Genomic DNA, 55,473 nt, shown 5'->3' on the forward strand with positions numbered 1-55,473 from the left:
CCCACCACCACGGAGCTGGGCGAGATCCTGCGCAGCCTGCACCTGCTGCCGGTGCCGCCGATGGCTCTGCGGCGGTTCGTCGACCCGCTGTGCGAGGTGCGCCGCGCCGTGGACCGCTCCGAAGAGCTCACTCCCGGCCAGCGGGCCTGGCTGCGCGACCGCATCGCGGAGCTGACGGAGCGCTGGCTGGACCTCGGCGTGGAGGACGAGCCCGTGCTGCTGCACGGTGACGCCTGGATCGACAACCTGCTGCGCTGCACGGACGGCCACGTGGTGCTCTGCGACTGGGACGGCGTCGCGGTCGGCCCTCGCGAGTGGGACCTGGTCCACACCTACCACGGCCAGCGGCGCTTCGGGCTGACCGCCGCCGACGTGGACGCGTTCGCCGACGCGTACGGCAGCGATCTGCGTTCCTGGCCGGGATACTCCACCCTCATGGAGGTCAGGGACATCTACGCGGTGGGGATCCACATCCGCAACGCCGCCGCGGATCCCTTCTCCCGGCGCGAGTTGCCTCGCAGGCTCGATTCCCTCACCCGAGGTGAACAACATGCTCGCTGGTACATGGCGGAACCCGCTAGTGTCTCCCAATAAAGATCTTCAAGCGGGGACAGAGCATGCCAAAGGTCACGCTTCGCAATACTTTTTACGTCCGTAACACCCCGGAGGCGCTCCGTGCCCACCTGAGCCAGCCGCAGAGCTACGTAGGGCTCTCGCCCATGGTGGTCGCGGTCAAGGACATCGAGCAGGGGGAGACCGAGACCCGCTACACCTCGGTGGAACGCTTCAGGTTCCTCGGCGTCGTCAAGTACGACAACATGATCAAGGTGACGTTGCGGAACACGCCGCGTACCGTCGAGGGCGAGGTCGACAGTCCCGGCGGGGTGCGCCTGGACTACCGGTTCACCCTCAGCGAGAAGAACGGGGGCACCGAGGTTGAGGACATCCTCGTGGTGCACGCCTGGGTCAGGCCGATGCTGGGCTACGCCGCGAAGAAGGCCCGCGAGGTGCAGCTCGCCCGCGCCGGGATCCTGGCCACCCGCCTGGGCTCCGCTCCCTAGGCCTCGGTGGCCGGAGCGGGACGCGTGAGAGCGCCCACGGTCACCGGAAAGGTGATGGCGATCCTCGGCGCGTTCCTGCCGGGAGACGTGCGGCTGACGCTCACCGAGATCTGCCGCCGGGCCGAGCTGCCTCCCGCCACCGGCCACCGGCTGGTCGCGGAGCTGGTGGCGGGCGGATTCGTGGAGCGGCTCCCCGACGGCTCATACCGGGTCGGAATGCTGCTGTGGCAGATCGGTGCCCAGGCGGCGGAACCTCGGGAGCTGCGCGAGCTCGCCCTGCCGTACATGGAGGACCTCTACGCCGCGACCCGCGACAACGTGCAGCTCGCGGTGCTCCGTGACGACCGGGCGCTGTACCTGGAGCGACTGCGCGGGCCCACCTCCGTGCCGATCGTCTCGCGGGTGGCCGGAGGGCTGCCGCTGCACGCGACCGGGGTCGGCAAGGTCCTGCTGGCCCACGCGGACCCGGAGACGGTGGAGCGGGTGCTCGCCGGGGAGCTCACCCCGCACGCGCCCAACACGGTGGTGGACCCCACGCGGCTCCGTACCGAGCTGGCGGAGATCCGCCGGACCGGGATCGCCTGCACGCAGGAGGAGATGTCGGTGGGCACCTGCTCGGTCGCGGTGCCGGTACGGGGGGCGGCCGGCCGGGTGGTGGCGGCGCTGTCCCTGGTGGCCTGGCGGCACAACGCCGATCAGCGCCGGCTGGCATCCGCCGTGCTGACCGCGGCCGGGGCCCTCTCCCGGGATCTCGCCGCCCTGCGGAGCTGAAAGATTTCCGCTGAGCGGAAGAGTGACGCGTGCGGGGGTGGACGGTGCGGAATGCTCGACGCATGCGAACTCAGGTCGGGATCGTCGGAGCGGGCCCCGCCGGGCTGCTCCTCTCCCATCTGCTCCACCTGCGGGGCATCGACTCGGTGGTCCTGGAGGCACGGAGCAGGCACTACATCGAGCAACGGGTGCGGGCCGGGGTGCTGGAGCAGGGCACGGTGGACGTGCTCAACGAGGCGGGCGTCGGCGACCGGATGCGCGCCGAGGGGCTGCCGCACCACGGTATCGAGCTGCGGTACGGCGGGGCCGGGCACCGCATCCCCTTCGAGGAGCTCGTTCCCGGCCGGGCCATCACCGTCTACGGTCAGCAGGAGGTCGTCAAGGACCTCGTCGCCCGCAGACTGGCCGACGGAGGGAGGATTCTCTTCGACGTCCCGGACGTCGCCCTGCACTCGTTGGAGAGGGACCCCTACCTCACCTTCCAGGGTGAGCGCCTCGACTGTGACGTCATCGCCGGGTGCGACGGCTTCCACGGCGTCTCGCGGCGGTCGATCCCCGAGGGCGTCCTGACGGTCTTCCAACGGGACTATCCCTTCGCCTGGCTCGGCATCCTCGCGCGGATCCCTCCGTCGGCCAAGGAGCTGATCTACTCCCACACCGAGCGGGGCTTCGCGCTGCACAGCATGCGTTCCGAGGAGATCAGCCGCTTCTATCTCCAGGTCCCCCCGGACGCCTCGCTCGACGACTGGCCGGACGAGCGGATCTGGGCCGAGCTGCGGGCACGCCTGGAGACGGTCCCCGGTTTCACACTGGCCGAGGGGCCGATCATCTCCAGGGACATGTCGGCGATGCGCTCGTTCGTCGCCGAGCCCATGCGCCACGGCAACCTCTACCTCGCCGGGGACGCCGCCCACATCGTGCCGCCCACCGGGGCCAAGGGACTCAACCTGGCGGTCGCGGACGTCCGGCTGCTGACCGAGGCCCTGACCGAGTTCTACGCGACGGGCTCCGGTGACCTGCTGGACGCCTACTCCGGCAACTGCCTGAAACGGGTCTGGCGCGCCCAGCACTTCTCCTGGTGGATGACCACGCTGCTGCACACCTTCGACGCCGACGACCCCTACGGGCGGCGCCTGCAGAGCGCACACCTCGACTACGTCACCTCCTCAGAGGCCGCCGCGACCACGCTCGCGGAGAACTACGTCGGCCTGCCCTTCGATTTCGGAGCCCATCCGTGACCCTCACAGATCCGCACCCGCACCACCTCACCCCCGGCTATCTCAGCACCCTGCTTCGCGCTCCCTCGTACCCGCCGGTGCGACCCGCCCTCGATCCGGAGGCGGCGGAGCTGCTTGACCCGGTCTACGGCCACCGGCCGGTCGGGCCGCTGGACCACGACCTGACCAGGCAGCACGCGGGCGAGCCGATCGGCGAGCGCATCATCGTCACGGGCCGGGTCCTCGACAGCCGGGGCCGGGCGGTGCCGAACACGCTGCTGGAGGTCTGGCAGGCGAATGCCACCGGCAGGTACGCCCATCCGGTGGACCAGCACCCTGCCCCGCTCGATCCCAACTTCACCGGGTTCGGCCGCTGCCTGACCGACGCCGAGGGCCGCTACCGGTTCGTCACGATCAAGCCGGGGTCCTATCCCTGGCGTAACCACCCCAACGCCTGGCGTCCGGCGCACATCCACTTCTCGGTGTTCGGCACCGCCTTCACCCAGCGCCTGATCACCCAGATGTACTTCCCCGGCGACCCGCTGTTCGCCTACGACCCGATCTTCCAGTCGGTCCCGGAGCCGAAGGACCGCGAACGGCTCGTCTCCGCCTTCGACCTGGATGTCACCGAGCCCGAGTGGGCGCTCGGCTACCGCTGGGACGTCGTGCTGGGCGCGACCCCCTTTGAGGAGGAGTGATGTCGCAGACCCCGTCGCAGACCGTGGGCCCGTTCTTCTCGTTCGCCCTGCCGTACGACGAGGGACCCCTCGTCGTGCCGGAGGACCATCCGGACATGATCGAGCTGCGCGGCAGGCTGCTGGACGGCGCGGGCGAGCCGGTGTCCGACGCGCTGCTGGAGATCTGCCAGCCGGGGCTGTTCGGTCGCTGCGAGACCGGGGCCGACGGCTCCTACCGCTTCCGCACGGCCAGGCCCGACGGCTACATCCCTCTGCTGATCTTCGCACGCGGCCTGCTCAAGCCGGTCTGGACCCGGGTCTACCTCACCGCTGAGGCGCCGTTCCCCGCCGAGGTGGATCCGGTGCGCCGGAGCACGCTCGTCGCGGCGCCGGAGGGGGAGCGGTCCTACCGGTTCGACGTCCGCCTCCAGGGTGACGGCGAGACGGTGTTCTTCGCCTACTGATCCCGGTGCTCGCCGGGGCGGACGAGGCCACGCTCGTAGGCGTACCTGACCGCCTCGGCGCGGTCGCGCAGGGCGAGCTTGGCCAGCAGGTGGTTGATGTGGGTGCCGACCGTGGACTCGGCGACGAACAGGGTGGCGGCGATCTCCGATCTCCTTCGCGGTCTCCCGCTCAGCCTGCGGGTTTCTCCCCGGTGACCCGCATCGCCAGCGGGAACGAGGCGCTGACACCGTAACCGCCGTCCGGCAGCGGCCCGGTGGCGAGCCGCCCGTGGAAGAGCGCGACCCGCTCCCGCATGCCGATCAGGCCGCGCCCGGCACCCTGGGGACCGACGTGGCCGTTTCTGGGGCCGTCGTCGGCGACCTCCAGGCTGAGCGCACGAGGCAGGTGGGAGACGGTGACCGTGACGCGCGCCGGGCCCGCGTGCTTGAGCGTGTTGGTCAGCGCCTCCTGAATAATCCGGTAGGCCGACAGCTCCAGCCCGGCCGGGAGCGGCCGGGCCTCGCCCCGCACGGTCAGCTCCACCTCCAGCCCGGCGGCGCGCACCTGCTCCACCAGGTCCTCCAGCCGGGCCAGGCTGGGCTGCGGGGCCAGCCCGTCCTCGCTGGAGTCGGTGCGCAGCAGGCCGAGCATGCGGCGGAGCTCCTCGACCGCCTCGCGGCCGGCCTCCTCCACCACGGTCAGCGTCTCGCGCTCGACCAGCTGGTCGGGGCGGAGCATCAGCCTGGCCGCGCCGGCCTGCATGACCATGACGCTGACACTGTGGGCGACCACGTCGTGCAGCTCGCGGGCGATCCGGGTGCGCTCCTCGGCCACGGCCTTGCGGGCGAGCAGCTCGCCGTGTTCTCGGGCCTGGATCGCGACCTGCCGGTGCCGCCACACGGCGAGGCCCGTGCCGCCGGCGATCGAGGCCATCACCACGGCCACCGCCATGTCCCCCGGGCCGAAGTGCTGGTCGACGGCCAGCATCATCGACCCGATGAAGAGCCCGGTGACCACGAGCCCGCCCACGGTCCTGAGATCTCGTGGGGAAGCCTCGCTGATCAGGGTGAACAGCAGGATGAGCTGGGTGTAGAACTGCCAGGCGGCGGCGAGGTCGCCGAAGTACGCGAAGCTCGCCGCGCTCGCCAGCGAGTAGACGGTCAGGACCGTGAACGGGGCACGGCGCCGTACGAGCACCAGTGCCGCCACGGCCAGCACCGCGATCAGCCACCACGGGGACTGCTCGTGGTCGAAGGCCGACGTGCGCTCGCTGAGCTCCTCGGCGAGCCCGAACACGGCCATGACCGCCGCGATCAGCCAGTCGACGGCGGTGGGCGGAAAACGGCGGCTCATGACGCGGGGGGAGGGGGGTGCGGCATGACGTGAGGGTAAGGGGCGGGGAGGGAGGTTGACATCCATCTTTGGGGGGATCACGGGTCAAGGCGGGCCTTGATGACGGAGATGGGGTCCGGTTCGTAGTTTCCGAGCCATGTTCACTCTTACCGACCCTGACGCGTTCCGTCGCGGGGCCGCGGGCGTCGGCCTGATCCTCGCCCTCCTCTGCCTGCTGCCGGGCATGATCGTTGATCCTCTGGGGTTCGGAGTCGAGGACACCCTCGGCTATGCCGAGAACCCCAGGGGCACCGGGGTCAGCGCGACGCTCCTGCACTACGCCTGGGTGCTCTGGGTGCCCGGCGTGATCGGCATGGTTCACCTCGTCCGGTGCAGGGGGGCGTCCTCGCCCACCTGGCCGGGGTGGTCACCGTGCTCGGCTAATCGGGGCCGCTTCTCCTGCTGGTCGTCTTCGGCGCCGTGGGCGTGGCGATGATCCGGATGAGCGACGAGGAGTGGAACCCGGCCCGCGCGTGACCGCTTCCGACCGGCGGCCCGCCCGCGGGGGCAGGCCTCGTCCCGGGGGCGACCCTGATGAGGACCACCCTACCGTCGAGGGTTTTCGCGCAGGTCAGGGAGATGGCGCGGGGAGCGCCCCCGGAAGGACGGCACTACCTGGCCCCGAGATCCTTACGGGGCCGTTCAGGGACGTCAGGGGGCTCTCTCCGATATTCCGGAATCTTGATCGTCGCCATCGTTGAGGCATGGGAAGTCAGGCGTTCACGGGATCTGCGATGGTGTTCGGCGGTTACGCGGCGATCGGCGCCGGGGCCGCCACGATGCTCGGGCTGCATGTGGTCACCGGTCTCGACCCGGTGCACACGGTGATCAGCGAGTACGCGTTCGAGGCGGACGGCTGGCTGCTGCCCCTGTCGCTCACGCTCTTCGCCGCCGCCGCGACCATCATCGGGGCCGTGCTGGCCCGGCGGGACGAGGACCGCGCGGCGGCCCTGCTGGTCGGAATCTGGGGCCTGTGCATGCTGCTGATCGGCGCCTTCCCCACCGACGAGCCGGGCGTGCCGCTGTCGATGTCCGGTGGCATCCACAGGTACGCGGCGTTCGTGGCCTTTCTGACGATGCCGGTCGCCGGACTGCTCCTGGCCAGGCGGCACGCGGCCGGCCGGTACGCCCGCGCGATCCGGCTGCTCAGCCTGGCCTCCCTGGGGGTGCTTGTCCTGGTGGTCCTCCCGTACGCGGTGCGGATGGCCGGTGTGGACCTGGCGGGCGAGGACATCCCGGCCGGGGTGACGCAGCGGCTGGTGGTGGGCTTCGAGGTGGCGGTGCTGGCCATGCTGGGCCTGATGGCCGGAACCGGGTGCGGCGGCCGTACCCGCAGCCCGCTCCCGGTGGCCGCTCGCGGCTGACCCTCTCGCGATCCGGGGTGACGTACTTCCGGTCGAGGGAGGCCGGAGCGCGCGGAACACGGACGGTCCGGCCGCTGATCGACCACCATCCTCGCTACTTTCCTGACTTTTCCGTATTTGTCATACAGCTGCTCTACGCTCCGGAAGCGACGACCAACGGAGAGGGTGGAGCATGACCGCGCGGAGCACGTACCTGGAACTGTCCGAGGACGGCGGGAGCTCGCACAAGTTCTACGAGGTGGTGCTCGACGGAACCCAGGTGACGATCAGGTACGGCCGCATCGGCGAATCCGGCCAGTCCAAGGCATCGGCCTTCGCCAGCGTCGCGAAGGCCGAGGCGGCCGCCGCGAAGAAGATCAACGAGAAGATCCGCAGGGGTTACGCCCCCGCCGTGCAGGGAGTGCGCCAGCGCCGCGCGGTCACCAGGCGCAGCGTGGAGAGCGCCCGCTCCACCGCGGCCCAGGCGCCGGTGCTCTGGCGCTTCGCCAGCGGTGCGGCGGCGTTCGGCATCTTCGTCGACTCCGAGCGCTGCTGGGTCGGCAACCAGCGCGGTGACGTCTACACCGTCACCCACGGCGGCACCGTCACCGGCCGCTTCCGGCTCCCCGACGGGGTCAAGTGCATCGTCGGCGACGACTTCTGGATCTACGCGGGCGCCGACGACGGCAAGGTCTACGACCTCGGTGGAAAGGTCCCGAGGGTCGCGTACGAGATCGCCGAGGACGTCGACATCTACTGGCTGGACATCCACGACGGCGTGCTGGGCGTCTCCGACCGTGCTGGGCGGATCACCACGATCGACCACGAGGACGAGTTCCAGTGGGCGCGCAAGGGCAGGGGCGACTCGGCCTGGATGGTCCGCTGCGACGACGAGGCCGTCTACCACGGGCACTCCACCGGGGTGGCCCGCTATGACGCCGCGGACGGCGCGCCGGTCTGGGAGACGCCCATCAACGGCGCGGTGCTGTTCGGCTGGCAGGAGACCGGTTCGGTCTACGCCGGCACCTCGCGCGGCGCCGTGCACCGGCTGCGCAAGTCGGACGGTGTCAGCCAGGCGGTCTACCGCTGCGACGCCACGGTCTTCTCCTGCGCCACCGCCCCCGAAGGCCGCTACGTCTTCGCCGGTGACAACCACTCCTCGATCTACTGCTTCGACCAGGGCGGCGAGCGCCTGTGGAAGCTGGCCACCGGCTGCGGCTCCGCCTTCTCCATGCAGTATCTCGACGACCGCCTCTACATCGTGACCACCGACGGCACTTTGGCCTGCATCGACGTGAGCGAGGAGGCGATCGTGGCGGCCCAGGGGGGCAGCGTCCCCAAGTCCGTCGACGTCAAGGCGTCCGCCGGGCTGGCGGTGGTGGAGCCCACCACCGAGCTGGAGACCGTGGTGCTCGACACGGTCTCGCACACCGGCGAGGGCGTGGTGGTGGAGTGCTTCCGCGAGGGCGAGCGGCTCCGGGTGCGGGTGGTCAGCGAGGGCTACGACGTGCGGCGGAACGTGCAGTTCCCCAAGGGCGTGCGCGAGGCCGGGGCCCGCTACCTCGTCGAGGGCGTCCGCTTCTCCGAGCGGGGCGGTTTCTACCGGGCCTACGGCGACATCAGGCGCCTGCTCTGACCGAGGGGCGACATCGGCTCCACGGCCGAGCCCGTCATGGGCCGAGCGCTCCCGGCCCATGACGGGGGTGGTCAGGCCGCCGGGACGGTCCACTTCTGGTTGGGGTTGCCGCTGCACTCCCAGATCTGCAGGCGGGTGCCATTGGCGCTGGACTGGCCGGTGGCGTCCAGGCACTTGCCGGCGGCGGGGTTCACGATGTCGTGGGCCGCGGTGTAGACCCACTGCTGGGCGCCGGTGCCGTTGCAGTCGTAGAGCTGGATCTGCGTTCCGTTGGCGGTGCCGGCGGCGGCGACGTCCATGCACTTGCCGAGGGCGCGGATGGTGCCGTCGGTGCCGATGGTCCACTGCTGGGCGCCGGTGCCGTTGCAGTCGTAGAGCTGGACGGCGGTGCCGTTGGCGGTGCCGGCGGCGGCGACGTCGACGCACTTGCCGGCGATGCCGGTGATCTGCCCGGTCCGGCCGCCGCTGCCGCCCTGGGCGTAGACGCGGACGTAGTCGATGGTCAGCTGCTGGGGGAAGGTCGTGGAGGCGTCGGGCGAGCCGGGCCAGTTGCCGCCGACGGCCAGGTTGAGGATCATGAAGAACGGGTGGTCGTAGACCCAGGGGTTGCCCCGGGTGTCGGCGGGAGTCTTCCTGGAGTACTGGATGCCGTCGACGTACCAGGTCACCGAGCCGGGCTCCCAGTCAACGGCGAAGGTGTGGAAGGCGTCGGCGAAGGCCTGACCGCCCGGCAGGGTGTAGCCGCCGCTCAGCGGACTGCCCCCCGAGTAACCGGGGCCGTGCAGGCTGCCGAGCACCTGTCCCGGCACGCTGCCGACGTTCTCCATGATGTCGATCTCGCCGCTCGCGGGCCAGCCGACCGACCCGATGTTGTCACCCAGCATCCAGAACGCCGGCCACATGCCCTTGCCCCGGGGCAGCTTCATCCGCGCCTCGAAGCGGCCGTAGGCGCGGGTGAAGGTCGCGGCGGTGGTCAGTTTCCCCGAGGTGTACTCACAGGAGCCGTACCAGCAGGAGTAACCGGCGGGGTTGCCCTTGCGTGCGGTGATGACCAGGTTGCCGGCGCCGTCGTGGGCGATGTTCTCGTTGCCGGCGGTGTAGTACTGCCGCTCGTTGTTCCCGAAGCCGCCGCCACCGACGTCGCGGCGCCACTTGGTGGTGTCGGGGCCGGTGCCCGCGGCGGCGTCGAACTCGTCGGACCAGACGAGGGGGCCGGGGGCGGCGGCGACCCGGGCGGTGTTCTGGACGGTGCTGCCCTGGACGGTGCTGCCCTGGACGGTGCTGCCCTGGACGGTGCTGCCCTGGACGGTGCTGCCCTGGACGGCGGTGCTCTGGGCGTCCGCGGCGGAGGGGACGAGGGCCGCGGAGGTGAGGAGCATCGCCGCGAGGAGGCCGCCGACTCGTGCGAGCGGGGTTCGCGGGCGTCGCGCGCCGCCGGGCGGTTCCGGCAGGGGGCGCGGGCTGGTGGAGATCATCGCTGATTCCTTCCGTCCTGGGGGGCGTGCGAGGGCCGGACGTGACGAGCGTGCTTTCGCGAGTGGCCGTACGCGACCCGGTGGGCCTGACGTGTGACGGCACGTCGCTCGGCGTGTCCTGGGGGCCTGCCGCGACGGATACGGCAGGGGGAGGCGAGGTCCTGCCCGGACGGGGAGCGGCCGGCGCGTCTCGCGTCCGCCAACGCCCCGCGTTGGAGAGAGCGAGTCATGGGGGTCCCTTCAAGGCAAGATCTCGCTTGCCCGGGACCCTAGGTCAGACTTCGTTCTCCAGTCAATGCAAGAGGTAAAAAAAGTCATGCGGCCTGGTTCGCCTCCCTGTGCGGAGCGCCCTGATCTGTGTGGGGGCGGGAAGCGGGAGGTCGGAGAGGGGACCGTTCCAGGAGTCGTCCCTGTCAGGGGAACGCGTCAGAACGCCCGCGATGCGCTGACGGCGCGCGCGGGGGATCGCGCGGCACCGGTGGCCTCGTTCGCGGAGGCCGCCGGGCCCGTCCTCGTCATGGCCGCGTGCGGTGCGGCGGCCTCCTCCCGGAAGCCGCCGCACGAGGGTCTCCTACCCGGTGTCCGGACCGTCCCGGTCCGGGATCAGGGGCGACCGCCGGAGCCGTCGAGCCCGGCGCGGCGCAGGGCGTCCGCCATCGCGCCGCTCGGCGCGTTACGCTGCCGGCCCCCGCGGTCCTGCCGGTCGCCGCGTCCCTGCCCGCCGCCCTGTCCGCCACCCCGCCGGCCGCCGCCGTCGCCCTGGCGCTGACCGCCACCGCCCTGCTGGTCGCGCTGGTCGCGCGCTCCTCGCGGGCCGGACGGCTTGACGTCGTCGTCCAGGCGCAGGGTGAGCGAGATGCGCTTGCGGGGGATGTCGACGTCGAGCACCTTCACCCGGACGATGTCACCGGGCTTGACCACCTCGCGCGGGTCCTTGACGAAGTTGTGCGACAGCGCCGACACGTGCACCAGGCCGTCCTGGTGCACGCCGACGTCGACGAAGGCGCCGAAGGCCGCCACGTTGGTGACCACGCCCTCCAGCAGCATGCCGGGAGTGAGGTCGGAGAGCTTCTCCACGCCCTCCTTGAAGGTCGCCGTCTTGAAGGCCGGGCGCGGGTCACGGCCCGGCTTCTCCAGCTCGGAGAGGATGTCGGTGACGGTCGGCAGCCCGAAGGTGTCGTCCACGAACTCCGCCGGGCGCAGGGCCCGCAGCACCGTACCGTTGCCGATCAGTGTGGTGATGTCGCCGCCGGTGCTCTGCAGGATGCGCCGCACCACCGGGTAGGACTCCGGGTGCACGCTGGAGGTGTCGAGCGGGTCGTCGCCGCCGCGGATGCGCAGGAAGCCCGCGCACTGTTCGAAGGCCTTCGGGCCGAGCCTGGCCACGTCCTTCAGCGCCTTGCGGGACCGGAACGGACCGTTGGCGTCGCGGTGCTGGACGATGTTCTCGGCGAGCCCGGAGCCGATGCCAGACACCCGGGTGAGCAGCGGTGCCGAGGCGGTGTTGACATCGACGCCGACGGCGTTCACACAGTCCTCCACCACGGCGTCGAGGGAGCGGGAGAGCTTGGTCTCGGCGAGGTCGTGCTGGTACTGGCCGACGCCGATCGACTTGGGGTCGATCTTTACCAGCTCGGCCAGCGGGTCCTGGAGCCGCCGGGCGATCGACACGGCGCCGCGCAGCGACACGTCCATGCCGGGCAGTTCCTGCGCGGCGAACGCCGAGGCGGAGTAGACCGAGGCCCCGGCCTCCGACACCACGACCTTGGTCAGCCCGGGGACCAGCTTCACCAGCTCGCCCGCGAGCTTGTCGGTCTCGCGAGAGGCGGTGCCGTTGCCGATGGAGACGAGCTCCACGTCGTACTTCTTCGCCAGCGCGGCGAGGGTGGCCAGCGACTGGTCCCACTGGCGGCGCGGTTCGTGGGGGTAGATCGTGTCGGTGGCCAGCACCTTGCCGGTCGCGTCGACCACCGCTACCTTCACGCCGGTGCGCAACCCGGGGTCCAGCCCCATGGTCGCGCGGCTCCCCGCGGGCGCGGCGAGCAGCAGGTCGCGCAGGTTCGCGGCGAACACGCGGACCGCCTCCTCCTCGGCGGCCTGCCACATGCGCGTCCGCAGGTCGATGCCGAGGTGGACGAGGATGCGGGTGCGCCAGGCCCAGCGGACCGTGTCGGCCAGCCACGCGTCGGCGGGTCTTCCCTGGTCGGCGATGCCGAAGCGGTGCGCGACGCGGCCCTCGTAGGTGCCGGTGGGCTCCGGCTCCGGCTCCAGGGTGAGGGTGAGGACCTCCTCCTTCTCCCCCCGGAACATCGCCAGGATCCGGTGCGAGGGCAGCTTGGTGAACGGCTCGGCGAAGTCGAAGTAGTCGGAGAACTTGGCGCCCTCCGCCTCCTTGCCCTCGCGGACCGCCGCGACCAGGCGTCCCTTCGTCCACATCCGCTCGCGCAGCTCGCCGACCAGGTCGGCGTCCTCGCCGAACCGCTCGACCAGGATCGCGCGGGCACCGTCAAGCGCGGCGGCGGCGTCGGCCACCCCCTCGCCGACGAACGCCTCCGCCGCGGCCCGCGGGTCGACCGACGGGTCTGCCAGCAGGCCGTCGGCGAGCGGTTCGAGCCCCGCCTCCCTGGCGATCTGCGCCTTGGTCCGCCGCTTGGGCTTGTAGGGAAGGTAGATGTCCTCCAGGCGGGCCTTGGAGTCGGCCGCCATGATCTGTGCCCGCAGGGCGTCGTCGAGCCTGCCCTGGCCGTCGATCGACTCCAGGATCGCGGTGCGCCGCTCCTCCAGCTCCCGCAGGTAGCGCAGCCTCTCCTCCAGCGTGCGCAGCTGCGTGTCGTCGAGCATCTCGGTGGCTTCCTTGCGGTAGCGGGCGATGAACGGCACGGTGGCGCCGCCGTCGAGCAGGTCCACCGCCGCCCGCACCTGTCGCTCGCGCACACCCAGCTCTTCGGCGATCCGCTGATGAATAGACGTGGTCACGATCTCTCTTCCTTCTTGATGGCGGTCCCCAAGCTACCGCCTCACCTCCCCGGCGGGTCGGAGAGCCGGAGGCGGGAATCACGCGAGAGCCGGAAAAGAGCAGAGGGGGAAGGACGTCCGGGACGCCGCGGTCTCGGTGCTTCTGAGGTGGATTCCGCCGCCGGTGCTCCGCGCGCCGCCGCCCGGTGCGAGGGGAGCTGATCGCCGGCGGTTCGAGGCCCGTGCGGAGACGTCAGCGGACGCGTTCGGCCTCGGCCGGCCGGCCGCGGGCGCCCACCCCGAGGTGCCGCTAACCGCAGGTGATCTCGGTGAAGGTCGGGGGTGTCGCGGCGGCTCCCACGAAGCCGATGTCGGTGGCGGTCGCTCCCGGCCGCAGCGGCGGCTTGTCGCCCAGGGCGTGGATCATCGCGACGGGACCGCTCTGCATGTGGGTGCCGTTCCACGCCTGGGTGAGGGTCGCGCCCTGCGGCAGCATCCACTGGATGTACCAGCCGCCCAGCGGCTGCTCACCGTCGTTGGTGATCGTCGCGGCGCCCCGGTAGCCGCCGGGCCACGACTCCACCAGGGTGACCGTCGCCCGGCACTTCGCCGCGGCCGGGAGCGCGGTCGGGGTGTCCGGCTGGACGGCCGGGGAAGGCGGGGGCGCCGAGGTGGCCTGACGGAGGATCGGGGAGGGGAGGTGCGCCGCGGTGTGCTTGCCCTCCGGCGTCCGGCCTGCGCAGGCCACCGCGATCAGGGCCACCGCCGCGCCGAGCGAGACGAGACCCAGCAGTTGCGCGATCTTCGTGGTGGGCGGCACAGGAATCCCTTCCGCGAGGACACGGGCCCGGTACGGACGCGGTCCCGCCGGCACCCGACGGGCACCGGCGGGACCATGTCTTGTTATGGGCTGGTACAGGTGACGGTCGGGGAGCCGCTGGTGCCCGAGGCGGTGAACCCGAAGGTGGTCGAGCCTCCGGCCGCTATCGTGCGGTTCCAGTCGGCGTTCTTGGCCGTGACCGTGGACCCCGATGTGGTGTGCGTGCCGTTCCACAGGCTGTTGATGGTGCTGCCGCTGCCGAGCGTCCACGTCGCGGTCCAGCCGTTGATGGCGGCGGAACCCGGGTTGCTCACGGTCACCTCGGCCTGGAAGCCGCCCGACCAGGAGCTGACGGTCTTGTAGGAGGCGGTGCACGCCGCGTTCCCCGGCGGCGGCGTCACGGTCGGCGTCACGGTCGGCTGGGGGCTGGGGCCCGCTCGGCCGACACCGGTCACCTCGCCGTTGCCGCCGTCGAAGACCACGTCGGAGCAGTTGTAGAAGGTCTCGGCCGAGTCGGAGCGTTTCCACACCGAGTAGATGATGTGGCGGCCCGTCTTGTTCGAGGGCAGCGTGGCGTTCCAGTAGTAGTGGGCGTCGTTGGTGCCCGGCGAGCCGACGCTCTGCGGGTGGTCGGCGGTGTGGAAGGGCGTGCTCTCCAGATCGCCCCAGGTCAGTGCCCGGTTGGGGTTCCAGCCGTCCTTGGTGATGTAAAGGTAGAACCAGCCGGGGTGGGCGGCCCACTTGTTGTACTTGAACTGGATCTGCGCGCCCGAGGTCAGGTGCGTCACCGGCCAGTCGGCGTTCGGCAGGTCATACCCGCTGTAGCCGGGGTTGCCGCCGCTGCACGCCTGTCCGTCCGGGATGAACCCCTGGGTCCGCCCGGCGCCGTCGGAGCGCAGCACACTGAACCAGTTGTAGAGCGAGTTGGCCCCGCTCTGGGCCACCGCCGCCGAGCAGGCCGGGTTGATGGGCACGATGTTCCCCTGCGGGGACAGGCCGTCCTGCCAGCAGAAAAAGGTCCGGCTGCCAGGCGTCATCATGGCGCCGTGCGCCGAGGCCGACTGGGGAACGAGGACGACGGCGAGCAGTGCGGTCATTAATGTGGCCACACTGGCGACAGCCATACTTCGCCATTTACTCACAGAATTACCCTCCCTTTCGAGGGGTGACGAGTAGTTGATCAATGGCGGTGAGGCGCCCACGCGAGACGGACTCTAGGTCGTCGATCCAGAGGTGTAAATGGAAAGCCTTTACCGGGATCCGATGGCAGGCTGTCGTGGCAGGTCGGGTGGGTGCTAGGTGGTTTCGCGAGATGAAAGGTTCACAGCCTGGGCGTGTTCCGGTGAGGTTTTCACGCGAGGACTTCCGATGGTGCGGGGAATGCCACGCGAAAAACGCCGAGACCGGCCGGAACGGTGTTCCGGCCGGTCTCGACGGCGAGGACGAACCCGGTGTGACTACTGCTTTCTCTCCGTTGTGGCGAGCTTTTCGAGCGCGGGGCCCGCGAGCCGGTACCTGTCCCACTCGTCTTGTGGTTCCGCGCCGAGCGACCGGTAGAAGTCGATGGCCGGGGCGTTCCAGTCGAGCACCGACCACTCGAACCGGTCGTAGCCGCGCTCCACGCAGATACGGGCCAGTTCGGTGAGCAGTTCCCTGCCGTACCCGCCACGCCGGTGCTCGGGGCGGACGAAGAGATCTTCGAGGTAGACCCCGTGCGTGCCGGTCCAGGTGGAGTAGGAGACGAACCAGATCGCGAACCCCGTGGCGCTGTCCCCGTCGGTGGCCATGTGGCAGAACACGCTGGGGGAGGGGCGGAAGAGCGCCTCACGGAGCAGGTCCGGGGTGTTCTTGACCTGATCCGGGGCCTTCTCGTACTCCGCGAGGCCGTGGATCATGTCGATGATCGTCGGAATGTCATCCGGTGTTGCGGGGCGAATCATGCTCGCAGTCTAGGCGCGGGGTACGGAGGGACTGCGCCAGCAAAGCGGATTTTTGATAATAAAACATGACATATGTGGCGGTGTAGCTGTGTGAGTGGCTCCTCCCGTAAGTTGGCTGCTGATCGAAGTGCGGGTTGTTGAGAGAGGCGGGTCACCATGTCGACAGAGCCCACGGGGGAGCGGTTGGCGGAACTCAGGCGGGCGTTCGCGGCCATCGACGCCGACGGTGACGGATTCATCACGGAGGCGGAGTTCCGCGGGCACTTCCCCGACCTGCCCGCGGAGGCCATCGGGTCACTGAACCGGGTCGGTGACTCCGACGGCGACGGTCGCTTCTCGTTCGAGGAGTTCGTCCGCCTGGTCTACCGCGGCTGATCCGCCCGCCCGCTCTCCTCGGAGAGCGGGCGGGCCCAGGGCCGGTCACCGGAGGGCGTCCGGGAATCAGCGGGAGGCGATGACGCTCCCACCGGAGAGCTCGCGCACCGACTCCTCGACCGTGGAGGCGATGGGAAACGCGTCTCGCAGTTTGGTCAGATCGAGCAGGCGGCCGAGGAATCCGTGCACGCCGACGAGACGCAGCCAGCCCTTCCGCTCGTAGGCGCGCCGCAGGCTCGTCAACAGCACCCAGATGCCCGTGGAGTCGCAGAATCCCAGCTCCGTCGTGTCGACGACCAGGCAGACATGGCCCCGCCTCATGAACTCCGCGATCCTCTCCTCCAGCAGTGGAGCCGATGATTTGTCCAGATCGCCGATCAGGGTCACTACGGAGAACTGCGGACGCGCGTCCACGGTGACGGAAAGCCGAGTCATATCGCCCCGCTGTCTACGGCAGTTGGAGACAGCGCCCTGTCGGGAGCCGTGCAAGGACCGGTGCCATTGACACCACCGTACGCCCGTGGCTTGTGACAGTTCAACGGGTGACCGCGAACCGCGGGATGTCAGGACGGCGCCCGACGCGAAGCGGGCCGGCTCGGGGAGGTGCCGTTTGTCCGTCCCGCTCCAGGGCAGGCCGGGAAAATGGGAACCAAAGGACTGGCAGTGCTCACCGTCAACGCGGGATCGTCGAGCCTCCAGCTTCACCTCGTCCGCGACGGCGAGGTCCTGCGCACCGAGCACAGCGAGCGGAGTCCCGACTCCGGGTCGGCGGAGCGGACGATCGGGGACTTCCTCGCCGACACCCCGGACGGCGACCTCGCCGCGGTCGGCCACCGGCTGGTACACGGCGGCGAGGCCGTACGGAGGCCGACGGTCGTCGATGACGATGTGCTGGACGCGGTGCGAAAGTACGCGGACCTGGCCCCGCTGCACGTGCCGCCCGCGCTCGCGCTCGTCGAGGCCGCCCGGCGCCGGCTGCCCGGCCTCCCGCACGTGCTCTGCCCCGACACCGCCTTCCACGCCGCGCTTCCGGACCGCGCCGCCACCTACGCGCTGCCCGAGCGGTGGAGGAGCCGGTACGGCCTGCGCCGCTACGGCTTCCACGGCCTGTCCTACGCCTGGGCGCTGGGGCGGGCCGCGGAACTGCTCGACCGGCCCGTTCGCGCACTCCAGGTCGTCCTGACCCACCTCGGCGGAGGCTCCTCGGTGTGCGCGGTACGCGAAGGCCGCAGCGTGGACACCTCGATGGGGTTCACCCCGCTGGAGGGAGTGCCGATGAGCACGCGTTCGGGGAGCGTCGACCCCGGCATGCTGCTCTGGCTGCTGTCCGGTTCCCGGCTCACACTCGACGAGCTGCGCGACGGCCTGGAACACCGGTCGGGGCTGCTCGGACTCTCGGGCGGGAAGTCGGGCGACACCCGGGAACTGGTCGCCTCCGGCGATCCCGCCGCGGCCCTGGCCCTGGAGGTGTTCGCGTACCGGGTGAGCCGGGAGATCGCCGCGGCCGCGACGAGCCTGGACCGGCTGGACGCGCTCGTCTTCACCGGGGAGATCGGCTGGGATCAGCCGGAGGTCCGCGAAGCCGTCTGCCGCGGGCTCGCGCTGCTCGGGGTCGAACCGCCCGTCCGCACCGACCTCGACGTCGACGGGATGGTCAGCGCACCCGGCGTACCCGTGCCCGTGCTGGGGATCCGTCCGAGAGAGGAGCTTCAACTCGCCCGCGACACCCTCGGTGTGCTCGGCGGCCGTCCGTGAGAACCCGGTCACCGTCCGCGGGCGGGGCGGCCTGCCTTCTCACGTCCTCGTGGGGACGGGAAGGGGCAGGTCACCCCGATGATCGCGGAGACGGCGCAACGGTCTGTCCCGTGAGCGGGACCCCGTTCCATGCGTGGTTGTTGCCAGGCCTTACGAGGCGGATACCGAGTTCGTGACCGGCTGCCCCGCCGTGAGCGTCTGCCGCATCGGCTTGCCGACGCCGGGCGCCGAGGTGATTCCTTCCGGCGCCTCCTGGACGTCCACCGGGTTGATCCGGCCGCCGTGCTCGTCGTGGTGATCGGCGTCGGCGTCGTCGAACCACACGCCGCCGTCCGCGAGATAGCGGAAACGGATGGGCTGCCGTGCGGGGACGGTCAGGCTCACCTGGTAGGTGCCGTTCTCCTTGCGTTGCATGGGGTGGGCGTAGGGGTCCCAGCCGTTGAAGTCGCCGACCAGTGAAACCCCTCCCCTGGCCGGGCCGTCCGTTATGGTGAAAGTCAGCTTGACCTGGCCGTTCTTGGTCGGCTTACCGCGCTTGATCACTGAAATCCTCCTGACATCACTGTCTCCGTGCGTAACGTGCCGTGATCTCGGTTGCGGAAAGACGTGAAGATCACGCCAACCACCGGGCCGCGCCGACAGGGACGTGACGCGACCGGGAGGCCGACGCCCGGTCACGGCCGAGCCGTCGATCCCATATGGATCGTTACCGCCGGTAGCGGCGGGACAACCCGGGCAGGCCGACTTTTGATCGGCATCACGTCCGACCTTGACCCGGGCATGGCCGTCGGCCGATCAACGGTCGGGGACAGGTCGGGTGTCGGCCAGGATGGTGGAGTGGACATAACGCCGATCTCGCCGTCGTCACTGGTGGAGGAAGTCGCGGACCGGGTGGACGCGGAGCCCCGCGACTCCTGGGTGCGCGTCGCGCTCGACGGAGCGCCGGCGGCGCGGCCCGGGGATCTCGCCGACGCGCTGGTCGACCCGCTCCGGCTCCGCGGCCGGGAGGTGCTCCGTGTCCTCTCCGCCGACTTCCTGCGCCCGGCCTCGCTCCGTTTCGAGTACGGCAGGACCGATCCTGACTCCTTCTACACCGACTGGTTCGACTACAAAGGGCTGGTCCGCGAGGTTCTGGGGCCGCTCGCTCCCGGCCGGTCGGGGAAGGTGCTGCCCACGCTGTGGGACAGCACGATCGATCGGGCCACCCGCGCGCCCTACGTCACCGTCGCCCCGGGTGGGGTGCTGCTGCTGGCCGGTCCCCTGCTGCTGGGCAGGGGGCTGCCGTTCGACCTGACCGTGCACCTGAGGCTCTCACCGGGCGCGCTCGCCCGGCGCACCCCGGACCAGGAGCGCTGGACGCTGCCCGCCTACGCGCGCTACGAGGCGGAGGTCGCACCGGCGCGGGTCGCCGACCTGGTCGTCCGTGTCGACGACCCGAGACATCCGGCCCTGGTCACAGCGCCGTGACCGGTCCTTCGGCAGGACGGGGCCAAGTGGGCCGGGTACGAAGGCGGGGCGCGTCCCGGAAGGACGCGCCCCGCCTTCGATCATCCGGCAGCGCCGCTAGACACCCGCGCGCGAGGGCATCCTGCCCTCGGCATACGTGCCGTGCAGCATCTCCTGCTCCGTCGGCCGCATCTCGTCGCGGGTCTCCTCCATGCGCAGCGCGATCCCCATCCCGAAGAAGGTGGGTGCCCACTCACCGATGAAGATCCCCCACCGGTCCGCCCGGTCGATGCCTGCCTTCTCCGCCGAATTCGATGCCAGCCACGCCGCGAAGGACAGGCCGACCGAGGCGATCCCAGCGATGTACATCGCGTTGGACTTCACGCCCATTTTGTGAAGCGTACTGATCATTTCATCCCCCTGATGGTGGTTCGCTGTTATGGTTACCCTAGGAAGTCAGAGATAACCAAATGTGACGAACCGCAGGTAGGGGCCTCTTCGTGTCGAGGGTTCCGCCGTGCCGTTCACTCCTTGCCGATGCGCTTGAGGAGGTCTTCGCGCCTGGCGTCGAGCTCGTTGACGAGGATCTCCTGCTCGTCGGCCTGGTTGATCATCATTGATCGTTCGACGGGGTCGGTGGGGCCGAGCTCTCCGACCTGCCTGCGCATCTCGGCGACCTCGTTACGCAGTCTCTCCAGATCCTCTTCGACCTGCCGCAGTTCTTCCTGAAGGCTCATCTGCTGTCCATACCCCTGCTTTCGGCCTCGACTCCCGGCCGTGGCCGCCTCGCCGGGCCCGCCGCTCCCACCTCGCGCCCGCCCGGTGACGGGAACCTGAACGGACCGGCCGGTGTACCTCCCGCATGAGACGAATCCTTGTCCTCCTGGCGTTCATCGTCCCCCTGCTGACCCTGGCCGCACCGGCGAGGGCCGGAGGCTGGGCGATCACCGTGATGGACCCGGTTCCCGCGAAGACGGACCCGGACACGACGTACACGCTCGGCTTCTGGCTGCTCCAGCACGGCACCCACCCGTACCTGGGCGACGACCTGGGAGAGGTCGCGCTGAGGTTCACCGACGGGAAGAAGGACCTCAAGTTCGTCGGGGTGGAGCTGACGGAGCCCGCCCACTACGCCGCCGCGATCTCGCTGCCCAAGGGAACGTGGAAGGTGGAGGCCGTCCAGGGCTGGTTCGCGCCATACCGGATCGGCACCCTCACCGTGCCGGGAGGGCTGGAGATCGCCCCGGTTCCCAGTGAGCTCAGGCAGTCGATCGCCGGCCAGCCGCCGCAGGAGCACTGGGGGGCGATCCGGCCGCCGGCCGTCCCCCTGGGCGATCTCGCCTCCGGCGCTCCCGTCGCACCCGTCGCCACCCCGGCGGCGGCGCCCGCGGGGGCTTCGCCCGGCGGCACGACCACCGTGGCGGTCGTGGAGCGCGGCTCCTGGTGGCGGCCCTCGTACCTGGTCGCGGGGCTCCTGGGGGTCACCGCCCTCGCGGCGCTGGCCTACCGGGTGCGGCGGCGCTGACGGCCGCGTTCTCCGCGGCGGCCCTCACCGGGCAGGGGGCGCCTCTGGAAGGCGTCGCCGAGGACGTCGGGCGGGGTGTCGAGGGCCGTGCCCCGCGGTCCTTCGGCAGGGGAGCCCGTGGCGCCGGGGCGCCACGGGCTCCTCGACAGGCCGGCCGGTCAGTCATCGTCCCGGTCGTCGTGGTCGTCCCGGTCGTCGGCGTCGTCGTCCGCGGTCTCCCGGTCCTGCTCCAGGATCGCGCCGGTGGTGGCGTCGATGTCGAAGTCGTGCTCGACATCGCCTTCGCGGAGTTCGACCTCCCAGTTGGCGGGAGTCTCGTCGCCGTCGAACTCGATTTTGACGAGCTTGGCGCCGGGCACCTTCTGCTGAGCGATCCTGACGGCCTCGTCCCGCGAGATCTTGGCCTCCGCCTCGCCGGGCGCGGGGGTGCTCTCGGCGCCGGACGTCGGGTTCACCGGGGCGGGAGTCGTCGCGGTGCCGCTGGGGGCCGGGGTGGGGGTCAGGGTTCCGGCGGAGGCGACCGCGCCGCCTCCGGCGATAACGGCGAGAAGTCCGGTGGCGGCGATGGTGAGTTTCGTAGTGTTTCGCATGTCCACGAGCCTGCCGGGTGCCCCGTTAGTGGCACGCTGCGCCAACCCTAAAAGCAGGTTAAGGTCCGCTGGTCGGTTCAACGGACGGTTTCGCCCGCCGCGAGGGAGAGCAGGCCGAGCTCCTCGCGGGTCGGCAGGCCGTGCCAGTCGCCGTGGGTCGCCACCGCGAACGCACCCAGGGTGACACCGCGGTCCAGGCGGCCCGCCGGCGGCAGGCCGTCCAGCAGCCCGGAGAGGTAACCGGCCACGAAGGCGTCCCCCGCGCCGATCGTGCTCGCCACCGGGACCCGGCGGGCGGGCAGCGCGACACGGTCGTCGGCCGTCCAGACCTCGGCCCCCGCCGCCCCGTGCTTGACGACCACCTCATCCACCCCCGCCAGGAGCGCGCCCTCGGCACCGCCGGACACGACGAGCGCCAGCTCGCCGTCCGAGGCGACCAGCACGTCCACGTACGGCAGCAGGCCGCCCAGCACGGCCGACGCCTCCGTGCTGTCCCACAGCCGGGCGCGGTGGTTGACGTCGAGGCACACGCGCGCGCCGAGCTCGCGGGCCCGCCGCACGGCGTGTTCGATCGCGGCCCGGGGCTCCGGGCCGAGCGCGGGGGTGATGCCGGTGACGTGCAACACCCTCGGCGTCCCCCCGCCCGCCTCACCGCCCCCGCCCGAGCCCTCGCGTCCGTCAGAGGTCAGCGCGGCCGCCACATCGGCGGGGTTCAACCGCGATCCGGCCGATCCAGACCGGTAGTAGTGGACACGGGCGACGTCGCCGATCCGGTTCTCCTGAATGAGCAGGCCTGTCGGGTGCTCGGGGTCGACCCGGACCGCGCGGACGTCGACGGCCTCGGCGCGCAGCGTGCGCAGCACCAGTAGCCCGAGCTCGTCGGCTCCGATCACGCCCGCCCAGCGGGCGGTGTGGCCGAGCCTGGCCAGCCCGATCGCCACGTTCGCCTCCGCCCCGGCGACCGAGAGCCCGAGGCTGCCCCCGAGACGGAGCGGACCCGCACCGTGCAGGGAGGCCATCGCCTCTCCGACGGTCAGCACGTCGATCATGCGCCGCCCGCCGTTCCCGTCCGGTGTCGCCACCGGTTCACCGCCTCCGGCAGGCCGTCGGGTCTCATCGAGTGTCAAGGCCTCACCGCTTTCAGGAAGCCGCGGGCGCGTTCCCGCAGCGCGGCCAGATCGCCTCCGTGCGGGGCGTCGCCGACCAGGGGAGAGCCCACCCCGACGGCCACGGCCCCGGCGTCGAGGTAGGGGCGGACCTGGTCGGCGCGCACGCCGCCGACCGGCACGAGCGGCACACCGGGAAAGGGGTCGAGCAGCGCGGAGAGGTAGCCGGGTCCGCCCACGGAGGCGGGGAACACCTTGACGGCGGTCGCTCCGGCGGTCGTCGCGTTCCACACCTCGGTCGGCGTCATCGCGCCGATCAGGGTGGGCAGGCCCAGCTCGATGGCGTGGGCCGTCCCTTCGCCCATGGCGGGGGTCACCGCGAAGCCCGCTCCGGCCGAGGCGGCGGCGTCCGCGTCGGCAGCGGTCAGCACGGTTCCGGCGCCGAGGACCACGGCGTCTCCGAGCTCGGCACGTACCCGGGCGATGACGTCGAGCGCCCCGGTGCCGGTGAGCGACACCTCCAGGACGTCTATCCCCTCCTCGACGAGCGCGCACGCCGTGCGGAACGAGCCCTCCGGGTCGCGGCCCCGGACGATGGCCAGCAGGCGCCGCTCCCGGAGCAGTTCGAGGAGGCGGGCCGTTTCCGGGAATTCCATGATCACCACTCCGCCATCGAACCGTCGTCGTGCCGCCACAGCGGGTTGCGCCACGCGTGGGGCCGCTTGTCCGCCCGCCGTACCGCCTGCTCGTCGACTGTCACGCCGAGGCCGGGCAGCGGGGTGCGGTGGGCGTACCCCTGAACGAAGGCGAACGGCGCGGGGTCGAGGACGTAGTCGAGCAGCTCCGCGCCCTCGTTGTAGTGGATGCCGGCGCTCTGCTCCTGGATGAGGAAGTTCGGCGTGGCGAAGGCCACCTGGAGGCTGGCGGCCAGTGCGATCGGCCCGAGCGGGCAGTGCGGCGCGAGCTGTACGTCGAACGTCTCGGCGAGCGAGGCGATGCGCCGTACCTCGGAGATGCCGCCCGCGTGGGAGAGGTCGGGCTGTGCCACGGCGAGCCCGGAGCCCAGCACGGGCAGGAAGTCGGAACGGGAGTACAGGCGCTCGCCGAGCGCGATGGGCACCTCGGTCGACGCGGTGAGCTCGCCGAGCCGGTGCAGGTACTCCGGCGCCAGCGGCTCCTCGACGAACATGGGGTGCAGGTCGGCGATCGCGGCGATGATCCGCCGTGCGCTGGCCGTTCCGGCGCGGCCGTGCAGGTCGACGGCGAAGTCACGGAAGGTGCCGAGCGCCGCCCTGGCGACCTCGGCGCGCTCGACGACGGCGGCCAGGCCCGCCGCGCCGATCGACCGGTCCATCAGGCCGGACCCGTTCATCTTGATGGCGGTGAACCCGGCCTCGACCTGCTTCTCGATCGCCTCGCGCAGCTCGCCGGGGTCATCGCCGCCGACCCACGCGTACGCCCGGACACGGTCCCTGACCGGTCCGCCCAGTAGCGCGTGCACCGGCGCCCCGTAGTGCTTGCCCGCGATGTCCCACAGCGCCTGGTCGAGCCCGGCCACCGCGCTCGACAGCACGGGACCACCCCGGTAGAAGCCCCCCTTGGTCAGCACCTGCCAGTGGTCTTCGATCCGCAACGGGTCCTGGCCGAGCAGGTGTTCACCGAGGACCTCGACCGCCGCCCGCACGACCTCGGCCCTGCCCTCGACGACGGGCTCCCCCCAGCCGACGACGCCGTCGTCGGTCTCCACCCGGCAGAACAGCCAGCGCGGAGGGACGAGGAACGTCTCGATCCTCTCGATCTTCACTTTCCCTCCAGGTGTAGCCGTTCGACGTCGCTCCACGCCTTGGCCAGCAGATCCCGCATCGCGGCCTCGGCCGCGGCCTCGTCGGCGGCCCTGACGGCGTCGAGAACCGCCAGGTGGCTGGGCACCGGGTCGTCGCTGTCGCGGGAGCCGTGGACGAGCCGGTCGCGCCCGGCGAGCCCGGCGCCCATCACGACCTCCATGCGTACCAGCAGCTCGTTGCCGCCCGCCGCGAGCAGCGCGCGGTGGAAGAGCAGGTCGGCCTCGACGACGGCGCCGGGATCGCCCGCGTCCCCCGCCTCGGCCATCCGGTCCAGCGCGGCCTGCAGTTCCTCCAGCTGCCCGGGGGTACGGCGCAGCGCCGCCAGGCGGGCGACCGGCGGCTCGACGATGGCCCGCAGCTCATGCAGGTCGCGCAGGAAGCCGTGGTCGGGGCGGCCGGCGAACTTCCACCGGATCACGTCGCCGTCGAGCAGGTTCCAGTCGGAACGCGGACGCACGTACGTGCCCAGCTTGGGCCGGGCGGAGATGAGCCCCTTGGCGGTGAGGACCTTCATCGCCTCGCGCAGCGCGGTCGAGCTGACGCCGAGCCTGTCCTGCAGGACGGACACGTCGAGGGGGTCGCCCTCGCGGCACTCACCGCTGAAGATCATCGCGGCGATCGCCTCGACGGTCTGTCCGTGGAGGCCCCGTCCGCTGTACACAGCCATCATGCCGAGTCCTTCACTATGCTCCATCCGCCGTCGACGACCAGCGACGCGCCCGTGACGAACGAGGCCTCGGACGACGCCAGGAAGGAGATGACCGAGGCGACCTCCTCGGGCGAGCCGAACCTCTGTAGCACGGTCGCCCTGACACTGCCGGCACGGCCCTCCTCGTCGACCCGGTCCCAGGCCGGGGTCATGATCGGCCCGGGGATGACGCAGTTGACGCGTACGGCCGGGCCGTACTCCACCGCGAGCTGCCGGGTAAGCGCCGTCAACCCGCCCTTCGCCGCCGCGTAGGCGGGATGTCCGGGAAGCCCGACGAGAGCGTGTACCGATGAGGTGATTACCATGGCGCCACCGGTGCGAGCAAGATCGGGCAACAGCCGGCGGGCGGCCAGGAAGGTCCCGGTGAGGCTGACACCGATCTGCCGGTTCCACGAGTCGAGCGACGTCTCGTGCGCGGGCGCCACCTCGACGGTGTACGCGTTGCTGACGACCACGTCGATCGGTCCCCGTCCGGCGATGTGGTCCCAGGTCTCCTCGCGGCTCACGTCGCCCGCCAGGAAGGTGGCCTCGCCACCCGCCGCGCGCAGTTCGGCGACCAGCGCCTCCCCGGCCTCGGACACGTCGACGACCAGCACGGAAGCGCCCTCGGCGGACAGCTGCCTGGCGGTCGCCGCGCCGATGCCCGACGCGCCTCCGGTCACCACGGCGCTCCTGTCGGCGAAGCGGCCCGTCACGCGTCCTCCTGGCGGATCACCGTGACGTCGTGGGGCGCCAGCTCGACACCCGCGGCGTGTACCGGACGGTCCCCGTGGTTGAGCAGGAACAGGAATCGGCGGCCGTCTCCGGCGACCCGCGCCACCGCCTCGACGCCGTCGGGGAGGTTCGGCAGAACGGGGGAGACCTCGGCCAGGCGGAGCGCGTCGCGGACCAGTGCGCGCATGGTGTCCTCGTCGGGGCGGGTGCCCAGGTAGGTCGCGGTGCCCGAGCCGAAGGTGTGCCGGGTGACCGCGGGCAGCCCGGCCAGCGGTCCGTCAGCGTAGGCGGCGAGCTCACTCGCGCCCTCCGGCACGATGTGGTCGGCCCACAGGTCGGCCGTCCCCCCGAAGCCTCCGGCGTTCCCGGTGCCTTCCCGGTCTTCCGGGCCGCCCGGGACCAGCTTGACGCGCTCACCTTCGCTCAGCGGCCAGAACTCCTCGATCCGCAGTCCGAGCGGTTCGCGCAGTGCCCCCGGGTAGCCGCCGAGGCGTACCCGGTCGCACTCGTCGGCGATGCCGCTGAAGAAGGACACCAGCAGATGCCCGCCCGCCCGCACGTACTCGCGGAGGTTCGCCGCGGCGGCGTCCGAGCACAGATAGAGGTTGGGCACGACCACCAGCCGGTAGCTCGACAGGTCGGAGTCCGGCGGCACCACGTCCGCGGTGACGTTCTCCCGCCAGAGCGGCGTGTAGTGCGCGCGCAGCCGCTCGGGCAGCTTCAGCTCCCCGGGTCTGGCGTCCAGTTCGAGGGCCCACCAGTTCGCCCAGTCGTGCACGATCGCCACGTCGGCGTGGACCCGTGAGCCCGTCACGTCGCGCAGCTCGCCGAGCTCGGCCCCCAGCGCGGTGACCTCGCGGAAGATCCGGTTGTCGGTTCCGCCGTGCGAGACGATCGCCGAGTGGAACTTCTCGGCGCCGCCCGCGGAGGCGCGCCACTGGAAGTACATGACCGCGTCGGCGCCCCGCGCCAGCGCCTGGTGGCTCCAGAGCCGGTTCAGACCGGTGTGCTTGGGCCGGTTCGGCGGTCGGTAGCTGATCGCTCCCGCCGCGCTCTCCATCATCAGGTACGGCTGCCCGCCGCGCAGCGAGCGCATCAGGTCGTGGAAGAGCGCCGCGTCGACGTGGGCCCGGGGGTCCTTGGGCTCGGGGTAGATGTCCAGCGCCACGATGTCGAAGTCGGCGGCCCACGAGAAGTAGTCGACGGACCGCCACAGGCCCATGACATTGGTCGTCACCGGGACGCCGGGGGTCAGCTCCAGCAGCGCCTCGCGCTCGGCCCGGTAGCAGGCGAGCAGGGCGTCGGAGCTGAAGCGCCGGAAGTCGAGCTCCTGGGCGGGGTTGGTCAGCGTCGGGGCCGTCCGGGGCGGGTGCACCTCGGCCCAGTCGGTGACGCGCTGGCTCCAGAAGGTCGTCGACCAGGCGGCGTTCAGCGCGTCGAGGTCGCCGTACCGCTCGCGCAGCCAGCGCCGGAAGTCCGCCGCGGAGACCTCGCAGTAGCACTCGTCCAGGTGACAGCCGTACTCGTTGCCGACGTGCCAGAGCGCCAGGGCCGGGTGCTCGCCGTACCGGACGGCCAGCCGCCGGGCGAGCGCCACGGCGGCGTCGCGGTAGACGGGGGAGCTGGGGCAGTAGTGCTGACGCGACCCCGGCCACAGGGTGACGCCGTCACGGGTGACGGGCAGGGTCTCCGGGTGCAGCCGGGGCAGCCAGGAGGGCGGCGACGCGGTGCCGGTGGCGAGGGACACCGCGATGCCCGCCGCGCCGAGCAGGTCCATGACCTCGTCGAGCCAGCCGAAGTCGTACTCGCCGGGGGCGGGCTCGACCGTGGCCCAGGAGAAGATGCCCAGGGTGACGAAGTTGACCCCGGCCTCGCGCATCAGCCGGACGTCCTCGCGCCAGACCTCCGGCGGCCACTGCTCGGGGTTGTAGTCGGCGCCGAAGCCGAGGCCGTCCAGCCGGTCGTAGAGGTGGGTGATCCTGTTCAACCCTTGACGCTCCCTGAGGTCAGGCCCGCGCGCCAGAAACGCTGGAGCGAGGCCATGGTGAGGATGAGGAGGAGCGCGGACACCGCCGCGCCGGTGACCGTGAGCTCGTAGAAGGCCGGGTCCCTGAAGGTCTGCGAGTTCCACTGCGCCAGGCCCAGGGTGACCGGGTAGAGCCGTTGGTCGGAGAGCATCACCAGGGGCAGGAAGTAGTTGTTCCACACGCCGATGAACTGGAACAGGAAGATCGTGACGAGCGCCGGACTCATGATCTTGAGGACGATCCGGAAGAAGATGCGGTACTCCCCGGCGCCGTCCAGCCGCGCCGCCTCCAGCAGCGCATCCGGAATCGCCGCATTGGCGTGGATGCGCGCGAGATAGACCCCGAAGGGGCTGACGACGCTGGGCAGCAGCACCGACCAGAAGGTGCCGGTGATCCCCACCTCGCTGAAGATGAGGTACGTCGGCAGCGCCAGCACCGTGGCGGGCACGAGGACCCCGGCGAGGACCAGGTTGAACAGCACCTCCCTGCCGGGGAACGGATACTTGGCCATGGCGTACCCGGCGCCGGCCGACAGCAGGGTGGCGACCAGCGCGCCGGCTCCCGCGTACAGGAAGCTGTTGAGGATCCACCGGCCGAACAGGCCGTCCTCGGTGCCGAACAGGCGGCCGAGGTTGGTGCCGAGCTGCGGCTCCGGCGACCAGAGCCCGAAGGTGCCGAACAGGTCGGCGGAGCTCTTCGTCGCGGCGATCAGCACCCAGACGACCGGCAGCAGGAAATAGACCGCCGCCGCGCCCAGCAGGGCCAGCACCACGACCGACGAGGGACGGATCCGCCTCACCATGCCCGGTTCCCCTTCCTGTTGACCATGCGCAGGAACCCGAACGAGATGACGAACGACATGATCGCGATCAGCGTCGCCTCCGCGGACGCGAGGTGGATGTTGCTCTGCGCGAAGGCCTGGTTGTACGCGGCCAGGTTCGGGGTGTAGTCGCTGTTGATCGCCGTGGTGAGCGGTTTGAGGACCAGCGGTTCGACGAAGAGCTGGAGCGTTCCGATGAGGGTGAACACCGTGATCAGGACGAGCGGGGCGCGGATCAGGGGGATCTTGACATGCCAGGCGATCCGCAGCTCGTTCGCGCCGTCCACCCTGGCCGCCTCGTACAGCTCCTGCGGGATGGCCTGGAGACCGGCGATCAGCACCAGCATGTTGTAGCCGGCGAACTGCCAAGTGGAGATGTTGGCGATGGCCAGCAGCACCGTGTCGGGACCGAGGAAGTCGTGTGGCAGGCCCGCCGCGGCCAGCAGGTCGATCAGCGGGCTGGTCTGCGGCACGTACAGGAAGCCCCACAGCAGGGATGCGATCACGCCGGGCACGCCGTACGGGAGGAAGAAGGAGACCCGGAAGAACGCCCGGAAGCGCGCGCGGGCGGAGTCGAGGAGCAGGGCCAGCGCCAGCGCGCAGACCACCATGATCGGGACTTCCATCAGGCTGAACAGCAGCACCCTGACGATGCTCCCGACGAAGGCGGGCGAGGTCAGCGCGGTGGCGTAGTTGTCGAGCCCGGCGAAGTCCAGGGTCGGCTCGGTCAGCCCGAGGCCGCTGCTGGTGAGCTTGAAGAAGCTCTGGTGGACCGCGTAGCCGATGGGCGCCAGAAAGAAGAGCGCGAAGACCACGAAGAAGGGTATGACGAAGACCGCGACGTGTGACCGGGAGCGGCGGGGGTGCCGCGGACGCGTGTGGTCCGCCTCCGCTCCGGCCTTCGGCGTCTCCCTCTGCAGCACCCCCGTCACCGTCAGCCTCCCGTCACCACGTTGAGGCCCTTGGCCTTCAGCTGCTCGACCATCGCCTGCTGGCTCTTGGCGAACGCGTCCGCGAGCGTGCCCTCGCCCTGCACCGCGGCCTTGGCGTTGTCGGTGATCGAGGCGTACAGCGCCTCGCTGACCGGAGGCCAGCGCCAGTCGCCGCTGACGGCCGCGTCGGCCTCCTTGAAGACGTCCCAGATGTTCTGGCCGCCGTAGAAGGGGAAGACGGTGTCGTCCTGCTGCAGGTTGGTGATCTGGCCGGTGTCCTTGACCGACGGCCAGCCGTACCCGGCCGACAGCAGGATGTTGACGCTCTGCGGGTCACTGTTGAGCCATACCGCGAAGGCGGTGGCCTCGGCGGGGTGCTTGGTGCCTTTCAGCACGGCCGAGGAGGAGCCGCCGGCCCAGCTGGCCGAGGCGAACCCGGTGCTGCCCGCCCACTGGGGCATCGGGGCGACGGCCCACTTGCCGGAGGTCTTCGGCGCGTTGCCGCGGATGATCGCGTCTCCCCAGGAGCCGCCGATCCAGCCGACGACGCCGCCGGTCTGCAGGTCCTTGTACCAGGCGTTGGACATGTCGGCCTCGGTCTTGACCAGCTTGTCGTCGAGCATCTTCTGCCAGAAGTCGGCCACCTTGCGGGTGTCGGGGTTGTCGATCGTCACCTTCCAGGCGTCGCCCTCGGTGCCGAACCAGCCCTGCCCGGCCTGCTGGGCGAGGGCGATCAGCCAGGGAGCCTGGTTGGCGGCGAAGGTGGAGATGTAGGAGTCCTTGTCCTTCTTTCGGATCGTCCTGGCCGCGGCGGCGAAGTCGTCCCAGGTCTTCGGGGCCTCGATGCCCCACTTGTCGAACAGGTCCTTGCGGTAGTAGAAGCCCATCGGCCCGCTGGCCTGCGGGATGGCGTAGACCTTGCCGCCGAAGACCCCGGTCTGCCACTGCCAGTCGACGAACGTCGACGCGTGCCGCTCCGCGTGCTGGGTGATGTCCTCCAGCGCCCCGTTGACCAGGAAGGAGGGCAGGGAGTCGTAGCCGACCTGGGCCACGTCGGGCGCGTTGCCCGCCTTGACGCCCGCGAGCATCTTGGCATAACCCCCGTCGGGGCCGGCGGTGATGGTCTCCAGCTGGACCTTGATGCCGGGGTGGGAGGTGTTGAAGGCGTCGACCGCCTTCTGGATGTTGGGCACCCAGGACCAGAACTTCAGGGTGACCGGCTGGGCCGGGTCACCGCTCGCCGGCCCCCCGGCGGGGTCGCCGGACGCGCCGCCGCAGGCCGCGGTCACGCCCAGTGTCACGGCCGCGGCGGCCACGGCCGCAAGCCGCGCCACCCTCGGCATCTTCGATCCCATGTTGACTCCCTGTGAACGGAGGAGATGCCCGGTGGACAGCTTCCGGGCAGTGCCTGGCAGACCTGCAGGATCCGATTACCGAGGGACATTAGTCATATTTTATTAATAATACAAGAGCGTTTCCGAGTCGTTACCTTGCGTTGCCTGCTTGTCGTTAGATACCACTTGACCTGCTCTTATCCATGGATCGCCAGGCGTGGCCGAGATCGTCGCGCCGGGTGCCGGGCGGCCAGGAGGGCGATGCGGCGCAGCCGGCTGAACTCGGCGCCCGGATCCCGCGTACCTGCCGGTGAGAGCCACATCGAACACCGGCGTGCGGACCGGACCTCGGCTCACGGCCCGCCGTCGCGTCCGCGCGCCCTCGACGGCGCACATCCTCACGCTGGAAGGGTCGGGTTGGACATCACTGCCTCTGCCAGGACTTCTCGCCCCCAGATCGAGGCTTCGTGCCCTCCGTGGTGCGAGCGCGAGCACTCCACCAGCTACGTCACCCACGCGGCCGACATCGCCGAGGTGCACAACCCCGACGGGTCCACGGTGACGGTCACGCTCTCCCAGCATCTCCAGCCCGGGTACGTGGGGGAGCAGGTCGTGCGCGTCTACACCCGCCTCGGCGAGGAGACCGGCATCGCCGACCTGTCGCCCGACTCGGCCGAGGCCGTCGGGCGTTCGATCGTCGCCTTCTCCCCGGACGGGGCCATGCGCCTGTACGGGCTGGCCCTGCAACGGGCCGCCGCGCACCTGCTGCTCGGTGGGCTGGAGACGCCCCGGGACAGAGGGGAGGCGGCCGGGCGGGCCGCCGAGTCGCCCTCGCAGGAGAAGCTGTTCCGGATCGCGTTCCTGTCCGGCTACCTCAACGTGACGAGGGCGCCGGGACCGTTGAGCGGGGGAGTGGTCGAGCACCGCCTCAGCCGGGTGCTGTCGCCGAGGGAGACGAGCGAGCTGTGCGACATCGTGCGCGGCATGTTGTCCCGCCGTACCGCGGCCAGCCGGGATGTCGCACATGACGACACCTGCGACCTCGCCTCGGGCCGGTGGGGTCGGTGAGGTTTCGGACACGGGTTCCTGAGCCGGAAAATGGGCTGTAAAGGAAGATTTGTCTATGTATGCACATGCGATTGCAAGTGCATACGCAAGTGCGTGCCTAGCGGGACTGTGAGATTCGCACCGTATATGTGAAACTGTGGCACCGTAGGAAGGTGCGACAGGGAGCCGGCATGCCCAGAGGGACCGCCGAGGACAGCGGCGCGCAGAGCGGTGTTCTCAGCCACGCGGGGGGTGGCGGCCCCACCGTCCTGCGCATTCTTCTCGGTGCCCAGTTGCGGAGGCTGCGCGTCGCCAAGAACATCACCCGTGAACAGGCCGGCTACGCCATCCGTGCCTCGCACGCCAAGATCAGCCGGCTGGAGCTCGGGCGGGTCGGTTTCAAGGAGCGCGACGTCGCGGATCTGCTGACGATGTACGGGGTGACCGATACCGAGGAAAGGGCCCCGCTGCTGACATTGGTCCGTCAGGCCAACGCGCCCGGCTGGTGGCACAAGTACAACGACCTGCTCCCCAACTGGTTCGAGGTCTACGTCGGGCTCGAAGAGGCGGCCTCGACGGTCCGGACCTACGAGGTGCAGTTCATCCCCGGCCTCCTGCAGAGCCCCGAGTACGCGCGGGCCGTCATCATGCTCGTGCACGGCGGTGCCTCGGCGAGCGAGGTCGACCGCCGGGTCTCGCTCCGTATGGCCCGTCAGCAGCGGCTGATCAGGCCGGACGCTCCGACGCTCTGGGCGGTGATGGACGAGGCCGTGCTGCGGCGGCCCATCGGCGGGCCCCAGGTGTTGCGCGCCCAGATAAACCACCTGCTCGAAGCCGTCGAACTGCCCAACGTCAAACTGCAGATCATGCCGTTCGACCGGGGCGGCCACGCCGCGGCGGGCGGTCCGTTCTCCATCCTGCGCTTCCCCGAGCGGGACCTGCCCGACGTGGTCTACATGGAACAGCTCAACAGCGCCCTCTACCTGGACAAGCTCGACGAGACCGACCACTACATGCAGGTCATGGACCGCCTGTGCGTCCAGGCGTACTCCTTCACTGAGAGCCGGAGGTTCCTGGAGGACCTTCGTGAGGAGCTCTCGGGCTGACAAGGGGCCGCAAGGGTTGTTCGCCGGCGGTTCCGGGGGAATGCGCTGCCCGGGAGTTTGGGGCCGTCCTAATTGTCGATCAGATGATATGTCGTTTCATAATCCGAAGACTGGCCACTCGTCTAGCATGCCGCGAAAGAGTGGTGAAGGCGAGGATATGACTGAGCGCGAGCAGGCACCGGCGGGAATCGACCCCACGGTCCCGAGTGTGGCCCGTATGTACGACTACTACCTGGGAGGCAAGGACAACTTCGCCTCCGACCGGGCGGCCGGTGACAGGATCGTGGAGCTTGTCCCCAACGTGAAGGACGTGGCGCGCTCCAACCGCGCCTTCCTCGGGCGCGCCGTGCGGCATCTCGCCGCCGCGGGGATCCGCCAGTTCATCGACATCGGCACCGGCCTGCCGACGCAGGAGAACGTGCACCAGGTCGTCCTGCGCGAGGCGCCCGACTCCCGGATCGTCTACGTCGACAACGATCCCATCGTGCTCGTGCACGCCCGCGCGCTGCTCGCCGACAACCCGCAGACCACCGTGATCTCCGGGGACCTGCGGGAGCCGGATGCGATCCTGGATCACCCGGAGGTCCGCGAGCGCATCGACTTCGACCAGCCGGTCGCCGTCCTCATGGTCTCCATCCTGCACTTCGTCGCGGACGACAAGGAGGCCGCCGACATCGCCACCTCCTTCGGGCGGCGGCTGGTCTCAGGCAGCCACGTGGTGATCTCCCACGTCACCTCCGGCGACCTCAGCGAGGAGCAGGTCCGCCAGGGCCGTGGTGTCTACGGCACGACCACCGCGGGCGGCGTCTTCCCCCGCACCCTCACCCAGATCCGCGGACTGTTCGACGGGCTGGAGATCCTCGAACCCGGTCTGGTGCCCGCCTACGACTGGCGGATCGACCCCGGCGACGTCGTCATCCCGCCGGGAGCCGGCGCCGTCACGGTGGGTGCCGTCGGCCGGGTTCCCTGACCGGCGACCCGTACCGTCCCCGGACGACCGGCATCGTCCGGGGACGGCTCCCACCCGGCGGGCGGTGAACTTATCGGGGCGGACGGGCGTATCTCCAGGATGTTGACACATTCGTGCCAGTCCGGTGTCGTCAGGAACGCACGCGCGATCGCCGCGGCGATCCTCGCCCTGTCGTTCTCCATCGCCTGCAGCGCAGACCGGCCCGCGGGTCCCCCCGCCGCCGTGGCGGCGGGCGACGCGGTCCCCGCGGGGCCGCCGCCCACGGTCGAGCAGCTCGCCAGGAAGGCCGGATGCAAGGCCGAGATCCAGGTCGACGCGGTCGACATCCGTACCGGAGCCTGCGAGACCTCCGCCGGATCACTTGCCGTAGCGCCGCTAGATGTGCGAGCCGCGATATTCCTGTCAGAGATCTCTTGTCTAGCACTACTAGAGTCGGCGGGAGGCCCACGGGCGGGTCCGCGAGAAGCCGCTCCCCTCGGGAGCGGAGGAGACACAAGGGGAGCGCCGTGGCGCGACGGCATCGGCTGATCGTCACGGTCGCCCGCGAGTCGGCCGAGACGGAGGGTGAACTTTATCCCTGAATGAAATGGATACGGCATTGCCTGGGGATTCGTCGATCCGTAGCATCCGTCACATGTCCATCACGCGTGAGTTCGCCTATGCCTCGCCCTCGCGTCCCGCTGACGGCGAGTGCGTGTGGTACCGCTCCAAGGGTGACGTCTACGACCTGATCCGTACGGGCAGCGACGGGGACTTCAGGTACCACGCCTTCCACGCCCGTGACGGCCGCTACCTCCAGGCGTTCGCCTCCTGGCAGGACGGCATGGAGTGGATCAGGGAGCGCGTCGAGGCCGAGTAGGGCCGCCTGCCGCGGACGCGTCGGGCACGAGGCGCAACGCCGGGCGCTGGTCGGGCAGGTCGAGCAGCTCACGCACCCGGGAGACCGGCCAGGCCAGCTGGGTGGCGAGCCGCTCCATGGTGAGGCCGGTCTCGCCGACGGCCAGGTCGAAGGCCTGGCGCAGCAGCACGGGCTGCTCGCCGGGGTAGCCGCTGATCGGCTCGGCGGCGAAGCCCGGCTGGTCGCGGAGCGTCTTGAGCCGCTGGTAGGCGCGGCTCGCCGCCGAGTCGGAGATCAGACCGACCTCGCGGCAGCGGTACAGCAGGGAGTCGACGGACACGCCCCAGGTGCGCTTGAGCTCGACCAGCCTGCGCAGGTCGAGGCGGCCGGGCAACTCGGGCAGGATGCTGTCGCGCGGGGTGAGGAACTCGGCGGCGAAGACGTCGGCCTCGCGCTCCTGCTGGGTGTCTCCCGAGGCCGCGTCGCCGTGCAGCACCAGATGGCCCAACTCGTGGGCGGCGGTGAAGCGGTAGCGGTGGATGTCGTCGAACCGGTTGGCGGTCAGCACCACGATCGGGCGCGGCAGCTGGGAGGTGGAGAAGGCGTCCACCGTGGTGGCGTCCTCGTCCGGCGGTGGGAGGACCACGACGATCCCCTGCGCCTCCATATGCCGTACGACGTGCGACAGCGGGCCGGTGCCCAGCCGCCAGAGCCGCCGCAGGGCGCGGGCGGCCTGGACGGGGTCGCGGGGCAACTCGACGCCGGAGTGGACCTCGCCGCCGGAGAAACCGGGAAGGGCCACGTCCGGCAGCCTGACCTGTTTCTCCAGGGCGTGGGCCAGCTCCCAGACCTGCTCGACGAAGGCCGCGGCCTTGGCGCGCTGGTGGGCACGGGTGGAGCGCAGGCTCCTGAAGTGCGCCATGGACCCGTCCAGCTTGCCGTGCGGGCGGCCGAGCAGGAAGAACGCCGGCGGCACGCCGAGCGCGTCGGCCAGGCGGGGAACGAGCTCGGGGCGTGGACGGGTCATGCCCGTCTCGTACTGCCCCACCGCCGCGGGGGTGACGCCGATCCGCTCGGCCAGGTCCTTCTTCGTCATCCCCGCCAGCTGTCGCGCCTGGGTCAGCCGCGCCTGGTCGAACGCGTCGGTGACGGCCTGCGGGCTCGGGCCGCCCTCGGCGACGCCGAACAGGGGGGTCTGGTTACGGTTGCTCATTGTCGCCGGTGACCACGGTTTCCTCTGGTGCCTCACTGCCTACGGGGAAGATCTTGCCATTCTTCCGCTCGGCCGAAGACCGCGTGCTCAGCGCGAGGTCGGGCAGGAGACCACCGTCGAAACGCGACGCGACACCGGGCTCCGTCGCCCACGGGCCGGCGAGGGGACCGGCGGAGGCGGCCGGCAGCGGGATCGGCTCGTGGTGCAGCCAGCGGATCCTGCCGAACTCGTCGACGAGCTCCGCCTCGCCCCAGTAGAGCCGCAGCAGGCCGGCCTGCGCGTTGCCCGCGTAGGCGACCGGGACCAGCCGGGTCTCGTCGGGCAGCCCGGTGAGCGCGGGGCGGACCGTGGCCGGACCGTCCGCCCCCGCGGACAGGTCCAGCTCCTCCTGGGCGCCGTCCCCGTCGAGTGCCAGGTCCAGTTCCTCCTGGCGGTAGGAGGTCGCGGGGCCGAACCGGTCGAACAGCTCGCGGACCAGCGAGGAGACGCGGCCGTCGCTGATCCGGGCCTCGGAGATCGGCGTGCGGTCGTCCTCGGCGTAGCGGAACGGCAGCAGCAGGTTGCCGCCGAGCACCACCAGGTGGTGCGGCGAGCCGTGCGGCCTGACCAACCGGAAGCCCGGCTCGTCACGCAGCCCCTCGGCGAGCGCCTCGTAGCGCCTGGCCATCATGGTGAAGCCGTAGGTGTACCGCTTGTCGCTGTGCGCGGAGCTCTGCGCGTCCTGCGCGTTGCCCATCGCCTCAAGCAGCGAGACGGCCAGTTGCCGCCGCACCACCTCGGCACGCTCGCCGAACCGCTCGCTCGCCCAGCCTGACCCCACTCGCGCCGACCCCGCCCGGCCCGGTGACGACGTCCCCCCGCCCATCGGCGACCTCCGCTCACGCTTCACCCGGTGTCAGACGGCCATCGCCGACACTTCATTTCCGTGCATCGTACTCCCGTGCGGGCTCTATTTGATGTTGCCTGTCTCCCGTGTCGCCGACGGCCCCGCTCGGCAGGGGAGGCTCCGCCAGGAGCCGCTCGGCCTCCTCGTCGGTGAACAGCCGGGAACGGATGAGGAAGCGCACCCCCTCCGGAGCCTCAAGGGAGAATCCGCCGCCGCGGCCGGGGACCACGTCCACCGTGAGGTGGGTGTGCCGCCAGTAGGCGTACTGGGAGGCGCTGATCCAGAACGGGGTGTCCAGGGCCAGCACGCCCAGCAGCAGGTCCGCGCCGCCGACCCGGAACTCGCCCCGGGGGTAGCACATGGGCGAGCTGCCGTCGCAGCAGCCGCCCGACTGGTGGAACATCAGCGGGCCGTGTCGTCCGTGGAGCACGGTCAGCAGTTCCTCGGCGGCGGGGCCGAGCCGCACCCGCTCCACTCGGAGCGGGTGCGGCTCGCCGGTTGGGCCGGTCGGCATCAGAAGAAGCCGAGTCTCTTGGGCGAGTAGCTGACCAGCAGGTTCTTGGTCTGCTGGTAGTGGTCCAGCATGGCCCGGTGGTTCTCGCGGCCGATGCCCGACTGCTTGTAGCCGCCGAACGCGGCGTGCGCCGGATAGGCGTGGTAGCAGTTGGTCCACACGCGCCCGGCCTTGATCGCCCGGCCGAACCGGTAGGCGGTGTTCACGTCACGGGTCCACACTCCGGCGCCCAGGCCGTACAGGGTGTCGTTGGCGATCTTCAGGGCCTCGTCCTCCGAGTCGAAGGTCGTCACCGAGACGACCGGCCCGAAGATCTCCTCCTGGAAGACGCGCATGTCGTTGGTGCCCTTGAAGATCGTCGGCTCGATGTAGTAGCCGCCCTCCATGCCGGGAACCGTGCGCGGGCCACCGCCGGTGAGCAGCTCGGCCCCCTCCTTCAGCCCGATGTCGATGTAGGACAGGATCTTCTCGTACTGGTCGTTGCTCGCCTGCGCGCCGATCATGGTGGCCGGGTCCAGCGGGTCGCCGCCGACGATGGCCCTGGTGCGGTCGAGTGCCCTGCTCATGAACTCGTCGTAGATGGACGCGTGGATCAGGGCCCGCGAGGGGCAGGTGCACACCTCACCCTGGTTCAGGGCGAACATCACGAAACCCTCGACGGCCTTGTCCAGGAAGTCGTCGTCGGAGGCCGTGACATCGGGAAGGAAGATGTTGGGGCTCTTACCGCCGAGTTCCAGCGTCACCGGGATGATGTTCTCCGAGGCGTACTGCATGATCAGCCGCCCGGTCGTGGTCTCGCCGGTGAAGGCCACCTTGGCCACCCGCGGGCTGGAGGCCAGCGGCCTGCCCGCCTCCGCGCCGAACCCGTTGACGACGTTGATCACACCGGGCGGGAGCAGGTCGGCGATCAGCTCCATCACCAGCAGGATGCTGGCGGGGGTCTGCTCGGCGGGCTTGAGGACGACGCAGTTGCCCGCGGCCAGGGCGGGGGCGAGCTTCCACACCGCCATCAGGATGGGGAAGTTCCACGGGATGATCTGGCCCACCACGCCCAGCGGCTCGTGGAAGTGGTAGGCGACGGTGTCCTCGTCCAGTTGGCTGATCCCGCCCTCCTGGGCGCGGACGACCCCGGCGAAGTAGCGGAAGTGGTCGACGGCCAGCGGCAGGTCCGCGGCGAGCGTCTCGCGTACCGGCTTGCCGTTCTCCCAGGTCTCGGCGACGGCGAGCCGCTCCAGGTTCTCCTCGATGCGGTCGGCGATCCGGTTGAGGATTTTCGACCGTTCGGCGGGCGAGGTCCGGCCCCAGGACTCGGCCGCGTTGTGGGCGGCGTCCAGAGCCAGCTCGACGTCGGCCGCGGTGGAGCGGGCCACGCTGGTGAAGGTCTGCCCGGTGATCGGGCTCGGGTTGTCGAAGTAGGCCCCGTCCACCGGGGGCACCCACTCCCCGCCGATGAAGTTGTCGTACCGGGGGGCGTAGGTGACGATGCTTCCTTCGGAACCGGGCGGTGCGTAGACCATGGTTTCGCTCTCCTTCACATGGCTGTAACAGAGCCAACGATGGATGGGCGAGGTTGGTGAAAGGTTGGCGTCCGGGCGGACCGTGCCGGGGCCGCCGGGGGCGTGAGGTCAGTCGCTCCGCGCCGTGCGGTGACGGGCGAGCGCCACCGCCCCGCGCGGGTCATCGGGCCCGAGGATCGCCAGGGCCCGCTCGTGTATCTCCAGGTCGTGCGGGTGCAGCTCGCCGAAGCGGAACACCGGTCCAGGGTCGTGCCACCGGAGTACGGCCTCGCGCAGCGCGACCTCGATGTGCTCGCGCCAGGTCCTGATCCCCGGCGCGTCGGACCATGGCAGCAGGGGGCCGCCGTAGAGCCGCGCCGCCTCCTCCACCCGCCCGGCGCGGAGGGCGGCGAGCACCTCGGCGGCGTCGCAACCCACGGGCGCGGTCAGCTCGTACCGCCGGGTGGCCAGCGCGCCCGAGAGCGCCCGCCGCAGGTGGGAGACCTCCGCCTTGAGGGTGGTCGAGGCGACGTGCCGCTCGCCGTACAGCTCGTCCATCAGCCGCTCCGGGGACATCCCGGGACCCTGCGGTCCGGCGAGCGCGAGCAGGGTGAGGATCTCCAGCTGGCGAGGGGGCAGTCGGACGGGAACGTCGTCACGGGTCAGCCCGGCGCCACCGAGGGTGCGCAGCCGCAGACCGGAGCCGCCGTTCCGGCCGGGACCTCCGGCGAAGGAGCCCCGGGCGGAAGGCCCGCCCGCGGAGGGAGAGCCCATCCGTTCGGCCAGGCGGCTCTCGATGCCGCCGACCAGGGTGTGCAGTGCGGGCATGGCCAGGGGGTGCGAGCGCTCCCAGGTGCTCGACAGGTCGAGCACGCCGAGAACCTGGCCGCCGGGGGCCCGGATCGGGGCGCAGTAACAGACCCACCCGTGCAGGGCCCGTACGAGGTGCTCGGCCGAGAACACCTGGGTCGGGCGGCCGGTGCGCAGCGCGAGGGAGAGGGCGTTGGTGCCCATGGCCTGCTCGTCCCAGCGGCCCCCGGGGGCGAAGTTCACCGCCTCGGCCCGCCGCCGCATGACCCGGCCGCCGCAGGTCCACATGATGGTGCCCGTCTCGTCGGTGACCGCCGCGATGAAACCGCCGTCCTCGGCGATCCCGCGCAGTTCGTCGGCGACCGCGGCCAGCGGCTCGCGCAGCGGCGACTGCCTCCAGCGCTGGCGGGCCTCGCCTTCCTCGGGGGCGCTGTCCTGCTCGGGTCGCACCGTCGCGATGGACCGGCCCCAGGAGTCGACGATCTCCTTCCTGAGCCGCTCGCGGTCATGCGGACGCCCGCCCTGAAGCCAGCGTGTCCACTCCAGCTCCAGGTTGGTGCGCTGCCGGCGCAGCGCCTGGCTTCCTTCCATGAACCGCCTCAAACCCGTTGACGCCTACCGTGATGATGCCTCACCCCGCGCCACGGCGCACCTCTCCGGGACGGCGCCGCACATCTGAAGTCCGTCGGCTCCGGCCGGGGGACACTCCCGGCAGGCGTCGCCTGCCTGCCTTACCCGTCGTCCGTCTCCCGCGATGCCGGCCTCGGGAGGCTGGACGACGGCTGGGCCGTACGGGCGGCGACAGAGATCACGCGCCTGCGGGGCCGGAGCCTGCCGAACCTGTCGGCCCTCGGGGATGGAAGACGAAGGCCGCCCGCGACGGTTGTCGGGGCGGCCGGGGGCGGTGTTCTAGCTTCGGTCGAACTCGTTGGCCTTCACGCCGTTGATGAAGGCGTCCCACTCGGCCGGGGTGAAGAAGAGCTTGGGGCCTTCGGGGTCCTTGGAGTCGCGTACGGCGATCAGCTCGGGGTGCTCGGCCTTGTGGCCGGGGGCGTCGACGACATCCTTGAGCTCCGCGACCTCAACGCAGTTTCCGCCGTTGCTGCCGGTAAAGGTTGACTTCTGCCACTTGGCGTTACTCAGGTCCATCGTTCCTCCGCCGTTCTCTTAATGAGGTCCATCGACATGTCCAATGGAAGTGCCTCTATGCGAATGGCCTCGAATTTTTCTGCGGCTGTCGCGATATCGTCCTGGTCGCTGGTGACCAGTCCGCGAACGGCCGTGTCAAAGTAAGCTACCTCGCTTCCGCCTTCCAGCGTAGCGATTATGAATCCCGCTTCAAGGCCCGCGCGCATGCCTCCGAGTGGCACCACCTGCACGCTGATACGGGGAGTGATGATCGAGGTCAGGTGCTCAAGTTGCGCGCGCATGACCTGAGGGCTTCCGATCAGACGATGGATTGCCGCTTCGTCGATCACGCATCGCAGGAGCGGTGGCGCGGGACTCTCCCGGCTGAATATTTCCTGACGCGCCAGGCGGGCCTGCACGGCGGTCTCGTCCCTGTAGAGAACTTCGCGAGCGTACTCGGGGGTCTGGAGCAGCCCGGGAATCAAGATCGGTTCGTATGCGCGCAGAGCCGTCGCCACCTGCTCTTTGTCGGGCCACTTTCCGAACCAGGAAGGGAAGACCTGCCCCTTCCGCCAGTCGAGGAGGCGGCGGAGGGCGCCGCCCGTGTTGAGGACCTTGTCGCAGGCGTCGGCGAACTCGGGGCTGGCCGGAAGCTGGCCGGTCTCCACCCCGCTGATCAGGGACTCGCTGAAATGGATCTTCTCGGCCGGCTGACTCTGGGTGAGCCCCGCCGCCTTCCGGTAGTGCTTCAGCTCCCGGCCCCATATTGCCTGAGGTGTGTAAAGGTCGACCACGATGCCCTCCTTGCCGGAATTCAACAACGGCCGTGCGAATCCCCAACGCTCGTCGATGGTGACCGTTCGACTACCAAGCGTAGCCATATCGCGGCACGCTGGCCATATGGATTCCAAGGAAGAAGGGGAGACCGGAAAAGAGGCTCTCAAGGCATACGCGGCGCTGACCGAATATCGCTACACGCTGGATCTTTCCCTGGCCGTGCTGGGGGAGAGATGGATACCGCGCGAAACGAGAAACGTGGCCTCCGCCCGCCGATTCGTCTGGGACATCGCCACCGACTGGAACACGTCGGAAGACGCCCCGGAAATCGCCGAACTCCTGGTCTCGGAACTCGTCACCAACGCGATCGCATACGGCTCGTCAGACGTTCCAGACCCGACCGCCATCCGCATCAGAACCACCAGGGAGAAAGAATTGATGACCGTGGACGTCTACGACTCCTGCATAGCCGTCCCCAGAATGAGGCAGGCCAACTGTCTGGACACCTCCGGCAGGGGCCTGGCCATCGTCGAAGACCTCTCCCACAACTGGGGCTGGACCCTCAACCCCTACGGAAAGTCCGTCTGGTTCCAGCTGGTGGCATGGCTCTGAACATCAAAGGACACAGAAACGGGGCCCTTGGTCGGCCAGATCGCCGCTCGGTTCGCAATCCTCGTTCCGCTGTTTGACCGATCACCGAGGTCTGTGGTTCTCCGGCTTTGTCAACGTCGGCGCGATGTCGATCGTAGGATCTTCGTCAAAACGGTGGCGTGGCAGATGCCGGAGATGTCAGAACAGGACGATCCGCGTCAAGATCACTTGGCGATCGTCTCTGTTGATCCGGTATTCGGCGATGCCGTATCCGGGGCGATCAGGATCTCCCGCCAGTCAGGGTCGGCGCCAAGCTCATTGCTTCCACGCAGCCAAGGGTTCTCGCAGATCGCCACCGTCAGCGCGGCCACCGTGGAGAACACCTCGGCGGACACGGCCGGATCGGCGAGAGCGTCGGCCACCATCTCGGAAGGGAGGACCGGCCACAGGTCGTCGTCCCCGCTCACGAAACGGTGTGCTCCCGCCGACGGGCGATCTCTTCCATGGTCGACGTCTGCAACGTGCCTGCCTCGGCGGTGGCGTGAACGCGGTCGCGGTCAGGATCGGTGTCGAGCATCGCCCGGCCCCACCACGCGCTCAGGACACCGTCCAGCTCCGGTCCCTGCTGGGCTTCCAGCAACTCGGCGAAGAACTGGGCCCGGTGGCCACCGCGCAGCGCGTCGGAGATCGCGCCGATGGTCCGGGGCACCCTCGGCTGCCTGGTCTCGTATCCGCCAACGGGCCGAGCGGTCATCGCCATCACCTCTCCGCTCCTGCCACCAGCCTAAAGCGGCGGTGTCGACCTCGCAGCCACTCAGACGACATCCAGCTGTCGACAGAAGTCGATGTCTTCGTTTTTCGGGCAGGGCCAGGTCGTGCCGCCCGTACGGAAGAACACCTCAGGTCGGGGGAGCGAGGGTTCCGGCGGCGAGGGCGTGGGTCAGGGCGGTGGCGGCGGTCTGGCCCGAGGTGGTCAGTTCCCGGAGTTCGGCCTCGAAGGTGAAGATCCCGCGGAAGGCGTCGCCGTACCTTCGCTGCTCCTCGACCGAGAGGCGCGGCACCTGGGCGCGGCGCGGGTCGAAGCGGGTGGAGCCGGACTGGGTGCCGGTCGTCGCGCCCGGGGAGAGCGCCCGGACGAAGCCCGCGAGGAAGAACGGGTCCAGCCGGTCGGGGTCGGGGCGCAGCAGGACGAGCCGGGGGCCGAGCAGCAGGCCGGGCTCCCCGATCACCCGGGTGGCCAGGCCGCCGGCCCCGATGGCGGCGACCACGTCTCCGGGCTCGGTCCTGATCCGGCCCTCGGGGCGGGTGCGCGTCTCCACCGCGCCCCCGTCCAGGACGTGCCGGTCGGTCAGCACCGGATCGCCCGAGCCGTCGATCTCGAAGCGCCCCGTCTGCCAGACGGCCAGCGCCCCGATCCGCTCCAGTTCCGCCAGTGTGACGGACGGCAACTCCTGGCCGGTGCCGGGGACGGCCTCGGGGACGAGGGTGGCCAGTCTTCCGAGCCGCTCGGCCAGCCGCCCGCGGAGCAGCAGGTAACCCTCCGCGGAGACCTGTTCCTCGGTGCCGAGATACCGGGACGGGGTGACGTCGACGTCCTCGTCGACCAGCTCGATGATCGGGACCGTGCGGCTCTCGCCCGGCCTGTCGACGTCGAGGTCGGGGTCCGCGTGGAACTCGCGCCACCGCTCGGCCACCGCGTCGAGGTTTCCCAGGTCGGCCTCGGCCATCAGGACGCGGGAGGGGGTGCGGTCGTCGGCGGTGGGCTTGCGCAGCACCCAGATGTGCACGGGCAGCGCGGTGCCACCCGACGCGACCTTCGGGGGGAGGCCGATGACGGCCCGCAGGGTCCCGCGCCGCAGCAGGTTGCTGCGGATGCGGCGGCCCGAGCGGCGGTTGGCGGCGATCGCGGGCATCAGCAGCACCGCGACGCCGCCCGGCGCCAGGTGGGCGAGCGCGTGCTGGACCCAGGCCAGCTCCGACTCCATCTTGGGCGGCAGCCCGTACTCCCAGCGCGGGTCGCTCGTCAGCTCGTCGTATCCCCAGTGGCGCTCGTTGAACGGAGGATGGCACACGACGGCGTCGACGGTCAGGTCGGGCCAGGCGTCATGGCGCAGCGAGTCGCCCGCCCTGACCTCGCCGCCGCTCTCCGGCGCGCCGCCCGCCTTCGCCCTGCCGCCCGCTCCGGCCAGTGCCAGGCGTGACCGCGCCAGCCGGGCCAGGGAGTCGTCGTACTCCTGCCCGTACGCGCGCCGCCCCGGGGCCGCCGCGGCGAGGAGGACGCCGAGGCCGCAGGCGGGGTCGAGGACGGACCGCGCGCCGGGCCCCGCCAGTTGGGCCATGAAGTCCGCGATCTCGGCGGGTGTCTCGGCCAGGCGGCGCGAGTGGACGTCGGCGTAGCGGTCCAGCAGGAAGCGGATGGCCTGGGGGCCGCCCTCCTCATCGGCGTACCGCCTGATCAGCTCCCACGCGGGGGCCGGGACGGTGTGGGGCCTGCCCTGGCCGAGCAGGAGCTCGGCGGCCTCGGCGACGACCTCGCCGAGCCTGAGGTCGTCGCCGGCGGCGCGGACCTGCTGCCAGACGCGCTCGCGTAGCGGGAGTTCGGCCACCTTGCCCTGCTGGAGCAGCCACGCCTCGACGGCGCCGAGCGAGAAGGTCGGGCTGGTCGCCGTTCCGCCCACGGGCTCGGGGAAGTCCTCGTGCCGTCGCCGCCAGTTGCTCACGGCCGCGCGGCCGACGCCCGCTATCCGCGCGATGTCGGCGGCGGTGACGCTCGCCTCGTCCCCTGCCATCGCCAGCCTCCGTTTTCCCACGTCAGCCCATTTGACATGTGGACGACAACTTATCTCACAGCGTTGACGGACGTCGATCGGCGGCATCGAGTACGTGTATTTGGTTCACGTGACGAGGGGGCCGGGCGGAAAAGGACCTGCGAATTGTCGGTGGGGCAGGCAAGGATGACCCCATCATGGTTATCCACCCGTCTCTCCCGTTCACCGCCACGACGTCCCCGAGCGGGGACATCGTGGTCTTCTACGTCGGCACCGAGCCCCGGATGACACCGGAACAGGCGCTCGCGTTCGCCGACCAGCTCCGCGACCTCGCGGCCGGCGCGTCGTGCCCGGGGCGCCGGGAGCACTGGTCGATGGGCACCGGATGTCCTGACCGTGCCATGGCGTATTCTCGGTAATCCCTTTCACTCTCCGTGGTCATTGCGTAACGTTCTGCCTGTCGTGGCTTCCGGAAAGAGGAGTCGCCTCATCGATTCGCCGTGCTCCTGACGCCCGATGCCCAGGGCGCCCCCGGACGCGTCGACGTCGGATACGGAAGGACGGAACATGCAACCCTTCGAGCTCCCCGACTTCTACCTGCCGTATCCGGCCAGGCTGAACCCCCACGTGGAGACCGCGCGCGAGCACACCAGGGCCTGGGCGCACGACATGGGCATCCTCGATCCCGACCTCGGCATCTGGGACGAGGACAGGCTGGAGGCGATGGACTACGGCCTGCTCTGCGCCTACACCCACCCCGACGCGCCCGCCGGTGAGCTCGACCTCATCACCGACTGGTACGTGTGGGTGTTCTTCTTCGACGACCACTTCCTGGAGACCTTCAAGCGCAGCGGTGACCTGGCCGGGGCCAAGGCGTACCTCGACCGGCTGGCGGCCTTCATGCCGGTGCACCCCACCGGGCCCGCTCCCGAGCCGGAGAACCCGGTGGAGCGCGGCCTGGCCGACCTGTGGGCCCGGACCATCCCGGCCATGTCCGCCGACTGGCGGGCCCGGTTCGTCGAGAGCACAAAGAACCTCCTCGACGAGTCCCTCTGGGAGCTCGCCAACATCAACGCCGGACGCGTCGCCAACCCGATCGAGTACATCGAGATGCGGCGCAAGGTCGGCGGCGCCCCCTGGTCGGCCAACCTGGTGGAGCACGCCGCGGGCGCGGAGGTCCCGGCCGCCGTCGCCGCCAGCCGGCCGATGCGCGTGCTGAGGGACACCTTCTCCGACGGGGTGCACCTGCGCAACGACCTGTTCTCCTACGAGCGGGAGGTCGGCGACGAGGGCGAGCTCAGCAACGGGGTGCTGGTCTTCGAGCGCTTCCTGGGCTATGACACCCAGCAGGCGGCCGACGCGGTCAACGACCTGATCACCTCCAGGCTGCACCAGTTCGAGAACACCGCCCTCACCGAGTTGCCGGCCCTCTTCGAGGAGCACGGCCTGGACCTCAAGTCCCGCATCGACGTCCTGGCGTACGTCAAGGGACTCCAGGACTGGCAGTCGGGTGGCCATGAGTGGCACATGCGCTCCAGCCGCTACATGAACGGGACCTCGCAGACCTCGACGGTCGCCCCGGCCCTCCTCGGCGGTCCCACCGGCCTGGGCACCTCGGCGGCGCGCATCAGGCTGGCGCCCGGCATCACCGGCCCGGGTGGGATCAGGAGCCACACCCACGTCCCCCTGCGGAAGGTGGGGCCGGTGCCGCTGCCCGAGATCTACATGCCGTACCCGGCCAGGATGAACCCCAACCTGGACGGCGCCCGCCGCCACGCGGTGGAGTGGGCGCGCGAGATGGGAATGTTCGAGCAGCTACCCGGCTTCCCCGGGCTGGCCGTCTGGACCGAGCACAAGCTCGCCGGCTACGACTTCGCCGTCTGCGCCGGGGCGATCAACCCGGACGCGCCCGGCCCCGAGCTGGACATCTCGACGTTCTGGCTCACCTGGGGGACCTACGCCGACGACTACTTCCCGGTGGTGTTCGGGCCCCGGCGTGACATGCTCGGCGCGAAGGTGTTCAACGAGCGGCTGTCGGCGTTCATGCCGCTCGACCTCTCCGCCACCCCGCCGCCGGCCAACCCGATCGAGCGCGGCCTGGCCGACCTGTGGTTCCGTACGGCGCCCCCCATGACGGAGAGCGCGCGTGCCAGGTTCCGCCGGGCCGTCGAGGACATGACGGAGAGCTGGCTGTGGGAGCTGGCCAACCACATCCAGAACCGGGTTCCCGACCCGGTCGACTACATCGAGATGCGCCGCAAGACCTTCGGCTCCGACCTCACCATGAGCCTGTCCCGGCTGGCCCACGGCCAGTCGGTGCCGCCCGAGGTCTACCACACCCGGACGATACGCGGGCTGGACGACTCGGCCGCCGACTACGCCTGCCTGGTCAACGACCTCTGCTCCTACCAGAAGGAGATCCAGTTCGAAGGCGAGCTGCACAACTGCGTGCTGGTCGTCCAGGACTTCCTCAACTGCGACCTGCGGCAGGCGGTCCACATCGTCAACGACCTGATGACGTCTCGAATGCGGCAGTTCGAGCACACCGTCGCCACCGAGCTCCCGGCGCTGTACGACGACTTCGACCTCGACGGGGAAGCCAGGAAGACGCTCGACGGATATGTGACGGAGCTGCAGGACTGGATGGCGGGCGTCCTGCTCTGGCACATGAAGACCCGCCGTTACGACGAGTCCGAGCTGCACTACCCGCCCGCCACGGCCCGGCCTCTCGGCGCCCCCGCCGGGCTCGGCACCGCGGCCGCTCACCTCGGGGCGTTGCTGAGCGCCGGGGCTTCGCGGCGAGGGGCGGTGTCGGAGGTCTGAGGGGTCTCGTGTTCGGTACCGGACACGGGATGGGTGCGGAACACGGAGATCGCCCGTGGGAGGACTACGCGGAGAGGGATCCGGGGCGGCCGAGTACGGCGGCCTGTGCCGTGGAGTGATGAATGCCATGTGCCCGATCGTTGGGGGCTACGGCGACGCGCAGAGGTAATTCAGAAGGCCGCAGCGGTACGTTAACGGTGGCATGTCGGATCGGACCGACCGATTCCGCGCGCCATCGTAGTCAGGTCGATGACAACGTACGATGCGAGTCCGGCTCCGTCCATTCGTGAGGCCGCGAAAGCGGCTTGGCGGGAAGCCGCTCCCTTCGGGGAGCGGCGGAGTCACGGGCCGTAAGGAAACCAGAGGCATCCGCAGGCGTCATTCCTGCTCACCATTGGGAGTCGCCGCGTGACGATCCGTTTGATCTTGGTCTGTCATGGTCCCACCTTCGCCGTCTCCCGGGCGTCCTTCCCGGCCGACGAATCGCTCACCGAACGGGGCAGACAGGCGGCAGGGAACGGGGTGGAGTCCGCGGCGACGGCTTGGTGCAGCCCCGCCGCCGCGGCCAGGGAGACCGCGGCGGAGCTCGGACTGGACCCGTCGATCGAGCCCGCCCTTCGCGACTGCGACTACGGGCGCTGGCGCGGTCGCGAGTTCGCCGAGGTCCAGGCCGCCGAACCCGAGGCAATCCAGGACTGGCTCACCGATCCCGCCGCCAGGCCGCACGGCGGGGAGTCGATCGTGGATCTGATCGAGCGGACCGGTGACTGGCTGGCGGGCCTGTGGCGGGAATCCTTTCATGGTCGCGCGGTCGCCGTGACGCACGCCGCGGTCATCCGGGCCGCGTTGGTGAACGTGCTCGCCGCGCCTCCCGCCTCGTTCTGGCGCGTCGACGTCCCGCCGCTGGCCCGGGTTCGGCTCAGCGCGCACCACGGTCGCTGGCAGCTGCGCGCGACCGGGCCTGACGGGCCGTCGCCGGTCTGACGGAGTCAGGCTCACCGGGCGGCGCGGTGCTGAGAGAGGTGACAGCCGACGCCTTACGTTTCACAAGCCGTACGTTTCACAAAGGGACGAATGGGAGGACGGTTCTTCCCTCGTGATCTTTTGATCTCGATGCTCTGTGGCCGTGATGGATTCGATCGGTCAATCGCAGGGTTCTCTTCGCCGCCCGTACTAAAGATTTCATGAAGGACATCCATATGACCGGATAGTGCCGCTCACGATTATCCGAAATGCTGACCAAAATCCGACGAGCCCGAGTTTTGGGATGACCTTCCCCTTCCGCCTCTGGTGGAGAGTGTCTGCTCAGAGGCAGCCACCGCGGGTACCGGGCAACGAGAGGTTCGACTATGTCGTCCAGGGGAGTTCATGTCCGGCCGCGGGGGAGCGCCGTGACCTGGGGCACCGGCGCCCACGGATTTCCCTGGTCGCGATGCCGGAGGTGAAGGACGACCGGCCATCGGACGTGTCGCTGGCCGGTCTGACCGTCATTAGCGGACTCGTGGACGCGATCAGCTACGTCGGCATCGGCCAGGTGTTCATGGCGAACATGACGGGGAATCTGCTCATCCTGGGCTTCGCCGCGGGCGATCCGTCCAAGTTCCCACTCGTCGCGACGGTCATCGCCGTGGTGGGCTTCTTCCTCGGGGCAGGGTTGGCCGGGCGGCTCACCGACCGGGTGCCGAACGTCCGCCGCAGGATGATCCTCGCCATGATCATAGAGACCAGCCTTTTCGCCGTCACCACGGTGGGCTCGTTCCTGCTGCCCACCACCCAGGTCGGCCGCTACCCGCTGATCGTCACCCTGGGGGTCGCCATGGGCGGACGGAACACCGTCGTGCGCCGCCTCAAGATCCCAGAGATCAGCACGACCGTGGTGACCGGTACGTTGGCCAACCTGGCGGCTGATTCGGTGCTCGGCACCAGAAGGCGCACGCGGGCCCGCCGCCGCGCGGGAGAGATCGTCTCGCTGGTCCTCGGAGCCTGGGTGGGTGTCCTGCTACTGCGACACTTCGGGTTCAACGCCACGCTGGTGGTGTTGACCGTCCTGATGGCCCTGATAACCGCGCTCTACGCCTGGCGCACGTCACCGGCACGCGCCCGCTGACCCGTCACCGGTCTTACCGGTCGCGGAAACAGCCCAGGTCGAAGAAGCGTGCGAGGGGGGAAAACGAGCTTTACGCCGCGCTGCGGTCGGTGCTCCACGACACCGGTGGTCGGCCGGACACTCCTCACTCCTGCTTCCTGAGGGAGGACTGGGAGATGAACGCCTACCTCGTCTGCGAGTGCCCGGGTTGGTGGCGAACCTGGTGAGTCCGTATACGTCAGGTTTCCGGTGCGGACGTGCTCCACACAGGTGGTCACCCACCTGTCACGGACCAGAAGGTCTTCACCGAGGAGCGATTTTCCGGGGACCCTCCGTCAGGTAGGGGCGGAGGAGCTCCTCGGCCCGCGCGCGTACGTCGTGCTCGTCCGATCCGGATTCAATCATGCGAGAAGCCGCATAGACGACGGCGTTGATCATCTCCGCGGTGTTTTCTGACGACCGTCACATCCGGCCAGAACGGCATGGTCGGTGTCGGCTACGGCGACGCCGGGTCACCCCGAGGTGTCCGGAGCGGCTCGGCCGGTCGCGGCGGTGCGGCAGCGCATATGTTTGTGGGGGACCGTCGCCGACGAAAGCGTGGAGAGCGTGGCAGCAGATGGCGTGCCCCCTGCCCGTGGCACTGTGGCCACCGCTCGGATCGGGGTGGCCCTGGCCGTGGCGTCTCTGCTGAACCACCTCGCCTGGCTGGGCTGGGACCGGGAACGGGTCGTCGAGCCGGACGGGAGTCTCAGCGGCCCCTATGAGCCGTGGCAGGTGGCCGGCCTGGTGGTCTGCCTGGGGATCCTCGCCGTGCTGGCCGGCAGGCTCGGCCTCCCGAAGATCGGCACGATCGGCGTCGCGGGCGTGATGTGGCTGTGCTGGTCGATCGACGCCGCGATGTCGGACGACAGCGGTCTGTGGGTCGTGGGCGCGGTGATGTTGCTGCCCGCGGCCCTGTTCGGTGTCGGTCTGGTCGCGTTCCTCGCGGCTTCCGGTAAAATCGCCGGCCGGGAGGTTCGGTCCGAGGAGTGACCCGCTCGCCTGTGCGGTGGCGGTGGCGGTGGTGGTGGCGGCGGTGGCCGGCCTCGCCACGAGGGCGGGCCCGTTTCCCTTGGCTTCGGAGCTCTGCGGCTCGGGACGTTTCTCGGCCTGCCGCACTTGATCACGGCCTGGCGACCGATGCCGGTGGCGGCCCGGATTCTCACCACCCTGCGAAGCGCAGCGGGGAATCGACGCCCGCTCTTGACGTCAGCAATGTTTGCGTTAACGCTTTGGGCGGAAACCTCCGTGAAATCCCCTCATGACTTTCGCGGTCCGTCACCTGTTTCTTGTTAGCGTTAACATAACGTTAGGAGATTACCAGCATGCTGCGCATCACCCCCCGCGCGGCGGTCGGCGTCGTGACGATCTGGCAGGCGGGAAGCCGGTGAACAGGCTCCCGCGCCGTCCGTCGCGGCCGGCGGCGCTGACCGCCACGGTCGTGCTGAGCCTGATCGCCGCCCTGCTGACAGCCCTCCCGGCCCACGCCACACCGGCCGTCCAGTACACCAACCCCCTGGCCACGCAACGAGCCGATCCCCACATCTTCCGGCACACCGACGGCTACTACTACTTCACCGCCACCGTTCCCGAGTACGACCGCATCGTGCTGCGCCGGGCCACCACCCTGCAGGGCCTGTCCACCGCGCCCGAGACGGTCATCTGGCGCAGGCACACAAGCGGTGAGATGGGAGCCCACATCTGGGCACCGGAGATCCACTTCATCAACGGCAAGTGGTACGTCTACTTCGCCGCCGGCCGTGCCGACGACGTCTGGCGGATCCGGATGTACGTGCTGGAGAGCGGCGCCGCCAACCCGCTGACCGGCACCTGGACCGAACGCGGCCGGATCGCCACCCCCTGGGACACCTTCGCGCTGGACGCCTCGACGTTCGTCGCGGGCGGCGTCCGGTACCTGACCTGGGCGCAGCAGGAACCCGGCATCGCCACCAACTCGAACCTGTACATCGCCCGGATGGGTGCCAACCCGTGGACCATCACCGGGTCGACGACGCGGCTGACCGTGCCGACGCTGGCCTGGGAGACGCGCGGGTACAAGGTCGCCGAAGGACCGACGGTGATCCAGCGCAACGGCCGGATCTTCCTCACCTACTCCGCCAGCGCCACCGACGCCAACTACTGCCTCGGCATGCTGACCGCCTCGGTCTCGGCCGACCTGCTCAACGCCTCCTCCTGGACCAAGAGCCAGAACCCGGTGTTCGCCACCAACGCCACGACCGGCCAGTACGGGCCGGGTCACAACTCCTTCACCGTCTCCGAGGACGGGCAGAGCGACATCCTCGTCTATCACGACCGCAACTACCGGGACATCTCCGGCGACCCGCTCAACGATCCCAACCGGCGTACCAGGCTCCAGAAGGTGTACTGGAACGCGGACGGCACCCCCGACTTCGGCATCCCGGTACCCGACGGGATCACACCGGTGCGGCTGAGGTCCTACGACCAGCCCGATCGTTTCGTCCGGCACTGGGAGTTCCGGGCCCGCCTCGACGCGAACGTCTCACCGCTGGCCGACTCACAGTTCCGGATCGTGCCGGGCCTGGGCGGCGGGGGAACGGTGTCGCTGGAGTCCGTCAACTTCCCCGGTTACCACCTGCGCCATCGCGGCTTCCAGGCATGGGTGGAGCGCGGCGACGGCTCGGCGACCTTCCGTGCCGACGCCACCTTCACCCGCCGGGCCGGCCTGGCCGACGGTTCGGCGGTGTCGCTGGAGTCCGTCAACTTCCCCGGCTACTACCTGCGCCATCGTGACCTCCAGATGTGGGTGGAGCGCGACGACGGCTCGGCGGCCTTCCGCACCGGCGCCACCTTCACCCTGGAGTGACCCGCCGGCCTGGTTTCCAGGGCCGCCCATGCTCGATGCGGGCGGCCCGCTGCTCCCGCCACACCCATTCCGAAGCGTTTCCAGGAGCCCCCATGTCACGAAAAAAGGGCATCATTGGCGCAATCTGCGCGCTTCTTCTCAGTCTCAGCTGCATAGCCGCCCTCACGGCGCCCGCCCAGGCGGTGGGGGAGACCACTTTCCGCAACCCGCTGCTGGCCGACGGCGCCGATCCGTGGCTGCAGTACCACCAGGGCAACTACTACCTGGCCAGCACCACCTGGAACTCCCAGCTGGTGATGCGCAAGTCACCGACCCTGGCGGGCCTGCGCACCGCCGCTCCGCAGTACGTCTGGTCGGACACCTCCGCCGGCGCCTGCTGCAACTTCTGGGCGTTCGAGTTCCACCGGCTCAACGGCCCCAGCGGAACCCGCTGGTACATGATGTACACCTCCGGGCAGAGCGGCACCCTCGACCGCCAGCACCTCAGCGTGCTGGAGAGCGCCGGCGACGACCCGCTGGGACCGTACAGCCTCAAGGGCTCGCCGATGCCGAGCACCTGGAACATCGACGGCTCCTACCTCCAGCTGAACGGCCAGCTGTACCTGCTCTGGTCGGAGTGGCAGGGAGCGGACCAGAGCATGTGGATCGCGCGGATGACCAACCCCTGGGCCGTCACCGGCTCCAAGGTGCTCATCTCCCGGCCCACCTACGGCTGGGAGACCGTGGGCGGTCGGGTCAACGAGGGCCCGGAGGTGCTGCAGCGGGGCGGGAAGACCTTCATCGTGTACTCGGCCAGCTCCTGCAACACCCCGGACTACAAGCTCGGCATGCTGACGCTGACCGGCGGTGACCCGCTCAGCGCCTCGTCATGGACCAAGTCCGCCAACCCGGTCTTCCAGCAGGGCAACGGCGTGTACGGCCCCGGACACAACGGCTTCTTCAAGTCCCCGGACGGCTCCGAGGACTGGATCGTCTACCACGGCAACGCCTCCGCCGGCCAGGGGTGCGGGAACACCCGCTCCACCAGGGCGCAGAAGTTCACCTGGAACGCGGACGGCACCCCCGACTTCGGCACGCCCGCCGCCACCACCGTCGACCTGCCGGTGCCCTCCGGTGAGCGCGGCCCGCTCACTGCGGCGGTGAAGGGGACCGCGTACACACTCGTCAACCGCAACAGCGGCCTGTGCCTGGCCACCACCGGTGGCTCCGGCGCCGACGGCGCCAACGTCGCCCAGCACTCCTGCGCCGGCTCCGCCGCCCAGTGGGTGCTGGACTCCACCGCCGACGGCTACCACCGCCTGGTCAACAAGCAGAGCAACAAGGTGCTCGATCTCGCCGACTGCGGCACCGCCGACGGCGCGAACGTCCGGCAGTGGGCCTGGCTGGGCAACACCTGCCAGCAGTGGCAGCCGATCACCACGACCGACGGCTGGCTACGGCTGCAGAGCCGTAGCAGCGGCAAGGTGCTCGACGTCGCCGACTGCGGCACCGCCGACGGCGCGAACGTCCGGCAGTGGGCCTGGCTGGGCAACACCTGCCAGCAGTGGCGGCTGCAGCCGGTCGGCACGGCCGCCGTCGCCAGCGCGCAGAGCGGCAAGGTGCTCGACGTCGCCGACTGCTCGACCGGCAACGGCGCGAACGTCCGGCAGTGGCCCTGGCTGGGTACCGCCTGCCAGAAGTGGACCTTCACCCACACCGACAACGGCTACCAGCGGATCCAACCCGCCCACAGCGGCGGCTGCCTGATCGTGAACGCGGCCTCCACCGCCGACGGCGCCGATGTGGCGCAGGGTGCCTGCTCCGGCACCAACGCCCAGTGGCGCCTTGAGGTGCTCGCCGACGGCTCGGTCAGGTTCCTGGCACGGCACAGCGGCAAGGCACTCGACCTCGCCGGCTGCGGACTCGCCGACGGCACCGACATCGCGCAGTGGTCGTGGCTGAACAACATCTGCCAGCGGTTCCACCTCCGGGCGACCTGACGGTCCCGTAGGCGACGGCCGGCCCGGTTCCGGCTCAGCGGGTGCGCACGGCCGAGCATTTGGGCACGACGCGACAGGCCCCGGGACATCCCGGGGTCCTGTCGTCGGCGCCCGCGAGCGGAGGTACCGGTAGACCGATGAGCGGGCGGGGCCGACCCGGCCCGCGACCTCGTGACTGCGGGGCCCGGTCCAGCGCGGCCGTCGGCTCGTCGACCAGCAGCAGGGAGGGGGCGCCATCAGGACCTTGGCGATACCGATCCGTTGGCGCTCGCCGCCGTACCCTCGCCGTCGGGCAGCCGGTCCTTCAGGAAGCCGATCGCGGCGCCCCACTGCGCGGCCGCCGCCTCGCGCGGCTCCGCGCCCGTGCTGTCGGTCTCGGGGGCGCTCATCCAGGGGCCGAGGGTCGTGGAGACCAGGTCCGGTAGTGTCCCCGTCGACGGCCAGAACCTGTTCCCGGAGATCGCCCCCCCGATTGACACCCCCGCCGCGAGCCGGTGCCGCCCGGCGGCCCACGCGGCGAGATAGCCTCCCGTGCCGAAGCCGACCACCGCGATCGTCTCGGCGAGGACACCTCGCTTCTCCACCAGGTAGTCCAGGGCCGCGTCGAAGTCCGCGGCCAGGTCCTCGGTGCTCGGCTCGGACATCGCGG

At 70.2% G+C, this 55,473-nt stretch carries 56 protein-coding genes and 1 pseudogene (2 of these 57 only partly in view); 25 read left to right on the top strand and 32 right to left on the bottom strand.

The window, feature by feature from the left end:
• From AB0J58_RS08250 to AB0J58_RS08275, 6 genes are all read left to right on the top strand, one after another.
• On the top strand, window positions 1–594 hold the 3' portion of the coding sequence (locus tag AB0J58_RS08250; protein WP_063766221.1) for an aminoglycoside phosphotransferase family protein. The gene continues 312 nt to the left of window position 1, outside the view; only the last 594 of its 906 coding nucleotides appear in the window; its start codon lies off the left edge, out of view; it ends in the stop codon at window positions 592–594.
• Window positions 595–617: 23 nt separating this feature from the next.
• Window positions 618–1,061, top strand: a complete 444-nt coding sequence (locus tag AB0J58_RS08255; protein WP_364211925.1) for an SRPBCC family protein — start codon at window positions 618–620, stop codon at window positions 1,059–1,061.
• A gap of 24 nt (window positions 1,062–1,085) precedes the next feature.
• Window positions 1,086–1,832: an IclR family transcriptional regulator gene (locus tag AB0J58_RS08260; RefSeq protein WP_364211927.1), complete on the top strand. Its 747-nt coding sequence runs from the start codon at window positions 1,086–1,088 to the stop codon at window positions 1,830–1,832.
• A gap of 62 nt (window positions 1,833–1,894) precedes the next feature.
• Complete coding sequence (locus AB0J58_RS08265) at window positions 1,895–3,070, top strand: 4-hydroxybenzoate 3-monooxygenase (RefSeq protein ID WP_364211929.1); 1,176 nt, start codon at window positions 1,895–1,897, stop codon at window positions 3,068–3,070.
• Window positions 3,067–3,747, top strand: a complete 681-nt coding sequence (pcaH, locus tag AB0J58_RS08270) for a protocatechuate 3,4-dioxygenase subunit beta (RefSeq protein ID WP_343969861.1) — start codon at window positions 3,067–3,069, stop codon at window positions 3,745–3,747. The genes AB0J58_RS08265 and pcaH overlap by 4 nt, the downstream gene beginning before the upstream one ends.
• On the top strand, window positions 3,747–4,190 hold the full coding sequence (locus tag AB0J58_RS08275) for a protocatechuate 3,4-dioxygenase subunit alpha (RefSeq protein WP_364211932.1): 444 nt from the start codon (window positions 3,747–3,749) through the stop codon (window positions 4,188–4,190). The genes pcaH and AB0J58_RS08275 overlap by 1 nt, the downstream gene beginning before the upstream one ends.
• On the opposite strand, the gene AB0J58_RS08280 is transcribed toward AB0J58_RS08275, so the two are convergent.
• Entirely contained in the window at window positions 4,184–4,363 is a 180-nt protein-coding gene (locus tag AB0J58_RS08280; protein WP_364212179.1) for a LuxR C-terminal-related transcriptional regulator, read from the bottom strand. The two genes, AB0J58_RS08275 and AB0J58_RS08280, sit on opposite strands and share 7 nt — an antisense overlap.
• Window positions 4,360–5,523: a sensor histidine kinase gene (locus tag AB0J58_RS08285; RefSeq protein ID WP_364211935.1), complete on the bottom strand. Its 1,164-nt coding sequence runs from the start codon at window positions 5,521–5,523 to the stop codon at window positions 4,360–4,362. Before AB0J58_RS08285 ends, AB0J58_RS08280 begins: the two co-directional genes overlap by 4 nt.
• Window positions 5,524–5,659: 136 nt before the next feature.
• Here AB0J58_RS08285 and AB0J58_RS08290 point away from each other — a divergent pair, with 136 nt between their 5' ends.
• From AB0J58_RS08290 to AB0J58_RS08300, 3 genes are all read left to right on the top strand, one after another.
• Entirely contained in the window at window positions 5,660–5,998 is a 339-nt protein-coding gene (locus AB0J58_RS08290; RefSeq protein ID WP_364211937.1) for a hypothetical protein, read from the top strand.
• A 268-nt stretch (window positions 5,999–6,266) separates the two neighbouring features.
• Window positions 6,267–6,926 (top strand): DUF998 domain-containing protein, encoded by a 660-nt coding sequence (locus AB0J58_RS08295; protein ID WP_364211940.1) that lies wholly within the window; start codon window positions 6,267–6,269, stop codon window positions 6,924–6,926.
• Window positions 6,927–7,098: 172 nt separating this feature from the next.
• Window positions 7,099–8,541, top strand: coding sequence for a WGR domain-containing protein (locus AB0J58_RS08300; protein WP_364211943.1), 1,443 nt, complete (start codon window positions 7,099–7,101; stop codon window positions 8,539–8,541).
• 71 nt (window positions 8,542–8,612) lie between these two features.
• Here AB0J58_RS08300 and AB0J58_RS08305 read toward each other — a convergent pair whose 3' ends face one another.
• From AB0J58_RS08305 to AB0J58_RS08325, 5 genes are all read right to left on the bottom strand, one after another.
• The gene (locus tag AB0J58_RS08305; RefSeq protein ID WP_364211946.1) at window positions 8,613–10,016 is read right to left on the bottom strand and encodes a family 16 glycosylhydrolase; all 1,404 of its coding nucleotides are present in this window, start codon (window positions 10,014–10,016) and stop codon (window positions 8,613–8,615) included.
• 603 nt (window positions 10,017–10,619) lie between these two features.
• Window positions 10,620–12,992, bottom strand: a complete 2,373-nt coding sequence (locus AB0J58_RS08310; protein WP_364211949.1) for a Tex family protein — start codon at window positions 12,990–12,992, stop codon at window positions 10,620–10,622.
• Between the two features lie 289 nt (window positions 12,993–13,281).
• Complete coding sequence (locus AB0J58_RS08315; RefSeq protein WP_364211952.1) at window positions 13,282–13,791, bottom strand: cellulose binding domain-containing protein; 510 nt, start codon at window positions 13,789–13,791, stop codon at window positions 13,282–13,284.
• Window positions 13,792–13,874: 83 nt separating this feature from the next.
• The gene (locus tag AB0J58_RS08320; protein WP_364211955.1) at window positions 13,875–14,888 is read right to left on the bottom strand and encodes a lytic polysaccharide monooxygenase; all 1,014 of its coding nucleotides are present in this window, start codon (window positions 14,886–14,888) and stop codon (window positions 13,875–13,877) included.
• 360 nt (window positions 14,889–15,248) lie between these two features.
• Window positions 15,249–15,731: a GNAT family N-acetyltransferase gene (locus AB0J58_RS08325; protein ID WP_364211958.1), complete on the bottom strand. Its 483-nt coding sequence runs from the start codon at window positions 15,729–15,731 to the stop codon at window positions 15,249–15,251.
• Between the two features lie 156 nt (window positions 15,732–15,887).
• On the opposite strand from AB0J58_RS08325, the gene AB0J58_RS08330 reads away from it, so the two are divergent.
• Complete coding sequence (locus AB0J58_RS08330; RefSeq protein ID WP_364211961.1) at window positions 15,888–16,106, top strand: EF-hand domain-containing protein; 219 nt, start codon at window positions 15,888–15,890, stop codon at window positions 16,104–16,106.
• Window positions 16,107–16,172: 66 nt separating this feature from the next.
• On the opposite strand, the gene AB0J58_RS08335 is transcribed toward AB0J58_RS08330, so the two are convergent.
• Complete coding sequence (locus tag AB0J58_RS08335; RefSeq protein ID WP_364211964.1) at window positions 16,173–16,541, bottom strand: STAS domain-containing protein; 369 nt, start codon at window positions 16,539–16,541, stop codon at window positions 16,173–16,175.
• 207 nt (window positions 16,542–16,748) lie between these two features.
• Between AB0J58_RS08335 and AB0J58_RS08340 the strand changes: the two genes are divergently transcribed.
• Entirely contained in the window at window positions 16,749–17,861 is a 1,113-nt protein-coding gene (locus AB0J58_RS08340) for an acetate/propionate family kinase (protein WP_364211967.1), read from the top strand.
• Between the two features lie 150 nt (window positions 17,862–18,011).
• On the opposite strand, the gene AB0J58_RS08345 is transcribed toward AB0J58_RS08340, so the two are convergent.
• Window positions 18,012–18,404: an isoamylase early set domain-containing protein gene (locus AB0J58_RS08345; RefSeq protein ID WP_343966915.1), complete on the bottom strand. Its 393-nt coding sequence runs from the start codon at window positions 18,402–18,404 to the stop codon at window positions 18,012–18,014.
• Window positions 18,405–18,698: 294 nt separating this feature from the next.
• Here AB0J58_RS08345 and AB0J58_RS08350 point away from each other — a divergent pair, with 294 nt between their 5' ends.
• A complete protein-coding gene (locus AB0J58_RS08350) occupies window positions 18,699–19,328 on the top strand; it encodes a uridine kinase (RefSeq protein WP_364211970.1) in 630 nt (209 codons plus the stop codon).
• 96 nt (window positions 19,329–19,424) lie between these two features.
• On the opposite strand, the gene AB0J58_RS08355 is transcribed toward AB0J58_RS08350, so the two are convergent.
• Both AB0J58_RS08355 and AB0J58_RS08360 read right to left on the bottom strand, forming a co-directional pair.
• Window positions 19,425–19,697, bottom strand: coding sequence for a hypothetical protein (locus tag AB0J58_RS08355; RefSeq protein WP_364211973.1), 273 nt, complete (start codon window positions 19,695–19,697; stop codon window positions 19,425–19,427).
• 134 nt (window positions 19,698–19,831) lie between these two features.
• Window positions 19,832–20,044 (bottom strand): hypothetical protein, encoded by a 213-nt coding sequence (locus AB0J58_RS08360; protein WP_364211976.1) that lies wholly within the window; start codon window positions 20,042–20,044, stop codon window positions 19,832–19,834.
• A gap of 125 nt (window positions 20,045–20,169) precedes the next feature.
• On the opposite strand from AB0J58_RS08360, the gene AB0J58_RS08365 reads away from it, so the two are divergent.
• Window positions 20,170–20,832 (top strand): hypothetical protein, encoded by a 663-nt coding sequence (locus AB0J58_RS08365; RefSeq protein WP_364211978.1) that lies wholly within the window; start codon window positions 20,170–20,172, stop codon window positions 20,830–20,832.
• A gap of 158 nt (window positions 20,833–20,990) precedes the next feature.
• Here the strand turns inward: AB0J58_RS08365 and AB0J58_RS08370 are convergent, their stop codons facing one another.
• The 10 genes from AB0J58_RS08370 to AB0J58_RS08415 all read right to left on the bottom strand — a co-directional run bounded on the left by AB0J58_RS08370 (window position 20,991) and on the right by AB0J58_RS08415 (window position 30,929).
• Complete coding sequence (locus tag AB0J58_RS08370; protein ID WP_364211981.1) at window positions 20,991–21,422, bottom strand: PepSY domain-containing protein; 432 nt, start codon at window positions 21,420–21,422, stop codon at window positions 20,991–20,993.
• A gap of 77 nt (window positions 21,423–21,499) precedes the next feature.
• Window positions 21,500–22,504 (bottom strand): sugar kinase, encoded by a 1,005-nt coding sequence (locus tag AB0J58_RS08375; RefSeq protein WP_364211984.1) that lies wholly within the window; start codon window positions 22,502–22,504, stop codon window positions 21,500–21,502.
• 41 nt (window positions 22,505–22,545) lie between these two features.
• Complete coding sequence (locus tag AB0J58_RS08380) at window positions 22,546–23,184, bottom strand: bifunctional 4-hydroxy-2-oxoglutarate aldolase/2-dehydro-3-deoxy-phosphogluconate aldolase (RefSeq protein WP_364211987.1); 639 nt, start codon at window positions 23,182–23,184, stop codon at window positions 22,546–22,548.
• Window positions 23,185–23,186: 2 nt separating this feature from the next.
• On the bottom strand, window positions 23,187–24,332 hold the full coding sequence (dgoD, locus tag AB0J58_RS08385) for a galactonate dehydratase (RefSeq protein ID WP_364211990.1): 1,146 nt from the start codon (window positions 24,330–24,332) through the stop codon (window positions 23,187–23,189).
• The gene (locus AB0J58_RS08390) at window positions 24,329–25,042 is read right to left on the bottom strand and encodes a FadR/GntR family transcriptional regulator (RefSeq protein ID WP_364211993.1); all 714 of its coding nucleotides are present in this window, start codon (window positions 25,040–25,042) and stop codon (window positions 24,329–24,331) included. Before AB0J58_RS08390 ends, dgoD begins: the two co-directional genes overlap by 4 nt.
• Window positions 25,039–25,776, bottom strand: a complete 738-nt coding sequence (locus AB0J58_RS08395; RefSeq protein WP_364211996.1) for an SDR family NAD(P)-dependent oxidoreductase — start codon at window positions 25,774–25,776, stop codon at window positions 25,039–25,041. The genes AB0J58_RS08390 and AB0J58_RS08395 overlap by 4 nt, the downstream gene beginning before the upstream one ends.
• Window positions 25,773–27,782: a beta-galactosidase gene (locus AB0J58_RS08400; protein ID WP_364211998.1), complete on the bottom strand. Its 2,010-nt coding sequence runs from the start codon at window positions 27,780–27,782 to the stop codon at window positions 25,773–25,775. The genes AB0J58_RS08395 and AB0J58_RS08400 overlap by 4 nt, the downstream gene beginning before the upstream one ends.
• Window positions 27,779–28,624: a carbohydrate ABC transporter permease gene (locus AB0J58_RS08405; protein ID WP_364148936.1), complete on the bottom strand. Its 846-nt coding sequence runs from the start codon at window positions 28,622–28,624 to the stop codon at window positions 27,779–27,781. Before AB0J58_RS08405 ends, AB0J58_RS08400 begins: the two co-directional genes overlap by 4 nt.
• Window positions 28,618–29,574 carry a sugar ABC transporter permease gene (locus AB0J58_RS08410; protein WP_364212000.1) on the bottom strand — a complete coding sequence of 319 codons (957 nt, stop codon included), beginning with the start codon at window positions 29,572–29,574 and terminating at the stop codon, window positions 28,618–28,620. Before AB0J58_RS08410 ends, AB0J58_RS08405 begins: the two co-directional genes overlap by 7 nt.
• 2 nt (window positions 29,575–29,576) lie before the next feature.
• Window positions 29,577–30,929 carry a sugar ABC transporter substrate-binding protein gene (locus AB0J58_RS08415; protein ID WP_364212002.1) on the bottom strand — a complete coding sequence of 451 codons (1,353 nt, stop codon included), beginning with the start codon at window positions 30,927–30,929 and terminating at the stop codon, window positions 29,577–29,579.
• Window positions 30,930–31,325: 396 nt separating this feature from the next.
• On the opposite strand from AB0J58_RS08415, the gene AB0J58_RS08420 reads away from it, so the two are divergent.
• The 4 genes from AB0J58_RS08420 (at window position 31,326) to AB0J58_RS08435 (ending at window position 34,890) form a co-directional block, all read left to right on the top strand.
• The gene (locus AB0J58_RS08420; protein WP_364212004.1) at window positions 31,326–31,976 is read left to right on the top strand and encodes a hypothetical protein; all 651 of its coding nucleotides are present in this window, start codon (window positions 31,326–31,328) and stop codon (window positions 31,974–31,976) included.
• A gap of 170 nt (window positions 31,977–32,146) precedes the next feature.
• Window positions 32,147–33,061 (top strand): helix-turn-helix transcriptional regulator, encoded by a 915-nt coding sequence (locus AB0J58_RS08425; protein WP_364212007.1) that lies wholly within the window; start codon window positions 32,147–32,149, stop codon window positions 33,059–33,061.
• A gap of 157 nt (window positions 33,062–33,218) precedes the next feature.
• The gene (locus tag AB0J58_RS08430) at window positions 33,219–34,031 is read left to right on the top strand and encodes an SAM-dependent methyltransferase (RefSeq protein ID WP_364212010.1); all 813 of its coding nucleotides are present in this window, start codon (window positions 33,219–33,221) and stop codon (window positions 34,029–34,031) included.
• Window positions 34,032–34,665: 634 nt separating this feature from the next.
• The gene (locus tag AB0J58_RS08435) at window positions 34,666–34,890 is read left to right on the top strand and encodes a hypothetical protein (RefSeq protein WP_030912140.1); all 225 of its coding nucleotides are present in this window, start codon (window positions 34,666–34,668) and stop codon (window positions 34,888–34,890) included.
• On the opposite strand, the gene AB0J58_RS08440 is transcribed toward AB0J58_RS08435, so the two are convergent.
• The 7 genes and pseudogenes from AB0J58_RS08440 to AB0J58_RS08470 all read right to left on the bottom strand — a co-directional run bounded on the left by AB0J58_RS08440 (window position 34,865) and on the right by AB0J58_RS08470 (window position 41,797).
• Window positions 34,865–36,082, bottom strand: a complete 1,218-nt coding sequence (locus AB0J58_RS08440; protein ID WP_364212013.1) for an XRE family transcriptional regulator — start codon at window positions 36,080–36,082, stop codon at window positions 34,865–34,867. The genes AB0J58_RS08435 and AB0J58_RS08440 overlap by 26 nt on opposite strands.
• The gene (locus AB0J58_RS08445) at window positions 36,069–36,947 is read right to left on the bottom strand and encodes a hypothetical protein (RefSeq protein WP_364212016.1); all 879 of its coding nucleotides are present in this window, start codon (window positions 36,945–36,947) and stop codon (window positions 36,069–36,071) included. The genes AB0J58_RS08440 and AB0J58_RS08445 overlap by 14 nt, the downstream gene beginning before the upstream one ends.
• A 148-nt stretch (window positions 36,948–37,095) precedes the next feature.
• A pseudogene (locus AB0J58_RS08450) lies at window positions 37,096–37,482 on the bottom strand (DUF779 domain-containing protein); the annotation flags it as partial.
• Window positions 37,482–38,999 carry an aldehyde dehydrogenase gene (gene adh, locus AB0J58_RS08455; RefSeq protein WP_364212019.1) on the bottom strand — a complete coding sequence of 506 codons (1,518 nt, stop codon included), beginning with the start codon at window positions 38,997–38,999 and terminating at the stop codon, window positions 37,482–37,484. The pseudogene AB0J58_RS08450 and the gene adh, both read right to left, overlap by 1 nt.
• Window positions 39,000–39,107: 108 nt before the next feature.
• Window positions 39,108–40,379 carry a GAF domain-containing protein gene (locus AB0J58_RS08460; protein WP_364212022.1) on the bottom strand — a complete coding sequence of 424 codons (1,272 nt, stop codon included), beginning with the start codon at window positions 40,377–40,379 and terminating at the stop codon, window positions 39,108–39,110.
• Window positions 40,380–40,697: 318 nt separating this feature from the next.
• On the bottom strand, window positions 40,698–40,937 hold the full coding sequence (locus tag AB0J58_RS08465) for a DUF397 domain-containing protein (protein WP_364212025.1): 240 nt from the start codon (window positions 40,935–40,937) through the stop codon (window positions 40,698–40,700).
• Window positions 40,928–41,797, bottom strand: a complete 870-nt coding sequence (locus AB0J58_RS08470) for a helix-turn-helix transcriptional regulator (RefSeq protein ID WP_364212028.1) — start codon at window positions 41,795–41,797, stop codon at window positions 40,928–40,930. Before AB0J58_RS08470 ends, AB0J58_RS08465 begins: the two co-directional genes overlap by 10 nt.
• A gap of 19 nt (window positions 41,798–41,816) precedes the next feature.
• Between AB0J58_RS08470 and AB0J58_RS08475 the strand changes: the two genes are divergently transcribed.
• Window positions 41,817–42,305, top strand: a complete 489-nt coding sequence (locus AB0J58_RS08475) for an ATP-binding protein (RefSeq protein ID WP_364212031.1) — start codon at window positions 41,817–41,819, stop codon at window positions 42,303–42,305.
• Window positions 42,306–42,508: 203 nt separating this feature from the next.
• Here AB0J58_RS08475 and AB0J58_RS08480 read toward each other — a convergent pair whose 3' ends face one another.
• The 3 genes from AB0J58_RS08480 to AB0J58_RS08490 all read right to left on the bottom strand — a co-directional run bounded on the left by AB0J58_RS08480 (window position 42,509) and on the right by AB0J58_RS08490 (window position 45,073).
• Window positions 42,509–42,751 carry a hypothetical protein gene (locus AB0J58_RS08480; protein ID WP_364212034.1) on the bottom strand — a complete coding sequence of 81 codons (243 nt, stop codon included), beginning with the start codon at window positions 42,749–42,751 and terminating at the stop codon, window positions 42,509–42,511.
• A complete protein-coding gene (locus AB0J58_RS08485; protein ID WP_364212037.1) occupies window positions 42,748–43,038 on the bottom strand; it encodes a hypothetical protein in 291 nt (96 codons plus the stop codon). The genes AB0J58_RS08480 and AB0J58_RS08485 overlap by 4 nt, the downstream gene beginning before the upstream one ends.
• Before the next feature lie 145 nt (window positions 43,039–43,183).
• A complete protein-coding gene (locus AB0J58_RS08490; RefSeq protein ID WP_364212040.1) occupies window positions 43,184–45,073 on the bottom strand; it encodes an N-6 DNA methylase in 1,890 nt (629 codons plus the stop codon).
• Window positions 45,074–45,249: 176 nt separating this feature from the next.
• Here AB0J58_RS08490 and AB0J58_RS08495 point away from each other — a divergent pair, with 176 nt between their 5' ends.
• From AB0J58_RS08495 to AB0J58_RS08525, 7 genes are all read left to right on the top strand, one after another.
• Window positions 45,250–45,471, top strand: a complete 222-nt coding sequence (locus AB0J58_RS08495) for a hypothetical protein (RefSeq protein ID WP_364212043.1) — start codon at window positions 45,250–45,252, stop codon at window positions 45,469–45,471.
• Window positions 45,472–45,619: 148 nt separating this feature from the next.
• Window positions 45,620–47,875: a family 2 encapsulin nanocompartment cargo protein terpene cyclase gene (locus tag AB0J58_RS08500; RefSeq protein ID WP_364212046.1), complete on the top strand. Its 2,256-nt coding sequence runs from the start codon at window positions 45,620–45,622 to the stop codon at window positions 47,873–47,875.
• 408 nt (window positions 47,876–48,283) lie between these two features.
• On the top strand, window positions 48,284–48,859 hold the full coding sequence (locus AB0J58_RS08505) for a histidine phosphatase family protein (protein ID WP_364212049.1): 576 nt from the start codon (window positions 48,284–48,286) through the stop codon (window positions 48,857–48,859).
• A gap of 448 nt (window positions 48,860–49,307) precedes the next feature.
• Entirely contained in the window at window positions 49,308–49,982 is a 675-nt protein-coding gene (locus AB0J58_RS08510; RefSeq protein WP_364212052.1) for a YoaK family protein, read from the top strand.
• Window positions 49,983–50,567: 585 nt separating this feature from the next.
• The gene (locus tag AB0J58_RS08515) at window positions 50,568–50,993 is read left to right on the top strand and encodes a hypothetical protein (protein WP_364212055.1); all 426 of its coding nucleotides are present in this window, start codon (window positions 50,568–50,570) and stop codon (window positions 50,991–50,993) included.
• 394 nt (window positions 50,994–51,387) lie between these two features.
• Window positions 51,388–52,845, top strand: a complete 1,458-nt coding sequence (locus tag AB0J58_RS08520; RefSeq protein WP_364212057.1) for a family 43 glycosylhydrolase — start codon at window positions 51,388–51,390, stop codon at window positions 52,843–52,845.
• Between the two features lie 92 nt (window positions 52,846–52,937).
• Entirely contained in the window at window positions 52,938–54,824 is a 1,887-nt protein-coding gene (locus AB0J58_RS08525; RefSeq protein WP_364212060.1) for an RICIN domain-containing protein, read from the top strand.
• A 236-nt stretch (window positions 54,825–55,060) separates the two neighbouring features.
• On the opposite strand, the gene AB0J58_RS08530 is transcribed toward AB0J58_RS08525, so the two are convergent.
• A protein-coding gene (locus AB0J58_RS08530; RefSeq protein ID WP_364212063.1) for a dienelactone hydrolase family protein crosses the window boundary here: on the bottom strand, window positions 55,061–55,473 show its 3' portion. The gene runs 259 nt beyond the window's last position; the window shows 413 of its 672 coding nt (coding positions 260–672); its start codon lies beyond the right edge, outside the window; the stop codon is at window positions 55,061–55,063.

The organism is Streptosporangium sp. NPDC049644 (assembly GCF_040675205.1).
Taxonomy (GTDB): Bacteria; Actinomycetota; Actinomycetes; order Streptosporangiales; family Streptosporangiaceae; genus Streptosporangium; species Streptosporangium fukuiense.

Bases quoted from the DNA above. Each gene is read 5' to 3' on its own strand.
- AB0J58_RS08475 (WP_364212031.1), top strand. From the start codon at position 41,817: ATGGATTCCAAGGAAGAAGGGGAGACCGGAAAAGAGGCTCTCAAGGCA.
- AB0J58_RS08285 (WP_364211935.1), bottom strand. From the start codon at position 5,523: ATGAGCCGCCGTTTTCCGCCCACCGCCGTCGACTGGCTGATCGCGGCG.
- AB0J58_RS08335 (WP_364211964.1), bottom strand. From the start codon at position 16,541: ATGACTCGGCTTTCCGTCACCGTGGACGCGCGTCCGCAGTTCTCCGTA.
- AB0J58_RS08355 (WP_364211973.1), bottom strand. From the start codon at position 19,697: ATGGGCGTGAAGTCCAACGCGATGTACATCGCTGGGATCGCCTCGGTC.
- AB0J58_RS08490 (WP_364212040.1), bottom strand. From the start codon at position 45,073: ATGGCAGGGGACGAGGCGAGCGTCACCGCCGCCGACATCGCGCGGATA.
- adh (WP_364212019.1), bottom strand. From the start codon at position 38,999: ATGGTCTACGCACCGCCCGGTTCCGAAGGAAGCATCGTCACCTACGCC.
- AB0J58_RS08300 (WP_364211943.1), top strand. From the start codon at position 7,099: ATGACCGCGCGGAGCACGTACCTGGAACTGTCCGAGGACGGCGGGAGC.
- AB0J58_RS08445 (WP_364212016.1), bottom strand. From the start codon at position 36,947: ATGGGCGGGGGGACGTCGTCACCGGGCCGGGCGGGGTCGGCGCGAGTG.
- AB0J58_RS08460 (WP_364212022.1), bottom strand. From the start codon at position 40,379: ATGGAAGGAAGCCAGGCGCTGCGCCGGCAGCGCACCAACCTGGAGCTG.
- AB0J58_RS08405 (WP_364148936.1), bottom strand. From the start codon at position 28,624: ATGGTGAGGCGGATCCGTCCCTCGTCGGTCGTGGTGCTGGCCCTGCTG.
- AB0J58_RS08470 (WP_364212028.1), bottom strand. From the start codon at position 41,797: ATGGCTACGCTTGGTAGTCGAACGGTCACCATCGACGAGCGTTGGGGA.
- AB0J58_RS08425 (WP_364212007.1), top strand. From the start codon at position 32,147: ATGCCCAGAGGGACCGCCGAGGACAGCGGCGCGCAGAGCGGTGTTCTC.
- AB0J58_RS08440 (WP_364212013.1), bottom strand. From the start codon at position 36,082: ATGAGCAACCGTAACCAGACCCCCCTGTTCGGCGTCGCCGAGGGCGGC.
- AB0J58_RS08255 (WP_364211925.1), top strand. From the start codon at position 618: ATGCCAAAGGTCACGCTTCGCAATACTTTTTACGTCCGTAACACCCCG.
- AB0J58_RS08380 (WP_364211987.1), bottom strand. From the start codon at position 23,184: ATGGAATTCCCGGAAACGGCCCGCCTCCTCGAACTGCTCCGGGAGCGG.
- AB0J58_RS08290 (WP_364211937.1), top strand. From the start codon at position 5,660: ATGTTCACTCTTACCGACCCTGACGCGTTCCGTCGCGGGGCCGCGGGC.
- AB0J58_RS08485 (WP_364212037.1), bottom strand. From the start codon at position 43,038: ATGACCGCTCGGCCCGTTGGCGGATACGAGACCAGGCAGCCGAGGGTG.
- AB0J58_RS08435 (WP_030912140.1), top strand. From the start codon at position 34,666: ATGTCCATCACGCGTGAGTTCGCCTATGCCTCGCCCTCGCGTCCCGCT.
- AB0J58_RS08330 (WP_364211961.1), top strand. From the start codon at position 15,888: ATGTCGACAGAGCCCACGGGGGAGCGGTTGGCGGAACTCAGGCGGGCG.
- AB0J58_RS08320 (WP_364211955.1), bottom strand. From the start codon at position 14,888: ATGACCGCACTGCTCGCCGTCGTCCTCGTTCCCCAGTCGGCCTCGGCG.
- AB0J58_RS08500 (WP_364212046.1), top strand. From the start codon at position 45,620: ATGCAACCCTTCGAGCTCCCCGACTTCTACCTGCCGTATCCGGCCAGG.
- AB0J58_RS08295 (WP_364211940.1), top strand. From the start codon at position 6,267: ATGGGAAGTCAGGCGTTCACGGGATCTGCGATGGTGTTCGGCGGTTAC.
- AB0J58_RS08325 (WP_364211958.1), bottom strand. From the start codon at position 15,731: ATGATTCGCCCCGCAACACCGGATGACATTCCGACGATCATCGACATG.
- AB0J58_RS08390 (WP_364211993.1), bottom strand. From the start codon at position 25,042: ATGATGGCTGTGTACAGCGGACGGGGCCTCCACGGACAGACCGTCGAG.
- AB0J58_RS08340 (WP_364211967.1), top strand. From the start codon at position 16,749: ATGGGAACCAAAGGACTGGCAGTGCTCACCGTCAACGCGGGATCGTCG.
- AB0J58_RS08495 (WP_364212043.1), top strand. From the start codon at position 45,250: ATGGTTATCCACCCGTCTCTCCCGTTCACCGCCACGACGTCCCCGAGC.
- AB0J58_RS08360 (WP_364211976.1), bottom strand. From the start codon at position 20,044: ATGAGCCTTCAGGAAGAACTGCGGCAGGTCGAAGAGGATCTGGAGAGA.
- AB0J58_RS08265 (WP_364211929.1), top strand. From the start codon at position 1,895: ATGCGAACTCAGGTCGGGATCGTCGGAGCGGGCCCCGCCGGGCTGCTC.
- AB0J58_RS08465 (WP_364212025.1), bottom strand. From the start codon at position 40,937: ATGGACCTGAGTAACGCCAAGTGGCAGAAGTCAACCTTTACCGGCAGC.
- AB0J58_RS08275 (WP_364211932.1), top strand. From the start codon at position 3,747: ATGTCGCAGACCCCGTCGCAGACCGTGGGCCCGTTCTTCTCGTTCGCC.
- AB0J58_RS08365 (WP_364211978.1), top strand. From the start codon at position 20,170: ATGAGACGAATCCTTGTCCTCCTGGCGTTCATCGTCCCCCTGCTGACC.
- AB0J58_RS08415 (WP_364212002.1), bottom strand. From the start codon at position 30,929: ATGGGATCGAAGATGCCGAGGGTGGCGCGGCTTGCGGCCGTGGCCGCC.
- AB0J58_RS08525 (WP_364212060.1), top strand. From the start codon at position 52,938: ATGTCACGAAAAAAGGGCATCATTGGCGCAATCTGCGCGCTTCTTCTC.
- AB0J58_RS08510 (WP_364212052.1), top strand. From the start codon at position 49,308: ATGCCGGAGGTGAAGGACGACCGGCCATCGGACGTGTCGCTGGCCGGT.
- AB0J58_RS08430 (WP_364212010.1), top strand. From the start codon at position 33,219: ATGACTGAGCGCGAGCAGGCACCGGCGGGAATCGACCCCACGGTCCCG.
- AB0J58_RS08370 (WP_364211981.1), bottom strand. From the start codon at position 21,422: ATGCGAAACACTACGAAACTCACCATCGCCGCCACCGGACTTCTCGCC.
- AB0J58_RS08305 (WP_364211946.1), bottom strand. From the start codon at position 10,016: ATGATCTCCACCAGCCCGCGCCCCCTGCCGGAACCGCCCGGCGGCGCG.